The sequence below is a fragment of the Paludibacterium yongneupense DSM 18731 genome, assembly GCF_000422925.1.
GTDB classification, from domain to species: domain Bacteria; phylum Pseudomonadota; class Gammaproteobacteria; order Burkholderiales; family Chromobacteriaceae; genus Paludibacterium; species Paludibacterium yongneupense.
Window position 1 is genome coordinate 1 of the sequence record NZ_AUGZ01000031.1, and the last position, 52933, is coordinate 52933.

Here is a 52933-nt window from a genome sequence, read left to right on the forward strand (position 1 = left end):
CGACGAGGCCACCCCGCCGCCGAATACGTTCTGGCTGCCGTCGCTGATGATGGTGCCCTGCGCCAGCCCGCCCGAACTCACGTTCTGCACCCCGCCGCTGACGATGGTGGTGCTCGAGGCGACGCCGCCGTCGAGGATGTTCTGCACCCCGTCGCCGAGGGTGGTGCCCTGCGCCAGCCCGCCCGAGCTCACGTTCTGCACCCCGCCGCCTATCACGGTGCTGCTGGTGACGATGCCGCCGCTCAGGACATTCTGCACGCCGTCAGCTTCGACCGTGGTCGAGGTGACATTGACGCCGGAGCCGACATTCATCGTGCCGCCCGCGTCGATTGTATCGATGACGATCGCGCCATCGATGGCGTTTTGCACCCCGCCCTGGAACACGAGGCTGGACACGGCCGTGCCACCCGAGCTGACGGTCTGCGCGCCGCCGATCGAGATCACCGTGCCCGAAGCCACACCGCCGTTGAACACGGTCTGGCTGCCGCCGGCCGAGATGCGGCTGGAAATGGCGAGCCCGCCCGAGCTGACTTCGACCAGGCCGCCGCTCGAAATCGAGGTCGCGCTCGCCGTGCCGCCGCTGCTCACCGTCTGGATGCCGCCGTTATTGACGGTATTGGCATAGGTCGTGACGCCCGCGCCGACCGTCAGTTGCGCGCCGCTGAGCACGGCGGCAGTGGAGATGACCGCGCCGGACAGGGCACTGACGTTGGCGCCCGCATAGAGTGTGGCACCCTGGGTCACGCCGCCCGAACTGACCACCAGATTGCCGCCGCTGGAGACGGTTGTGCCGATATCGGTGCCACGCAGTGCAACGTACTCGACCCCGCCCATGCTGACGACGGTATCTACAACCTTGCCCTGATCACCGGCATACAGGCTACCACCCGAAGACAGGACCGTTGCGCTGGCCACCCCCGAGTAAACGGCTGAAACCACGCCGCCGGCAGAAACCGTACTCGCTTTCAACACCCCACCGTTATATACAGCGGCGGAACCAATAATCTGGCTCTCCGTCGCTACTGCGCCAGAGCCGCTGACTATGAGAATGCCGCCCTGGCTCACCGTCGTATTTAGCGCGCTACCATTCGCGCTGACATGTTCGTATCCGCTATTGAGAATAGTCGCACTCAGCGAAGAACCGTAGCCGCTGACTTGCAGATCGCCTCCCGTCATCACCCGGGTACCGATCGCCACCCCGTTGGCCAATACGGATTGGCTCCCCGCACTGATCAGGGTCGCGCTATACGAGTGCCCACCATAGGCAACGGTTTCGATCCCGCCATTTTGTACTTGAGTCTCGATGGCGACCCCGCTGCTCGACACCGTTTGACTGCTATTGCTGGTATAGACATTGGTCCGGTAGGCCGAACCGCCGATGATGAAGGTGGCACCGGCGCTGAGCAAAGCGTTCGAGACCACGCCACCGCTAAAGTCCGTTGCTATTGCCGCCCCCCCGGTAGCGGTCGTGTAAATGGCATAGCCGCCGCTGTGTACGTCCTCGACGGCCGTATATCCGGCCAGATAGCTGGAGTAAGCGGCCGCGCCGGATTGAATGTTCTGTGTCCACCCCGGGCTCACCGTCTGACCGGTCACCGTGCCCGTGACGTAGTAGTCGGTGTTGCCGGCCGCCTGTGCCGGCATCGCGGCGCCTAGCTGCAGGCACAGACTGCAGAACGGTGCCAGCAGTGTCCCCAACAAGCGCGACGCCGTCCTCGCCCGCACTCCGAAATGGCGCATCCCGTACTTGCGCCGCAGTCCGATTCTATTCATCGCCTTCTCCTCATGCGCTGTCCGATTCGAAACAAATGGTTACGTCACATCAAAGCCATTGATGTTCGTTGTTTTTTAGTTTTGCTAATTACAGAATCAACATTTGTTTTCAAATAGGGCAAAAAGCTGGGGAGGCTAGCCACTTGACACGGACGATCTTCATGTCATGAGCCCGGCGACGGCAGCCGTGCAACACGCGTACAGCCAGTAAGGACGGCGCTTGCAGGCCGAACGCCAGGCCGCCGTGTGGCCGGAAAACAACGGCCGCTTCAGCGGCGGGCGGGATGGAGACAGGAAAACCGGAGGGCGGGTGTAGCCGAATGACAACAACGAGGCAAGGGTGGGGGCGCAGCGGGCACGCCGGGTGCGATACGGGGTGCCGCCAGCCGGCCAGCGCAGCACATGAATACGCTCAACACATTGAATTTATTGAATTTTATGAACAGATGACCGCAAACAGGGGCCGGGGCAGCCGGCGCCGGGGCAGCCGTGGCAGCCCGGCAACAGAACGGCCCCCTGCCCGCGCAAGCGGGACAGGGGGCCGGGGGGACGGACAGGCGCGGGCCTGACCTTTAGTTCAGGGCGACGGCGTAAGCGGGGGCGTCGGCGCCGGCCACCACGTGGATCACGTGGCTGGCCACCGTCATCACACCGGCGGCGCCGGCGGCCTTGAGCGCGGCGGCATCGACGCGGGCAGCGTCGCCCAGTTCGATACGCAGGCGGGTGCCAGCCACGGCGGCGACCGACTTGACGTTATCGGCACCGCCGAGCGCAAGCAGCCAGGCTGCGCGATCGATGGCGACGCTGGCCTTGGCCGGCGCCGGCGCGGCGGCCGGGGCTGCGACCGGGGCCGCAACCGGAGCGGGGGCGGCAGCCGCCGGCTTGCCGGTCAGAAAACGGATCAGACTGCCGAGCAGGCCGCCCTGATTGCTATTGGACATAAAATTTCTCCTTATGATGGGACGGCATTACGCCGCCGGCCACAGGGCGCGGGCGCGGGCGCGCACATCGGCGGCCGAGGTCAGCTTCAGAATCTCGAGCGCTTCGCGTCGGCATTCTTCGGCGTTCAGGCCACGCACCTTGGTTTTGATTTCGGGGATCAGGCCCGGGCTGACCGACAGCTCGGTCACACCGAGACCGACCAGTACCGGGGCGGCGTCCGGATCGGAAGCCAGCGCGCCGCACACGCCCACCCACTTGCCGTGGCGGTTCGCACCTTCGACCGCCAGCGCGATCAGGCGCAGCAGGCCCGGGTGCATCGCATCGATGCGCGAAGCCAGCCCCGGGTGCACACGGTCCATCGCCAGCGTGTACTGGGTCAGGTCATTGGTACCGACCGACATGAAGTCGGCGTGTTCGGCCAGTTGATCGGCCAGAACCGCGGCCGACGGCACTTCGATCATCACCCCGAGTTCCGGGCGTTCGGCGATGCCCATTTCGGTCGCCAGCTCTTCGATGCGCTGACGTACGCGCAGCAGATCGCTGACATCGGCCACCATCGGGATCAGGATGCGCAGCTTCGACAGCGGCTTCACTTGCAGCAGGGCGCGCAGCTGCGTGTCCAGCAGTTCGGGCATGGCGAAGCCGGTGCGGATGCCGCGCAGGCCGAGCGCCGGGTTTTCTTCCGGCGGCAGCGTCAGGTACGGCACTTCCTTGTCGCCGCCGACGTCGATGGTGCGGATGATGGCCGGACGGCCTTGCATCGCGTCGACGATGCCCTGATAGTTTTCGCGTTGCTGTTCCTGCGTCGGCGCCTCGGTGCGTTCGATGAACAGGAACTCGGTACGGGTCAGGCCCACGGCGTCGGCGCCCTTGCTCAGACCTTCGCGCGCTTCTGCCACGCTGCCGATGTTGGCGGCGACTTCGATATGCACGCCGTCGAGGGTATGGGCGGCACCGGCGGCGGATTCCAGCATCTGCGCCTGACGCGCCTGTTGTTCGGCGATGGTCGCGCGGGCCGCTTCCAGCTTCGCGCTATCCGGCGCCGAGTCGAGCCAGCCGGCACGGGTGTCGAGCAGCACTTCCTGGCCGTTCTTCAATTCGAGAATGCGCGCGCCGCCGGCCACCAGGGCCGGTACGCCCATCGCACGGGCCAGAATCGCCACGTGCGAGGTCGCGCCGCCGCGGGCGGTCGCCAGACCGGCGATACGTTCGCGCGGCAGGCTCGTCAGTTCGGACGGGGTCAGATCGTCGGCCACCAGAATCGAGGCATCGAACAGCTTGGGCTGCGGCACGGCGCCGCCGGTCAGCTGGATCAGCACGCGGCGTTCCAGGTCGCGCAAGTCGGTCACGCGCTCGGCCAGCAGCGCATTGCCCAAGCCGTTGAGCACGTCGCACTGGGTGCGTACCGCGCGGCGGAACGCGAAACCGGCGCTCTTGCCTTCGCGAATGCCTTGCTGCGCGCTTTCGATCAGCTCCGGATCATCGAGCAGCGCGAGGTGGGCGGTGAAAATTTCGCTTTCGTGCTGGGCCTTGCGCGCCTTGGCGTCGCGCACTTGCTCGTCAATGGCGGCACGAACGGCATCCAGCGCATGTTGCAGGTGATTGTTTTCCTTGACCGCGTCGGCGGCGTTTTCCGCCACTTCCAGCTCGGTGGCCGACATTTCGACCACCTGGCCGATCGCGAGGCCAGGAGCCGCGCACACGCCGCCGATCAGCGAACCGCCGAGCTCGACCACGGGAGCGGCGACCGGTGCCGCTTCCTGCGCGTTCGCGGCCGCTTCGCTCTCGGTACGGGTCTGCACGGTTTCGATCACGGCAGCCAGGGCGGCATCGGCATCGGCGCCGGTGACATGCACCGTCACCTCGTCGTCCTCACCCACGCCGAGCCCCATCAACGCCACCACGCTCTTGGCGTTGGCGCGTTGACCGTTGAATTCGATCTGTACGGCGGACTTGAAGCGCTTGGCCGTGTTCTGCACCAGCGCGGACGGACGGGCATGCAGGCCGCCGGCATGGCGCACGGTGGCCTTGCCGCTGAGTTCCGGGCCGGCTTCGGCCGTGGCGGCGCTGGCGGCGGCCAGCGAATTCACGCTCATGAACTGGCTTGCTCCCGCCTGGACTTCGCCTTCGGCGCGGAAAGAGATACGATAGTTATCACTGTTGGCGATAACGATGACGGTGTTCAGCGACGGAACCTTGTCGGCGATCGCTTCGAAGTCGACCTCGATCAGCGCATCGCCTTTTTTCACGCGGTCGCCCTGGGCGACGCGCGAGGTGAAACCGACACCTCCCAGGCGTACGGTGTCGATGCCAATGTGCATCAGAATTTCGGCCCCGTTGTCGGCGGTCAGCGTCAGGGCATGACCGGTACGAGCAATCTGGCTCACCACACCATCACAGGGTGCGCACAGCAGCGACGACAAAGGTTCGATGGCCAGGCCATCGCCCATCATCAGGCCGGAAAATACCGGATCGGGTACTGCCGATAGCGGGATCACCAGGCCGGAAAGCGGGGCCAACAATTCGAGCGTTACGGACATGGAGTCCTCCTGAGTTATTTCTGTAAATATCAAAGCCGCGACTCGCCGCTGGTGGAAGCGGGTCGCGGCGTACGCCCCCGAAGGGCTTAGTTAACGGGAAGTTACGGTCAGGAAGGCAGACTGGCCAACGGTGACGCTGCTGCTTGCCTTGCCCGACAATTCATAGTCGTCGCTGTTGGCGATCACGACGATGGTCGTCAGCGACGGAATCTTGCCCTTGATGCTGGCGAAGTCGACATCGATCAGCGCTGCGCCCTGGGCAACGCGCTGGCCCTGGCGTACGCGAACATTGAAGCCTTTGCCGCCGAGGCTGACGGAATCGATACCGACGTGCATCAGCACTTCGGCGCCGTTATCGGCGGTCAGGGTCAGCGCATGGCCGGTGCGGGCCACTTGGCTGATGACGCCGCCACATGGCGCGGTCAGGGTCGACGACGTCGGGTTGATGGCCAGGCCGTCGCCCATCATCAAGCCGGAAAAGACCGGATCGGGAACATCGCGAAGCGCGACGATGGAACCGCTGAGAGGGGCAACCAATTTTACAGAAGACATATTGTTTTCCTCGTGGACATTATCTTTCGGCAAAAAAAATGCCGGTTCACACTGTTCGCGTCACCAACGTCAGGTGGCGTGGCGTGTCCGGATTCCGTCTGCGACTTCGGACAGCAGCGCAGCTATTAAATAGAAGCCGGCGCTCGCCAGCAAGTGCCCTGAAGCTCCCGACGTCTGTCGTTGCCAGAATTAAATCACTTTATGCCACAACGTGCAGCGCCTCGTGCAGTTCTAAAACGAAGCAATCGATCATCTTTTGCGAAAACTCAATCAGCCAGACGCATTGTGTCGCAAAAAAACATGTTCGAATCAGAAATCTGGATACGTTATCGATGAATCATAACGTCACGATAGACAATGTCACGCCGCCATGGCGATTTTTGCACCGCCCTCGTGCGACTCAGCGCCTCAGCTCGGCGACAAAGTCATAATAGTCGTTGCGGCAGTAGGTGTCGGTCAGTTCTATCGCCGTATTATCCGCCATGTAACCGATGCGCGAAATCAGCAACATTGCTTCGCCGCACGGGACGTCGGCCAGCGCGGCGATCTCCGGACTCGCGTTGACGGCGCGGATATGCTGCAGGGCTCTCACCACCGGGTAGCCGGTGGCTTCCAGATGGTCGTACAGCGAATATTCGACCACCGCAGGATCGGGCAGGTAGGCGCAAGGCAAGGTCGACATTTCGATTGCCATGACCACCCCGTCGGCCAGTCGGCGGCGCTTGAGGCGCGCCACGCGCGCGCTGGACGACAGACCGAGCCGCAACGATTCTTCGGTCGACGGCAAGCCGCATTCGCGCGACAACCACAGCGAATGCGGCACGAAGCCTTTCATGCGCAACATCTCGGTAAAACCGGTCAGTCTCGACAACGGTTGTTCCAGCCGCGGAGTAATGAAGGTGCCCGAACCCTGCCGCCGCTGGATCAAGCCCTGTTGCAACAATACGTCGAAGGCTTTGCGCGCGGTAACGCGCGAGATGGTCAGCTGTTCGGAGAACGTGCGTTCCGACGGCAGAGCCTCGGCCGCCTGCCACCAACCGGCATGGATCGCCGTCGCCAACTTGCGCGCCAGCTGCATATACAGCGGGGTACTGAGCGAATCGTCCGGTTGCAAGGCAGCCCAGCGGGTATCCATGGTCTTGTCCATGTCGTGTCTCATAACGCAAGCGGGGGGAATACATCCCCCCGCCCGTATGCCGAAGCTACGTTAATACCACTACAATACCACGTCAAGCCCCCATCGCGGCAGCGCCCTCAGATCTGGTGCTCGGTGCGAGCGATGATATCGTCCTGCGCTTCCGGCGACAGTGCGGTAAAAAACGCCGAATAGCCGGCCACGCGCACCACCAGATCGCGGTACTGCTCGGGATGCGCCTTGGCCGCCAGCAAAGTCTCGCGCGACACGATGTTGTATTGCACATGCCAGCCGTGGTGGTGCTCGAAGAAGGTGCGCAGCATCCCGACCAGTTTTTGCTGGTCGCGCGGGTTTTCCAGCGTCGCCGGGTTCAGTTTCTGGTTGAGCAGCACCCCGCCCAGAATCGCCGCGGTCGGCAGCTTGCCCACCGAGTTGAACACCGCCGTCGGCCCGAGGTGGTCGGTGCCGGCGGCCGGGCTCGCGCCCTCCGCCAGCGGCGTCCAGGCATGGCGTCCGTCCGGCGTCGCGGCCGTCGCGGCACCGAACGGGACGTTGGCCGAAATGGACGACGTGCCGGCATAGTAGTCGCCGCCGATAGGCCCGCGGCCGTGGCGCGGGTTGTGGTAATGCTTGAGTTCGTCGATGTAGGTCTGGTAGGCACGCACCAGCAGCCCATCGACCGCGTCGTCGTCGTTGCCGTACTTGGGGGCGGCATTGAGCAGGCGCTGACGCAACTGTTCGCCGTCCAGCCCGGAAAAGTCCTTGTCGAGGGCGGCGGCCAGTTCGGCCTGGCCCAGGACGGCCCGATCGAACACCAGCGTCTTGACCGCCGCCAGACTGTTGCCGAGATTCGCGATGCCGACTTGCAGCCCGGACACCCAGTCGTATTTGGCGCCGCCTCCCTTGATCGTCTTGCCGCGCTCGATGCAGTCGTCGACCAGGGCCGAGCACAGGATGTCGTGGGCGTTTTCTTCGAGCATGGTGTCGATCACGTATTCGATCTCGATCGATTTCTTGGCGTAGTAGCGGATCTGGGTATCCCACGCTGCCAGGACTTCGTCGAAATTCGAAAAATTGCCGCGGCTCAAGGCTTTTTCCTGCGGCAGGAAGACGGTTCCCGAGGTCGCGTCGCGCCCGCCCTCGAGCGCAGCGAGCATCACACGGGCGAAGTTGATAAAACTCATGCCGGTGCAACGATAGCCCCATTTGCCGCCGACCGCCGTCTCGATGCAGCCGATGGCGGCATAGTCGTAGGCATCCGCGCGCTCGACGCCGAGCTTGATGAACTCGGGAATCACGATCTCGTCGTTATTGAACGCCGGCATGCCGAAGCCGCAACGGATGACTTGCACGCAGGCGTCGAGAAAATCGTCGCTGAGTCCGGCGTGATAGCGCACGCTCAGATTCGGCTGCGTCGACCGCAGGCGGCCGCAGGATTCGAGGATCGCGTAGGACAGCGGGTTGACCGCGTCGACCGCTTCGCCATGAACGAGTTTCTGCCCGCCTATGGTCACGTTCTGATACATCGGGCTGCCGGCCGACGCCTTGGAGTGCGAGCCCGAGCGGATCTTGTTGACTTCGAACAGTTTCAGCCAGCAGCTGTCGAGCAGCTCGATCGCGGCTTCGCGGCTCAGGCTTTCCTCCAGCTCGACTTCGCGTCGATACCACGGGTACAGGTACTGGTCGAGGCGGCCGAAGGACACCGAGTGACCGTTGGACTCGATCTGCAGGATCAGCTGGATGAAGTAGCACAGCTGCAGCGCCTGACGGAAGGTCTCCGGAGGGCGGTGCGCGACATGCTCGCAGTCCGCGGCGATGGTCAGCAGCTCGGCGCGGCGCCAGTCGCGCTTCTCCGCCACCGCCATTTCGCGCGCGAGCGCGGCATAGCGTTCGATGTGCTCGGCCACGGCGGCCAGCGTGATGTCGACCGCCTTGAGAAACTGTTCCTTGTACAGGTCGTCGAGCACGGTCAGGTCGATGCGCGAGCGGCGTTCGACCACGCGCGCGCGCACGCCGTCCAGCCCCTGTTCCAGCAGCGTCGGGTAGTCGACGGCCAGGTGCGCGTCGCCGGCGTTCATATTGCCTTCGGCCTTGATGATCACGGTATCGAGCATCGCCTTGTGCTCATCGCTGAACAGCGCATAGCAGCGGTCGAGCACGGTCTGTCCATGCCACCACGGGCAGATCTCGTGCAGGATTTCGCGGTCCCGCGCGCTGACCTCGAAGCCGGCGCCCGGACGGTCGGCCAGGGTGTCGATTTCCTTTTCTATCCAGCCGACCGTGTATTCGGGAAAGATGGGCGCCGCGCGCGGCCGGCTCGCCTGGTTGCCGACGATCAGTTCGTCGTTGGCGATCCAGATCGTGCGTTCGCGCAAGTGATGTTCGAGCGCCAGCGCGCGCCTTACCGGCATCGGCTTGTCCAGATGGCGCTGATAGGCCTGGGTGTAGTGCAACGCGCGTTCGGTGCAGATGGGCGGCTTGACGATGTGGATCAGTGCGTCCTTGTGTGCGCGGATGCGTTCGCTGAGCGTAGTGAGGTCGAGTTGGGTCATGGTCTTATCCTCGCAGAATGGCGGCAAGCCCCCGACTTGAAGCATAGCTCTCGGCGTATGCGAGCAATTCGGGAGTATCCAAAGCCTGGCGCGATGCCAGGTAGGGCATACCGAGCTGGGCGTACTTCTGCACCCCCAGGGTGTGGTAAGGCAGAAAATGGATTTCCTTGACGCCGAGCTCATCGGCGGCAAAATCGACGATGGATCGTATCGAGTCCGCGTCGGCATTGAAGTCCGGAATCAGCGGCACGCGTATCGTCATGGCCACGCGCTGCCGGCTCAAGCGGCGCAGATTGTCGAGCACATGCCCGACCGAGCCCCCGGTCCAGGCATGGAAGCGCTTTGCGTCGACATGCTTGAGGTCGGCCAGCAGCAGGTCGAGATGCGGCAGCGATGGTTCGATATTGGACCAGCGCACCTGCAGGCAGGATTCGACCGCCGTATGCAGCCCGGCCGCCTGCGCGCGCGCCAATAGCGCGGCACAGTTCCCGGCCTGCAGAAACGGTTCGCCGCCGGACAGGGTCAGCCCGCCTCCGGTGCGCTCGTAATAGGGCCGGTCGCGCAGCACCTGCTCCATGATCGCATCGAGGTCTATGGCCTCGCCGCAGACGTTCAGCGCATCGCTCGGACACAGGCCGCGCAAGATGTCATAGTCGGCTTCGGTCAGATTTTCGTGCTCGATAGCTAATGTGCCGTCTTCCTGGCGGGCGATCGCGTGGGGGCAGCGCTCGGCGCACAGCGTGCAGGCGGACAGACACAGACGTGCGTCATACAGCACTTGCCGCTGCGGCGAACGACTTTCCGGGTTCTGGCACCAGCGGCAAGCCAGAGTGCAACCCTTGAAAAAAACCACGGTACGGATGCCGGGCCCATCGTGGGTCGAATAGCGTTGCAGATTGAACAGCATGGCTCGCTCCTTGTTTTCGTAAATTAAATAGCTTTCGAACGAAAGCTACTTTGATTACGATCAACTGGCGCCGTGTTCCCTGGTTTATAGTCAAAGTCGGCATGCAGAGCTGTCCGTGGCGACCTTTGGCGCAGCGGACTTCGAGTGAAAAGAAAGGAATGCGATATGGAACTGTATCTTGATAGCGCTGACGTCAAGGCGGTCAAGCAACTCGCGCGCGTACTGCCGCTGGCGGGCGTCACCACCAACCCCAGCATCGTGGCACGCCAGGGCGTCGCGCTATGGGAGGTGTTGCCGGCGCTGCGCGACGCGCTCGGCGGACGCGGCACCTTGTTTGCCCAGGTGATGGCGAACGAAGCCGCCGCCATGGTGGACGAGGCCCTGCTGCTGCGCGAGCGGGTGGAGAATCTGATCGTGAAAGTGCCGGCCACCGGCGAAGGCCTGGCCGCATTGAAAATTCTGCGCGAGCGCAAGGTGCCGACTCTGGGCACGGCCGTATACGGTGCGGCGCAGGGCTTGCTGGCGGCGCTGGCCGGCGCGGCCTATGTCGCCCCCTACGTGAACCGGCTCGATGCGCAAGGCGGCGACGGGCTGGCCGTCGTGCGCGAACTGCAACAGCTGCTGACCCTGCATGCACCCCACGCGCAGGTGCTGGCCGCCAGCTTCCGCACCCCGCGTCAGGCGCTCGACTGCCTGCTGGCCGGCTGCGGAGCGATCACGCTGCCGGTCGATGTGGCGCAGCAGATGCTGGCCAGCCCGGCGGTGACGGCGGCGGTATCGCAATTCGAACAGGACTGGCAGCACGCCTTCGGTTCGAACACCTTGTAAATCGCCCGGCCCGGGCTTCCCCCGGGCCATGCAGTCTGCCGCGCGGAAGCTAGCGCTTCCAGCCGATCAAAAGCACCCCCGACACGATGATGACCATGCCGCCCCATTCGTGCGCGCCGACATGCTCGCCGAGCAGACTCATGCCCAGCAGTACGGCAATCACCGGATTGACATAGGCATAGCTGGTGGCCGCGGCCGGGCTCACATGCGACAGCAAGTAGAGATAGGCGCTATAGGCGATGATGGAGCCGAACACGATCAGATAGCCGAGCGCCAGCCAGCCGCCCAGCGTCGGCATCGCCGCCAGCCGCTCGCCACAGGCGGCACTGGCCAGCAGCAGGGCCGCGCCGCCGGACACCATCATCACCGCACTCGACATCAAGCCCGACGGCTGGGGCAGCTTCTTGCTCAAGGCCGAGCCCAGCGCCCAGCCGGCGCAGGCCAAAATCAGCAACAGCGCCCCGAGCGGGCTGGCCGACAGGTTGGAGCCGAAATTGAGAAAGACGATGCCGGCCATGCCCAGTGCCATGCCTGCCCATTCGATGCTGCGCGTTCGCTGCCCGAGCAGGCGCGCGAACAGACTGGTAAACAGCGGGACCGAAGCCACCACCAGCGCGGCCACGCCGGAAGAAACGGTTTTTTCGGCCAGCGTGACGAGTCCGTTGCCGATGGCCGGCATCAGCACGCCGAGCAAGCAGGCGCCGGCCAGTTGCCGGCCGCTTGGCAAGGCGGCGCCGCGCAGGCGCAAGTAAACGAACAGGATGCCCCCAGCCAGCAGAAAACGGATGCCGGCCATCATGAACGGCGGCCAGGATTCGACACCGATGCGGATGGCGAAATAGGTCGAGCCCCAGATCACGTAGAGGGCGAAAAATGAGGCGAGAATCGGCAAGGACAAGCGGACACGGGGCATGAAGCGTCTCGGGTTGTGGGTGGCAAGACCCACACCTTGACCGCATCCGCATGAAATTTCAACGCCGTCGCCCACGTAATAGTGAAATTACATGGGCACGGCCAGGGATTCAGCGTGTCGCCAGACGCTGCAGGATATTGGAAAACTCTTCCATATAGCTGTCGAAACGCGTCGCCAGGCGATCGACGTCGGTCGCGAAACGATTGTAGGCGACCACCGCCGGAATCGCCGCGAACAGACCGATCGCCGTCGCGACCAGCGCTTCGGCGATGCCGGGCGCGACCGTCGACAGCGTCGCCTGCCCGGCGTTGCCCAGCCCGATGAAGGCATGCATGATGCCCCACACGGTACCGAACAGGCCGATATACGGGCTGACCGAACCGACCGTGGCCAGGAAGGCGGTATGCCGGTCGAGCGTATCGAGCTCGCGCTGGGCGGCGGCGCGCATCGCGCGGCGCGAACCGTCCATGATGTCGGACAGCTCGGTGCCGTTGCGGCCGCGCAGCTTGAGGAATTCGGCGAAACCGGACTGGAAGATGCGCTGGATGCCGCTCGCATTCTGATGCCGGCTCGCCTCCTCGTACAGCTTGTTCAGGTCGGCGCCGCTCCAGAATGTCCGCTCGAATTCGTCGCTGTCGCGGCGCGCGGCGTGCAACACGACCAGTTTATTGAAGATCAGGGTCCAGGAAACGATGGACATCAGGGCCAGGCCCGCCATCACCAGTTGTACCACCACGCTCGCGTCAAGAACGAGGCTCAGGAACGAAATCTGCTGCACACAATATCCTTAAAATAACGATGCCCGCCGCACATCAGCGCAGGACGCGGCCGCTGGCGAAATCGATAATGGTCGACGGCCTGGAGCGACCGCCGATTCGCCCCGGCAGCGTCAGCACCCGCGCGCCGAAATCGCGCCGGCAAGCGCGCGCCGTCTTCAACGAAACCTGCCCGGCGCGATTGGCCGAGGTCGACACCAGCGGTCGCCCGAGCGCCCGGCACAAGGCCGCCGCTTCGCCATGCGCGGTGACGCGCACGGCGAGGCGATCGTGCCGCCCGCGCAGCAAGGCCGGGACCCGGCGCGAAGCGGGCAGGAGAAAGGTATAATGACCGGGCCAGTAGCGTGCAAGTTCCGCACGCTGTTCGTCCGACAGCGGTTTGATCAAATGGCGCAGCTGATCGATGTCGGCGGCGACCACGATCAGACCCTTGTGGTTCGGGCGGCCCTTGAGCATGATGATGCGCCGCAGCGCACGAACGTCGAGAGGGTCGCAGCCAAGTCCGAAACACGACTCGGTGGAATAGGCAAGGACGCCGCCGTGCTTGAGCCGCGCGCGCGCGCCGTGCAGCAACCGCGCCGAGGGGCGGCGCGGAAATGCCTGATGAGAATCGCTATGCCGCATCGATGACCGGATCTGGAATACGTGAACCGGCATTGTAACGCGAGGCGCAGCCTGGCCGCACCCCGCATTGTCGCGCCGATCTTCAACCGTGGCGGCGGGCCACCCCGCGCGCACCGATATCGCGCCGCATTTGCGCACCTTCGAAATGGATCTGGTCGGCCAGCGCATAGGCGCGCGATTGCGCCATGCGCACGCTGTCGCCCATGCCGACCGCGCACAGCACGCGCCCGCCGCTGGTCACCAGCTGACCCTCCGCGTCGAACGCGGTCGCGGCATGGAACACCATGCCGTCCTCGTCCTCCTTCGGCACGCCGCTGATCAGATCGCCCTTCGCTGGCGTGTCCGGATAGCCCGATGCGGCCAGCACCACGCCGAGCGCCACGCGCCGGTCCCACTCCGCTTCGACGCGATCCAGCGTTCCGTTGACGCCGTGTTCGAGCAGCACGGTGAAGTCGGACTTCAGACGCGCCATGATCGGTTGGGTCTCGGGGTCGCCGAAACGGCAGTTGAACTCGATGGTACGCGGATTGCCCTGCTCGTCTATCATCAGGCCGGCATACAGAAAACCGGTGTAGGGATGCCCGTCGGACTTCATGCCGCGCACCGTCGGCATGATGATTTCACGCATCACGCGCGCATGCACCTGCGGCGTCACCACCGGCGCCGGGCTGTAAGCGCCCATGCCGCCGGTGTTCGGGCCCTGATCGTTATCGAGCAGGCGCTTGTGATCCTGGCTGGTCGCCATCGCCAGCACATGTTCGCCGTCGACCATCACGATAAAGCTCGCCTCTTCGCCCTGCAGATAGTCCTCGATCACAACCCGGGCTCCGGCATCGCCCATGCGGTTGTCGACCAGCATGGACTCCACCGCCGCGCGCGCCTCTTCCAGCGTCATCGCGACCACCACGCCCTTGCCGGCGGCCAGGCCGTCGGCCTTGATCACCAGCGGCGCGCCATGACTGTCGACATAGGCCAACGCCTCGGCGGCATCGGTAAACGTGCGATAGGCCGCCGTCGGGATTTTGTGCCGCAGCATGAAGGCCTTGGCGAAATCCTTGGAACTTTCCAGCTGCGCCGCGTAGCGCGTCGGACCGAAAATCTTCAGGCCGGCCCCGCGAAACGCATCGACCACGCCGGCTGCCAGCGGCGCTTCCGGGCCGACCACGGTCAACTCGATTTTTTCCTGTTTGACGAACGCGATCAGCTCCTGGATATCGCTGATGGCGACATTGGTCAGATCGGGATCCAGTGCGGTGCCGGCATTCCCCGGCGCCACGAACACTTTGGAGACGCGCCGCGATTTGGCGATGCGCCAGGCCAGTGCGTGCTCGCGGCCGCCGTTACCGATGACCATCACTTTCATGGTTCTTCCTTGAAGAATAAGGTTGCGCCACACCGCCATCCGCGGCGCGGCATTGCCGAAATGTAACGCTAAGCGTGTCCGGGCGCCAGCCCGCCGGTCTGCGCGCGTCGCCGCGCGCACGACCTCGATCAGTGGCGGAAGTGACGGCAGCCGGTCACGACCATGGCGATGCCATGCTCGTCGGCAGCGGCGATCACTTCTTCGTCGCGCATCGAACCGCCCGGCTGGATGATGGCGCGGATGCCCTGCTCGGCGATCACGTCGACACCGTCGCGGAACGGGAAAAAGGCATCCGAGGCCGCGACCGCCCCCTCCAGGGCCAGCCCGGCATCCTGTGCCTTGCGCGCCGCGATACGGGTCGAGTCGACACGGCTCATCTGCCCGGCGCCGATCCCGGCGGTCTGCCCGCCACGCGCAAAGACGATGGCATTCGATTTGACATACTTCGCAACGCGCCAGGCGAACAGCAGATCCTGCATTTCCTGCGCGGACGGTGCACGGCGAGTCACCACCCTGAGTTCATCGAGCAGCACATTGCGGATATCGGGGGTCTGCACCAGCACGCCGCCACCGACGCGCTTGATCTCGAAGCGGTTGGAACCGGCCTCGAGCGGGACTTCGAGTACGCGGACGTTTTTCTTGGCGGCGATCAGCGCGCGCGCTTCGGCGCTGAAGGCGGGAGCGATCAGCACTTCGAGGAACTGCCCGGTCACGGCCTCGATCGTGCTGGCGTCGACTTCGCGGTTGAACGCGATGATGCCGCCGAAAGCCGAGGTGCTGTCGGTGGCCAGGGCCAGACGATAGGCGCTCAGAGGGTCGGCCGCCACCGCGACGCCGCAGGGATTCGCGTGCTTGACGATCACGCAGGCCGGCTGATCGAAGGTTTTGACCGCCTCCCAGGCCGCATCGGCGTCGCCGATATTATTGTATGACAGCTCCTTGCCCTGCAACTGCCTGTAATGCGCGATGCTGCCCCGAGCCGGGTCAAGATCGCGATAGAACGCCGCCGCCTGATGCGGGTTTTCGCCATAACGCATATCCTGCACTTTGACGAACTGGGCATTCAGGCGCTCCGGGAACAGGGTGCGTTCGGGCACGCCATGCGTGATGCCGGGAGCCAGCGACGTCAGATAGTTGGAAATCGCACCGTCGTAGGCGGCCGTGTGGGTAAACGCCTTGCGGGCCAGTTCGAAGCGCGTGGCGCGCGCCAGGCGGCCGTGGTTGGCGGCCATTTCGGCGCTCACCGCCGCATAGTCGGCGCTGTCGGTCACGATGGCCACATGCGCCCAGTTCTTGGCGGCGGAACGCACCATGGTCGGACCGCCGATATCGATATTCTCGATCGCGTCTTCGAGCGGGCAATCGGTGCTGGCTATGGTCGCCTCGAACGGATAGAGGTTCACGCACACCAGATCGATATTGCCGATGCCATGTTCGGCCATCTTCGCGACATGCTCGGGCAAATCGCGACGGCCGAGAATGCCGCCATGCACCTTCGGATGCAGGGTCTTGACCCGGCCGTCCAGCATTTCGGGGAAACCGGTGTAATCCGATACCTCGGTCACGGCCACACCGGCCTCGGCCAGCAATTTGGCCGTGCCGCCGGTCGACAGGATTTCGACGCCCATCCCCGTCAAGGCGCGGGCAAATTCGAGGACGCCCGTTTTATCGGACACGCTAATCAGTGCTCGTTCGATCTTGGTCATTTCGCTTCCTGCTCCTTACTGTTTCGGAGTCCGGCCAGGCGGGCTCCGTCGCAAAAAAAAACAGGCCATCCTGTCTGGGTGGCCTGTTTATCTTCATATCAAATCGTACGATTTCATTTTCTTGCGCAGCGTGTTCCGGTTCAGTCCCAGCAACTCCGCCGCTCGCGTCTGGTTGCCCTGGGTATGCAGCAGGACAACTTCTATCAATGGTTTTTCCACACAGGCGAGCACCATATCGTAGATCGCCGACGGCGCTTCGCCATCCAGGTCGCGGAAGTATTGCTCCATGGCCAGCCGCACCGACTGGGAGATGTGATCGTTGCTTTGCATTATTGTATCCATCACCATCAATGACGAACCGCGACCCCTGCCTCGGCGGCGGAGTCGTTCTCGATGTATTGCAGCCGCTCGGACACCTCGGCCAGCTCACTGAAATACTGCGCCACGGCAGCGCGCTGTCCGGCGGTGGATTCAAGCGAATACATCGTCTGGCGAAAGGCGTTGCCGCCGCGCAAGCCGCGGGTATACCAGGCGATGTGCTTGCGCGCGATGCGGCAGCCCGAATACTCGCCGTAAAACCGGTACAGCTCGTCCAGATGGTCGAGCAGGATGGCGCGTATTTCGTCCACCCGCGGCGCAGGGAGCTCGCGGCCGGTATCCAGAAAGTGCTGGATCTCGCGAAAAATCCACGGCCGGCCCTGCGCGGCGCGCCCGATCATGACCGCATCGGCGCCGGTATGCTCAAGCACGAAGCGCGCCTTGCGCGGCGAATCGATATCCCCGTTGGCGATCAGGGGGATCGCGATGCACTCGCGCACCGCGCGCAAGGTGTCGTACTCGGCGGCGCCCAGATACATGTCGGCGCGGGTGCGCCCGTGCATGGCCAGCGCGGCGATGCCGCACGACTCGGCCAGACGCGCCACCGACACCGCATTGCGCGCTTCGGGACTCCAGCCGGTGCGCGTCTTGAGCGTGACCGGCACATCGACCGCGCGCACCACGGCATCAAGAATACGCCCGATCAGGACTTCGTCGCGCAACAAAGCCGAGCCCGCAGCCACATTGCACACTTTCTTGGCCGGGCAGCCCATATTGATATCGACGATCTGGGCCCCCTGGGCCACGGCCACGCGTGCCGCCTCGGCCATCTGCGCCGGGTCGGCCCCCGCGATCTGCACGGCAATCGGCTCGACCTCGCCGCTGTGGTCGGCCCGCCGCAGCGTCTTGGCGGTCTGCCACAAGGCCTGGTTGGAGGTGATCATCTCCGAGACCGCCATCCCGGCCCCCATGCGCTTGCATAAAATGCGGAACGGACGATCCGTCACGCCGGCCATGGGCGCGACGATAAGACGGTTCTTCAGTTGATACGGCCCGATTCGCATGTTTAACAAGGTATTAGGTGCAGGGGGCGGCCATTGTAATGCTTTTTGGCTGCGCCGTAAAAAACATTTTGCTTATTTTTTAAGCAACGACGATAGCGGGATCTAATCGGGGAGTGGGGGGGGGGAAGTCAACCGTTAAGCCGGGTTCTGTCTTGGACAGTCATTCATCTAGGCCTGCCGTTGCCGACAGGCTCAAGCAACCTACCCGGGTGCAACGCGAGCCACGTTAGCGCACCCCTATTTGGTCTTGCTCCGGATGGGGTTTGACCTGCCGTCCGTGTTACCACGTCCGCGGTGTGCTCTTACCACACCTTTTCACCCTTACCTGATCCCCTCTTGCGAGAGGCCATCGGCGGTTCAGCTCTCTGTTCCACTTTCCATCGCCTCGCGGCGTCCGGCCGTTAGCCGGCATCCTGCTCTATGGAGCCCGGACTTTCCTCCCCGTCACACGTGACGCGGCGACTGCCTGGTTGACTTCCCGCTGCGATTTTAGCGCATCCTGGCTATGCATAATGCTTATTTTCGTTTGCAGTTGGCACCGGCATGCATTTATCAGTCAAACCGCAGGGTATAACGCGATTCAGCCGAGGCATCGACACCGGCTCGCAACACCAGCGACCAGTTTTTTCCGAGCTGGATGATGAGTTTGACCGCCTGCTGAGCGCTGCTGATGCCATATTCGTAGCCGAGATAAAACTCTTGCGACAATTGCCGGCCGACGGTCACCATCTGCTCGGCCGGACTGATCCGCCCATCGCGCTGGATTCTCTCGCTACGGCTCGTCATCCCCACATCGTCAAACACGCCGACCTGGTTGTTCAGCGAACCGGCGAGCAAGGCGCCCGCCGACGCCATCGCGCTGTCGTCGCGGGTATTGCTGCTGGCCGCCCGCCCCAACACCAGCCACGCCAGCTTGTCGCGGTCGCTGAGCGCTTCGGTCGAGATCAAGCGTATCTGCGGCGCCTGTACCGTACCTGAGACTTCGACTCCTGCGCCGACCGACGACAGGCGGCGACGCGCCCGCACATTGAGGTGCGGATTATCGAGCGGCCCGGTGAACGTCACCGCGCCGTATTCGATGTCGAGGTCCTGCCCGTAAGCCTTGTAACGGCCGCTGAGCACCCTCACCTGCCCGTGCGCCGCCGGGGCCTGGCCGGGGTTCGCGCTCAGGGTCACCTGCCCGGTCAACTGCGTGTCCAGTCCCTGGCCGCCGAAATGGAAGTGGTCGCCCAGGTCGAGCGTCAAGTCGGCGCTGAACGGCAGGTTCTCGAGCGCGGAGGGCGGCGTCGGCGCCCGCCCCTTGACATAGACATCGCCCGACAGGGCCGGCGTCCCCAGCCTGGGCAGCTCGATCTTGCCCTGATCGGCACGCAAGCGGCCCCGCAGCTTGAAGACATGCCGCACCAGTGTCAGTTCGCCCTCTCCGCTGACGATGAGCCGGCGGCCCGGGCGATCGAAAACGCTGAAGTGGCGCAAGCCGACAGTGACCCGCGCATTCGGCCCGTCATCCTGCAAACCCAGTTCGCCGCGGGCGAGGACGTCGCCGCCCGCGCTGCTGAAGTGCAAACGGTCGAGCAGCAGACGCCGCCCATCGAGCCGGGCCTGCAAATCGCCGCCCGAGAGCCGGATGCCGGTCTTGTGGTCGGCCAGGATCAGATCGCTGCCGCTGATCCGGCCACCGATGCGCGGCATTCCCAACGGCCCGCTCAGTTCGAGGCTGCCCCCCATCCGGCCGCCGAGTTCGAACTCGGGCCCCGCCGCCTCCTCGAGACCGGACAGGTCGGGCAAATCCAGTCGCAGGCTGGCCGTCAGCGGCGAACGGGCGTCGGGCAGCCAGCCGTGGAAGCCCAGCGTCCCCGTTCCCTCCACCCGCCCCAGGCGCGCGCGGCCGGCAAGGCTGAAGCGCAGCATGCCGCGCGCGGCATTCAGGCGCAGCTCGAGCGCCTCCAGTCCCAGGGCACGCTGCGGCCACTCGATATCGCCCGCCAGTCGCAGCAGCTTCACTTCTCCTTCCCACATCGAGTCATAGCGCACGTCCCACTGCCCGGAGACGACCAGATCCTGACGCACGGGCACGGGCAAGTGCAGCGCAGCCAGATGCAGCGCGGCAAACTGTCCCGCGCTGCTGAGCGTTCCATCCGCTCGCCGTTCCAGCCGCGACACAAGGACGGCCCCCCCCGGCGTCGCCAGCCGCGCCGGCGACAGCAGGGCCATGCGCTGAGGGCCAAGCGCGAGATCCACCGGCGCCAGCAGGCTCAGCGAGCGGCTGCCGCCCAGCGCGAACCGCTGCAAGCGCCCTCGCCAGCCCGTACCGTCGGCGGCCAGCCCGCCGCTGGCCCCCAGCGCCACCGAGAAAGCCTCCGCCCCGACGCTGCCGCGCGCCGTCAGCTCCAGCCGGTGATCGGCACGGCTGCCGCTGCCAGTCATGGTCATGCGCTCGACGGCCACCCCGCCCCCTTGCAAGCCTTTGCCGACAGCCTCGACCCGGAACAGGCCCTTCTGCGTCGCCTGCAGCTCCCCGCTCGCGTCCAGCACCTGCGCGCCGATTCCGCCGGGCAGGCGCAAGCGGCGCGCGCTGATCTGACCGGCCAGCACCGGCGCCGCCAGCGTACCGCTCGCAACGACGCCGGCAGTGAGGCTGCCGTCGAAACCGGGGCCGAACTGCGCAAGCGAGGGCGCGGTCAGATCCAGCCGCATGCGATCCCCCGGCGCGCCGAAGGCGCCCCGCGCGAGCAGATGATTGGCCGCCAGCCGCACATCGGCCTCCAGGCGCACCAGCCGGCGTGGCGCCAGCGTCAGTGCCACGCGGCCAAGCAGGGGGGCGCCTGACAAACGACTGCGATCGATATCGAGCCGGGCGTCGATAGACTGCGGCGCACTCAAGCGCCCCTGCAACGCGATGCGCGCATTGATATCCCCCGCCGGCAAGCCGGCGTGCAACCTGGCCGGATTCGCGTGATCGAGGCGGCCCGCCAGACGGAAGTCGCGATTTCCATCCAGTTGCAGCGTGCCCTCTACATCGACTGCGCCACGCGCTGTCCCCAGCCGCAGACGGCGAATATCGAGACGGTTCGACTCGAGCACACTGAAATCGGTCTGGGCGGACAGCCACTTGCCGTCGAGCCGGGCCTGCACCCGCGGCGCCGACCACTCGCCGCCCAGCCGCAACGTGCCCGCAACGATGTCGTCCGGCGCGTCCGCGTGCACGCTGCGCAGCGCGATATCGGACAGCGTGGCGCTCAGGTCCAGCCGGGTCGTAGAGAGTTCGCCCGCCGCCGCGATACGGCCCCGCATCAGCTGCGCCTGCCACTCTTCCAGCCGCCAGCGCTGGCCGGCCCCGGAAAAGGCGCCGGCCAGCAAGCGCAGCGGCAAACGCCCGGCAGCCAGGTCGCCGGGGGCGTGATTGACGAGAGTCATTGCGCCCCGGATACGCCCGCCCGACGTCGGCAGGGCATACAGCGCCAGGTCGATGCGCGCGCGCGGGGCATGCGGCAACAGCGCCTGCGGATCCAGGCCGGAAAGCTTGAGATCGACGCGCTGAAAACGGGAAGCCGTAGCCGCGGCAAAAGGCAGCAGCGTCGCGCGCACCTCGCCGTTCATCGTACTGCCGCGCGCGCTGCCGCCGAGTCGCATGTTCTGCAGCGAGCCGGACAGATCCAGCCGGCCGGCGACCGGCACGTCGTCCAGCGTACCGTTTGCCGCCAGCGTACCGCTGACGGCAAACGGCCGCATGTCGGCAACGCGCAGGCGGGCGCTTGCCTGCCCGCTGGGCAGCGTTATCCGGTCGAGGGTGAAAGAGTGGGCCCGTCCGTCATAGCGATAGCGCGCGGCGAGGGCATAGGCGCGCAAATCCGCCGGCAACACCGTCAGCGACCCGATGTCGAGCCGCTTCACCTCGACCGGCAACGGCAGCGACAGATCGCCGGGCAGCACCGCGGGCCCCGGCCGGGCATGCGGCGTGAGCATGACCGCGCCGAGCGCCAGCCGGTCCAGCACCAAGCGGCCGCGCCACAGCTGCGCGGGTTGCCAGGCGACGGCCAGACTATCGATATCGGCGTCGAAGGCCGCGGTTTTCAGGCGCACACCGCCCAACTCAAAACCGCGCCACAAGGTTCCCTGCACCGATGCCAGCCGCAGCCGGCCTCCGCTGGCCGACGCCAGATGCCCGAGCGTCCAGGCAAAGCCCGTCTGTGTCGCGCTCAGGCCGAAGCCTGCGGCGGCGGCGAGCGCAAGCGCGGCCAGGACGACAGCGCACCCTGCGCGCCAGGAACGGCGGTGCGGCGGCGGCGCGGGGGCCTGCCCGGGGGCGGAGGCGGGAGGAGAAGTCATGATGGGGGTACTCAGAAAGCCAGTCCCAGGCTCATGTGCCAGACGATACGCCGGCCGCCGCCCTCGCCTTTGGCCACGTCGAAAGCCAGGGGCGCCACCGGACTCATCCAGCGCAGGCCGACACCATTGGAACGCTGCAACGCGAAAGTGTTCCAGCTGGCGGTGGCATTGCCTGCGTCATGGAAAACCGCCAACGCCCAGTCTGGACGAATCGGATATTGATATTCCACACTGAACACGGCCAGCACGGTGCCGCCCAGCACGGTGCCGGAACTATTGGATACGCCCAGCCCCTGATAATCGTAGCCGCGAACGCTGCCGCTCCCGCCGGTACGGAACAACTCGGCTTGCGGCACGCGGCTGCTGTCGACCGCCCACACCTGCCCCAACTCCAGCCGCCCGACCCAGGTCCCCCAGCGCGTAAACGGCGTCCAGTACACGGCAGCGCGACCGTAGGCGCGAGTAAAACTGGTCGACGAAATGGCGCCGCCGGCGGTCACCGCCACGCTTGCATCCAGCAAGGTGCCGGAACGCGGCCGCAAGGGGTCGTCGACCTTGCGCTGCGTCCAGCCCACGGTCGGCAACAGCGCATGCGTGACCGCCAGCTCGCCGCCTGCAGGGCGCTGCTGCTCGGAGACGTATTCCACACCATAACGTGCCTCGATATCGCCACGAGTGCGAATGCGCCAGGCACCTACCGTCAACGATTCGGTCCACAGCCCCTGGATGTCGGAACGACTCAGGGCCGTGCTCAACGCATGGGAATAACCGTCCCCGGTTCGCGGCAAGCCAAGACCCAGCGTCAGGGTTTCAGAGTTGTGCTTCCAGTCCCATAGCACGGAACTGGTATACCCTTGGCCGAACAGAGTGTAATTGTCATAGCCTATCCGGGTTCCCACGCCTTCTTCCGTGTCGTAGGTAATCCCGAACTCCAGCTTCTGGTGCGGGTATTCGGTCAGATCGACCACGACCGGCACCCGGCCGTTCACCCGGCGCTCCACGTCGGCCTGGACCCTGGCCGAGGAAAAATAGGCGGATTGCTCAAGCGCAGTCTGGTAATCGAGTAATTTTTGCAAGCGGTAACGCTCGCCCGGATGGAAGTCGGCCATGCCGCTGACCACGGCCGGCGGGTAACGGCTCAAGCCGTGGATTTCCAGATCGCCGAACGCGACCTCGGGGCCGCTGTCGAGCTCGACGCTCAGGTTCGCGCGCTGCGTTTGCGGATCGATGTCGGCGCGGCTGGCGGTCAGCGTCGCCAGAGGATAGCCGTCGCGCTGCAACAGGCGCAGGCTCTGCCTCTTGCCGTTGTCCCAGTCGGCCTGCCGGTAGGGCTGCCCCAGGGCCAATGGCCAGGCATCCACGATCTCCTGCCGCCGCTGCGCGAACTCGGGCGCAAGGGCAAGCGGGCCGTTGACGACAATGTCGATGCGCTCGACCCTGACCGGATCGCCGGGCTCGATGTGCAGACGGTAATGCCGGGAGGCGGCATCGACGACGGACAGTGTGGCCCGCGAAGAGAAATAACCGGCGGTCTCCATCAGCGCCTGCGCCTGGGCAGGTGCCTCCCGCAGCAGCGCGGCCAGCTGCGGCTCGTCAAGATCGGGGTCGCCGCGGTCGATGACCAGGCTCAGATTCTCGTTCAGCAGCGCCTGGAACGCTTGCGCCGCATCGATATCGACCCGGTAGTCGAGGCCGGCCCGCGCCGTGAGCGTCCATGCGAACAAGGTGAAAAAGAGAAAAGAGCGCAACAATTGCATGAGACCGTGCCGCCAGTCAGCAGAGGCTACCATCATAAAACAAGGAGGGTCGACAGCGGACAGTTTGTGGCGCGGGCGCGCAAATGAAAAACGCCGCCCGCCGGAAACGCATCCCGGCGGGCGGCGGCGATGCATTGCCTCAGCGCTTGCGTTGCGGCGGCAGGTCGGTGCAGACCCCGCCGAAGACTTCCGCCGACATCCCGATCGACTCGCCCAGCGTCGGATGCGGGTGGATGGTCTTGCCGATATCTTCGTAGTCGCAACCCATCTCGATGGCCAGGCAGATCTCGCCTATCATGTCGCCGGCGTGCGTGCCGACGATGCCGCCGCCGATGATGCGATGCGTGGAAGCATCGAATATCAGCTTGGTGAAACCTTCTTCGCGGCCATTGGCGATCGCACGGCCCGATGCCGCCCACGGGAACACCGACTTCTCGTACTTGATGTCCTGCTTGGCGGCTTCTTCCTCGGTCACGCCGACCCAGGCCACTTCGGGATCGGTGTACGCCACGCCCGGAATCACGCGGGCGTCGAAGAAGGCCTTGTGCCCGGCGGCCACTTCGGCGGCGACGTGGGCTTCGTGCACGGCCTTGTGCGCGAGCATCGGCTGCCCGACCAGATCGCCGATGGCGAAGATGTGCGGCACATTGGTCCGCATCTGGTCGTCGACCGGAATAAACCCGCGATCGCTGACGATCACGCCGGCGTTTTCGGCGCCTATCAGCTTGCCGTTCGGTGCGCGACCGGCGGCAACGAGCACCAGATCATAGCGCTGCGGCTCGGCCGGGGCCTTCTTGCCCTCGAAGGTGACCCAGATCCCGTCCTCGCGTGCCTCGACCGCTACGGTCTTGGTTTCGAGCATGATGTTGTCGAAACGGTGGGCATTCATTTTTTCCCACACCTTGACCAGGTCGCGATCGGCGCCCTGCATCAGCCCGTTTTGCATCTCGACCACGTCCAGGCGGGCGCCGAGCGTGGAATAGACGGTTCCCATTTCCAGACCGATGATGCCGCCGCCGACGATCAGCATCTTCTGCGGCACGGCCTTCAACTCGAGCGCGCCGGTCGAATCGATGATGCGCGGATCTTCCGGAATGAAAGGCAGCTTCACCACGCGCGAACCGGCGGCGATGATGGCCTGCTGGAAGCGGATGACCTTTTTGGCGCCGGTCTTCTGCGTGCCGCTGCCTTCGGTCAACTCGACTTCCATGTGATTGGGGTCGATGAAGCGGCCGATACCGCGCACGAATTCGACCTTGCGCGCCTTCGCCATCCCGGCCAGGCCGGTGGTCAGCTTGCCGATCACTTTTTCCTTGTAGCCGCGCAGCGCATCGATGTCGATTTCCGGTTCGCCGTAACGGATGCCGTTGGCGGCCAGATGCTTGACTTCGTCGATCACCGCCGCGTTATGCAACAACGCCTTGGACGGAATGCAGCCGACGTTCAGGCACACACCGCCCAGCGTCGAATACCGTTCGACGACGACGGTTTTCAAACCCAGGTCGGCAGAGCGGAAAGCGGCCGAATAGCCGCCAGGTCCGCCGCCGAGCACCAGCATCTCGCATTCGATATCGGCCTGGCCGCTGTGGGAACCGGCGACGGGCGCTTGCTGCGGGGCGGCCGGTGCTGCTGCGGGGGCGGCCGGTGCCGCTGCGGCGCCGGCAACGGCAGCCGCTTCGACGATCACCAGCAGATCGCCTTCGCTGACCTTGCCGCCGACGGCGACTTTGACGTCGACCACCGTGCCCGCGGCAGTCGCCGGCACTTCCATGGTCGCCTTGTCGGTTTCCAGCGTGATCAAGGAGTCATCCACGGCGATGACATCGCCGGGCTTGACGAATACTTCGATGACGTCGACGTTGTTGTGGCCGCCGATGTCAGGCACTTTCATTTCGATCAGATTGCTCATGAAGTCTCTTCCCTGCCCGGCCGCCCGCGTGCGCTGCGGGAGGCCGGATCTGTCTTTACAGCATCAGGCGGCGGATATCCGCCAGCACCTGGGCCAGATACGCGGTGAAACGGGCGGCGGAGGCGCCGTCGATCACGCGATGATCGTAGGACAGCGACAACGGCAGCATCAGGCGCGGAGCGAACTCCTTGCCGTTCCAGATCGGCTTGATCGCCGATTTGGACACGCCGAGGATGGCGACTTCCGGCGCGTTGATGATGGGCGTGAACGCCGAACCGCCGATGCCGCCCAGGCTGGAAATGCTGAAGCAGCCGCCTTGCATGTCGGCCGGCAGCAATTTGCCGTCGCGCGCCTTCTTGGCCAGCGCTCCGCTTTCCTGAGCGATCTCGACCAGGCTCTTCTTGTCGGCGTCCTTGATCACCGGCACCACCAGCCCGTTCGGGGTATCGGCGGCAAAGCCGATATGGAAGTACTGCTTGAGGATCAGGTTTTCGCCATCGAGGCTCGCATTGAACTCCGGGTACTTCTTGAGCGCGGCCACGCAGGCCTTGATCAGGAAGGCCAGCGGGGTCAGCTTGACGCCATCGGCCTTCAGCTCTTCGCCCATCGACTTGCGGAACGCTTCCATCTCGGTGATGTCGGCTTCGTCGAACTGCGTCACATGGGGGATCATCACCCAGTTGCGCAGCAGGTTGGCGCCGGAAATCTTTTTGATGCGCGACAGCGGACGGCTTTCCACCGCGCCGAACTTGGCGAAATCGACCTTGGGCCACGGCAGCAGGTCGAGCCCGACGCCGGAACCGTTGACCGGGGCCGCCGAAGCCGGAGCCGCCGCACCGCTCAAGGCCCCCTTGACGAAGGCCTTGACGTCTTCTTCCACGATACGGCCCTTGCGGCCGCTACCCTTGACGCGGCTCAGGTCGACGCCCAGCTCGCGCGCCAGACGCCGCACCGACGGACCGGCATGGGCGGTGGCGAACAAGGCGGAGCTTGCCGCCGCCGCGGCCGCCAGGGTGGGTACCGGAATATCGCGAACGGGGGCGGGGGCAGGAGCGGCAGCGGCCGGCGCCGCAACAGCCGGAGCGGCGGCAGCCGCCGCCACGCCTTCGACCAGCACGATCAGATCGTCCTGGCTCACCTTGTCGCCCACCTTGACCTTGACGTCCACCACGCGGCCGGCGACCGTCGCCGGGACTTCCATGGTCGCCTTGTCGGTTTCCAGCGTAATCAGGGAGTCGTCGATGGCGATGACGTCACCGGCCTTGACCGTGACCTCGATCACGTCGACACCGTTATGGCCGCCGATATCGGGAACGCGGATCTCCTGCACGCCACTAGCGGCGGCGGCGGGCACCGGTGCCGGCGCCGCCGGGGCGGCCGCCGCAGGCGCGGGGCTTGCCGCAACGGCGGGAGCGGGGGCGGCCGCCGGCGCCGCAACGGCAGCCGAGGCCTCGACGCGGGCGATGACATCGCCCTCGCTGATCTTGTCGCCCACCTTGACCAGCAGCTCACGGATCACGCCGGCGGCGGAGGCCGGAACTTCCATGGTCGCCTTGTCGGTTTCCAGCGTAATCAGGGAATCGTCGATAGCGACCGTCTGTCCGAGTGCCACAAACAGCTCGATCACGTCGACATTGCTGTGCCCACCGATGTCGGGCACTTTCAGTTCGATCAAATTACTCATAGGTTCAATATCCCTGCCTTGGGACGGGCCACAAGGCCCGTCCGGCGTTCTTCAAAGTCGTCGATATCCGGGTCAGACCTTCCAGGAAGGCAGCTTTTCCGGGTTGATGCCGTAACGCGCGATCGCTTCCGCCACACGGGAAGCGGCGATCTTGCCGTCCTGGGCGAGAGCAGAAAGCGCAGCCACCGCGACGTTGTAACGATCGACTTCGAAGAAATGACGCAGTTGCTGACGCGAATCGGAACGACCGAAACCGTCGGTACCCAATACCGTGAAGCGGGCCGGAACATATTCGCGGATCTGGTCGGCGTAAGCGCGAATGTAGTCGGTCGCGGCAATGACCGGACCCTTGCGGGCGGCCAGCTTGCCGGTCACGAACGCCTGGCGCTGCTCGCCTTCCGGATGCAGCATGTTCCAGCGCGCGGCAGCCATGCCGTCGCGGCGCAGCTCGTTGAACGAGGTCGCGCTCCAGACATCCGCCGCAACGCCGAAGTCGTTGCGCAGCAGGTCGGCCGCCGCGATCACTTCGCGCAGGATGGTGCCGGAGCCCATCAGTTGCACCTTGACCTCGGATTCGCCGCCGTCGCGCAGCAGGTACATGCCCTTGATGATGTCGTCTTCCACGCCCACCGGCATCGCCGGGTGCGGGTAGTTTTCGTTCATCAGCGTGATGTAATAGAACACGTCTTCCTGTTCGACATACATGCGGCGCAGACCGTCTTGCAGGATGACCGCCAGTTCATAGGCGAAGGTCGGATCGTAGCTCACGCAATTGGGGATCAGGCCGGCCTGGATGTGGCTGTGGCCGTCCTCATGCTGCAACCCTTCGCCATTGAGCGTCGTGCGGCCGGCGGTGCCGCCCAGCAGGAAGCCGCGGGCGCGCATGTCGCCTGCCGCCCATGCCAGATCGCCGATACGCTGGAAACCGAACATCGAGTAGTAGATGAAGAACGGAATCATCGGGATGCCGTTGTTCGCATAGCTGGTCGCAGCCGCGATCCACGACGACATGCCGCCCGGTTCGTTGATGCCTTCCTGCAGCATCTGGCCATCGCGCGATTCTTTGTAGAACATCAGCTGATCGTGGTCCTGCGGCACATAGTTCTGCCCCATGGACGACCAGATGCCGTACTGGCGGAACATACCCTCCATACCGAAGGTCCGCGATTCGTCCGGTACGATGGGGACGATCTGCTTGCTCAGCCCCTTGTCCTTGAGCAGGGTGCCCAGCATGCGGACGAAGGCCATCGTGGTCGAGAACTCGCGCTCGCCCGAATCTTTCAGCTGTGCATCGAAGGTGTGCAGACCCGGGATCGGCAGCGGGGCGGTCACCGGCTTGCGCGCAGGCAGGTAGCCGCCGAGCTCGCGGCGGCGCGCGTGCAGGTATTGCATCTCCGGACTGTCGTCGGCCGGCTTGCAGTAGGGCACCCCTTCATCCAGCTGGGCATCGGTGACCGGAATGCCGAACCGGTCGCGGAAGCGACGGATCGACTCCAGATCCATTTTCTTGGCCTGGTGGGCAATGTTCTGCGCTTCGCCCGAGGTGCCCATGCCATAGCCCTTGATGGTCTTGGCCAGGATCACGGTCGGACGGCCGGTGGTATGCGTGGCCTGATGGTAGGCGGCATACACCTTGTGCGCGTCGTGGCCGCCGCGGTTCAGCGCCCAGATTTCGTCGTCCGACATATTGGCGACCATCGCGCGCAGTTCCGGCGACGTGCCGAAGAAGTGCTCGCGCACATAGGCGCCGTCCTTGGACTTGAAGGTCTGATAGTCGCCGTCCACGCATTCGTCCATGCGCTTCTTCAGCAGGCCCTTGGTATCCATCGCCAGCAGCGAATCCCAGCGGCTGCCCCAGATCACTTTGAGCACATTCCAGCCGGAGCCGCGGAAGTCGCCTTCCAGCTCCTGGATGATCTTGCCGTTGCCGCGCACCGGACCGTCCAGGCGCTGCAAGTTGCAGTTGATGACGAAAATCAGGTTATCCAGGCCTTCGCGTGCGGCCAGGCTGATCGCACCCAACGACTCCGGTTCGTCCATTTCGCCGTCGCCGCAGAAACACCAGACCTTGCGGCCAGGGGTGCGGGCCAGACCGCGGCTTTCCAGGTATTTGAGGAAACGGGCCTGATAGATCGCCATCAAGGGGCCCAACCCCATCGACACGGTCGGGAACTGCCAGAAATCGGGCATCAGCCACGGGTGCGGGTAAGAGGACAAGCCGCCGCCGTCGACTTCCTGACGGAAGCTGTCGAGCTGCTCCTGCGACAGGCGTCCTTCGAGGAAGGCGCGCGCATAGATCCCCGGGGAGATATGCCCCTGGAAGTAGATCAGATCGCCTTCTTGCTCTTCGTTGGCGGCACGCCAGAAATGGTTCAGGCCGACATCGTACAGCGTCGCGGAAGACTGGAAGCTGGCGATGTGGCCGCCCAGTTCGAGATCTTTCTTGCCCGCGCGCAGCACCATGGCCATCGCGTTCCAGCGGGTATAGGCGAGGATGCGTTGCTCCATCTCCTGGTCGCCGGAGGATTTGACTTCGCGTGCGACGGGGATCGTATTCTGGTAGGCCGTGGTGGCATCGAAAGGCAGGTGCGCGCCGCGACGGCGCGTGCGCTCGACCATCTTCTCGAGCAGGTAGTGGGCGCGTTCGGCGCCTTCGGTTTCCAGCACCGACTCCAGTGCTTGCAGCCACTCGTTGGTTTCGAGCGGATCGACATCATCATTGAAGGTTGCAGCCATCTCTTATCCTCGTTTCTACGGTCAACCGGTCCGGACTGGATCGATCCCGATAGTTATCTATTCGTTCGGATCGGATATGAACCCGATCACTTAGACTTAGATTGTAAACGAACATTTTCTGCGATGTAATGTTCATTTACGAACTTAGTCTCTGGTTGAGGCAGTTTATGTCCCCTCGAATTCGAAAAGAATAGGTCATGGCCCCTTACCTTCAAAAAAAGCGGTTCCGACCTGATTGATGCGACGCACCATGTTGTATTTATGCGATAGACGCTGCGACCCGCTTCAGGACTTTGCCGCCGCTTTTTCCTCCTTCACCTTTTTCTCGAGCTCGCGACTGCGCGCCTCGATCGACGAGCGCAGGTAGAAGTCGTCTCCGGGTGCCTTGCTCGCCAGTTGGTACTGTTCCAGTGCCTGTTCATAGCGCCCTTCGAAATAGAGCGCATTGCCCAGCGCGGCATGAAAACGCAGGGCATCCCTGTCAGCATAGATCCTGGCCTGCAGCCGATACAGGACGGCATCGGCCGGATTCGTCTCCAGACGCACGCGAATCCTGGCCAGCGCCGCATCGCGCGCGCCCGAGTCGATCAGGTTCGAGATCTCGTCCACGGCGAGCGCCCTGTTCAGGGGGAAGCGCTGCAAGGCAGTGCGGTAGATCGCCTCTGCCGCCGCCCAGTTTCTGCCTTCGCGTGCGATATCGGCGGCCAGCGTCTCCAGCATCGGATCGTCCGGCAGCTTGGCGCGCGCCTGCGCCAGCGCCTGGCGCGCACCGGCCACGTCGTGGCCCATCAGCCGCGCACGCGCCCAGCCATACCACTGCGCACCTTCATTCAGGTAGCGCCCGCTGGCGATCGATGTCCGGTAATAACTCTGTGCGCTTGGCTGATCGAGGTGCATCAGCCGCAGTTTTTCCCTGACCAGCAAGAACTCGGTGCTATCGGTCCGCATGATGCTCGGGTACGCCTCTGCCCGATTCTGTGCCTCGCTGATACGCTCGCTGGTCACCGGGTGGGTGCGCAGAAACGCGTAGGCATTGCTGTCCGAGAAATGATCGGCCTGCTGCAAGCGCTGGAAAAAAACAGGCATCGAACGCACATCGAAGCCGGCGCTGGCCAGGTATTGCATGCCGACGCGGTCAGCTTCGCGTTCGAAATCGCGGGAAAAGGACAGCTGGTTGGCCAGCGAGGCGCCGAAGCCGGCGTTGAGGCTGCCGAAAGCCAGGTCGCCATTCCCCGAACGCGCCGCCAGCGCCGCGCCCAGAATGGCGGCCAGCACCATCAGCTGGCTGCCGCTGCTGGATGCTTTCATGCGGGCCATGTGACGCTGGGTGACGTGGGCCATTTCATGTCCGATCACCGATGCCAGCTCGCCCTCGCTTTGCGCAGTCAGCAGCAGGCCGGCGTACACGCCGACATAGCCGCCTGGCATGGCAAAGGCGTTGATCGAAAAATCGTTGACGGCGAAAAAGGTGAAATGCAGGCCGGGAATCTGCGCGCCGGAGGCCAGCCGCCCGCCGAGCCAGTTCAGGTAGGAGACGATCTCGACATCGTCGATCAGCGCGTTTTCCTCCGCAAGCTCGCGCATGGCCGTGCTTCCGATGCGCGCTTCATCCGCAAGCGACATCGACGCGTCCGACACTTCTCCCAGATCGGGCAGGTCGACCGCCAGGCAGGGGACCGTGGCCAGCAGATGCGAACACAACAAAACAGCGAGAAGAGTGCGGTTCATGATCAAATAAAGAAGGAGGCCCGGGCTCCGGGAATCCGGTCGGACGGGCGTCAGCCGCGGGTGCCGCCCCGATCAACCGCCGATGCCGCCGTCAGCGACGGCGGCATCACATGGTATGCCTTCTGGAGGGCCAGCAACAGCCCCGCCGCCGTACCGGCACGGGAGCGGGTTCATCGCCGCGACATGGCGTCGCGCATTTCCTCGCCGGGCCCGGCGGGACAATACAGGCCATGCAGCGTCTTGAGCAGAGCCTGTGCCTGCTGGCTCGCAATGCGATAGTAGATCCACTTGCCATCGCGCCGCGTCGCAACCAGCTGCTCATGCCGCAATACGCCCAGTTGCTGCGACAGCGTCGGTTGGCGGATTCCGGTCAGGCGCTCCAGTTCGGAGACTGTCTGCTCTCCATTGATCAGGCGGCAAAGCAGCAGTAGCCGGTCTTCGTTGGCCAGGCTCTTGAGCAAGGTGGTCGCACGCGTTGCGTTTTCGTTCATCACGGACAGATTCATGACACCCCCTAGACCGAAGCAGCGCTAGCCACCCGGCGAACTTTCCTCTGATTTGTAATGGATGGCCGCTCAATGCCGCCGTCTGACCACGAATGGCGCGTGATTGATAAGCCGACACCCTCAAACTGTAACAATTTATTGAATAAAAGAAAAGTATTGGTTATAAATCAGAATTTACTTACACGAACAGCAGCCGCGGGATCGCGCCGGGCCGCAAGGCAAATATCGACCCGCAGCGCAAAACGCGGCATCATCTACGATGGCTCGCCGCGCCACGAGCGCAGCGGCATGAAGGTGCGCGGCCCATACCGCCGCGCACATCCCGTATCACTGGCAAGCAAGGAGAAGCGGATTGAAGAGCCTTCTGGCTAACGTACTCGACCATAATCGTGATTTCGTCGCGCGACGCGAATACGAACCCTTCGCTACCGACAAATTCCCGGACAAGAACCTGGCGGTGCTCGCCTGCATGGATGCACGGCTGGTCGAATTGCTGCCCAAAGCCATGGGCCTGAAGAATGGGGACGCCAAACTGATCAAGAATGCGGGCGCGCTCGTCACCCACCCCTGGGGTTCGGTGATGCGCAGTCTGATCGTGGCGGTCTATGCCTTGCGCGCCGAAGAGATCTGCGTGGTCGCGCACGAGGACTGCGGCATGAACTCGATCGACCCCGGCGCGATCCTGCAAGCGGCCCAGGATCGCGGCATCAACGGCAAGACCATGGATACCCTGCGCGCGGCCGGCATCGACCTCGACCACTGGCTGAGAGGCTTCGACAATGTGGCCGACAGCGTCAACTACACGGTCGGCATTATCCGGCAACATCCGCTGATGCCGCCGGACGTGCCGGTCCATGGGCTGATCATCAATCCGCATACCGGCCAGCTGAAGCTGGTCGTGGATGGATACAGTCCGCAGGCAACGGGCGATGCCTGACGGGGTCGGCATCTTCGGCGGGACTTTCGACCCCATTCACCTCGCCCACATCCGGATGGCTCGCGCCTTCCGCGACGAGATCGGTCTGGCTGAGCTGCGGCTGGTTCCGGCTGGCCGCCCCTATCACCGGCAACAGCCCGAGCACGCGGCGGTGCAAGACCGGCTGACGATGGTCGAGCTGGCCATCGCCGGCGAGCCCGGCATGGTCGTGGATGCGCGCGAGGCGGTGCGCGACCGCCCCTCCTACACCTACGACACGCTCGCGGAGGTCCGCTCCGAGCTCGGGGCCGAACGTCCGCTGTGGTTTTTGATCGGCGCTGACGCGCTGGCGCAGCTGGATCGCTGGCATAACTGGCGGCAGTTGTTCGACCTGGCCAATCTGGCAGTAGCGCTGCGGCCCGGCTTCAACTGCGCCGGACTGCCGCCTGCGATTCGCAGCGAGTGGCTGGCGCGGCAAGTCCCTGATTTTCCAAATCACTGCGCGTCAGGTACAATCCGCCCCCTGACATTGCCGCCGGTGGAATTGTCCGCCACGGCAATACGCGAACGGCTCGCGCGCAAGCAGGACATATCCGATCAGGTAGCAAAGCCCGTGCTCTCCTATATTGAGGAACACGGTTTGTATCGTCAGCCCGGCGGCAGCGTCGCCGGCGATTAACTATCACGCTGCCTTCGCGCGCGGCGAGCAGCGTAACCGCTCAATGTGGAAGGACACATGGAAATTAAAGAAATAGCCAAATTGGCAGTGGAAGCCCTCGAGGACGTCAAAGGCAAGGACATCATCGAGCTGGAAACCAGCGAACTCACCGATCTGTTTCAGTACATGATCGTCTGTACCGGCGACTCCAACCGCCAGGTCAAAGCGCTGGCCAACAGCGTCAGCGTCAAGCTGAAAGAGGCAGGCGTCGATATCATCGGCAGCGAAGGCCATGAATTCGGAGAATGGGTTCTGGTCGATGCCGGTGAAGTCATCGTGCACGTCATGCTGCCGGCGGTACGCGACTATTACGACCTGGAAGAGCTGTGGGGCGGCGAAAAACCGTCCTTCGTTCCGACCGGCGCCAAACCCTGGAAAGCCGAGTAACCCCCCCCCGGCCGCGCTGGCCGGGCGCATAGCCTCCAGCCATGAAAATCACCATCCTCGCCGTCGGCACCAAAATGCCGGACTGGGTCGACATCGCGTACAAAGACTACGCCAAACGCTTTGGCCGTGATGTCAGCCTGGAGATCCGCGAAATCAAGCCGGAAAAACGCGGCGGTGGCGTCACGACCGAAAAGGGCATCGCCGCCGAACATGCGCGGCTGAGCGCCGCCATCCCGCCGCGCGCACGCCTGATCGTCCTGGACGAACGCGGCCGCAACTGGACATCGATGCAATTGGCCGGCAGCATGAAAGACTGGCTGGCCGGTGGCCACGACCTGTGTTTCGTAATCGGCGGCGCCGACGGTCTGAGCGACGAACTCAAGGCCCGTGCCGACGTGCTGCTGCAACTGTCGGCGCTGACCCTGCCACACGGCATGGTCAGGGTCTTGCTGGCCGAGCAGATCTACCGCGCGATTTCGATTCTGAACGGACACCCCTACCACCGCGAGTGAATACGCGGCGCAGCCGCATCAGAGGTGGATGCCGAGCATCTCGCCCAGCGGTTCGGCCAGATCACGGTAGTGAGCTCTGTGGTCGAATACCCCGAGCAGCCCGGGAAACGAATCCGGAGCCTGGAATATCTGGCGCGCCTTGCGTGACGTCAGCCGGTGCATGCGCAGGATGCGGCCATCCCAATGCACGAGCCTGGGCTCCTCGACCTCCAGCAGAACATCCAGAATCTGGTGGATGTTCTCTATCACCACCAGTTTACTGCGGGTACTGCCCTCAGTTCTTGTCACGACTGCCATGGTATACTCTCCCGCCAATTGTCATCAATTGTTGTTATACTTATAACAAATTATTAACAATTTTAAATGGGAGCACGCTGCCTGACAAGTCGATAGCATCGACAAGCGGCAGGGGAAAATACGCTGATTGATGTAGGAAACATCCGACGCGACTGAGGCCGCGCCGGACTTCGGGATGACGGAAAAGAACGCTATCAGGCGGCGGCGAGGCGCAGGGCGAGATTGCGGAGATTCTGCCACGGTTCGCCCGCAGCAATGCCCTTGATTTGCTGATCGATAACGGCGCAATCGCGAAGCGCCTGCATCAGGCGGCGCGGACCGATACGCCGCAGCGCAGGTTCGGCCAGACGCTGCTTGTCGCCCCACAACCGCAACTCACGCGTCAGGTCGCGGCTGTTGCGTCCATCCTTCAGCCCCTGCCTGAGTTTGAGCAACATGCGGATATCTTCGCTGAACGACCACAACACCAGCACCGGTGCCTCGCCTTCGGCTTCCAGCCCTTCGAGCATGCGCGACACGCGCGCGGCATCGCCGGCCAGCCAGCCGGTGGACAGATGAAACACATCAAAGCGGGCGACATTGGCGACAGCCTGCTGCAGCTCGGCCAGCGACAACTCGCCGGCCGGGAACAGCAAAGCCAGTTTGTCTATCTCCTGACGGGCCGCCAGCAAATTGCCTTCGACCCGGTCGACGAAATAACCGAGCGCTTCGGCGCTCAGCGTCTGCCCCTGAGCCTTGCAGCGCCGGACGATCCATGCAGGGAGTTCGGCGCGCCCGACCGGCGCGGCATGAAACACGACCGCGGCTTTCTCCAGCGCCTGAAACCACTTGCTCTGCTGCTGGGCACGTTCGAGCTTGGGCAGCAGCACCAGCGCGATCGTGTCTTCCGGCGGCGCCGCTGCCAGGCGCTGCAGCGCCTCGCCGCCTTCGGTACCGGGCTTGCCGCCCGGAATACGCAATTCAAGCAGCTTGCGGCTGGCAAACAGCGACACGCTGGTCATCGCATCGGTCAGCTGCGACCAGTCGAAGCCGGATTCGACGCTGAGGACCTCGCGCTCGGAGTAGCCCTGCTCGCCTGCGACGCGGCGGATGGCATCGGCCGCCTCGAGCGCCAGCAAGGCTTCTTCCCCATGAATCAGGTACAGCGGGGCGAGCCCGCGTCCGAGCGCCGTGCTCAGTGCATCAGGGCTTAACGACGGCATGGGGGCCACTGGCGTCGGCAGAAGCCTGCGGCTTCAGCGCCTGCATGCGATACACCACCAGGCGGGCGGTGTCGACGTGCATATCGTTCCATAGCATGGCCTCTTCCTGCGCCTTGCCCAGTACGTCAGAGTCGGAGTAGGTCATCGAGCGGTGCGAATTCAGGGTGATCGGCATCTGTTCCTGCCCGAACAGGGTCACGTTGAACACGATACGATAGCTGAGCATGTACTCGTTGGCCTTGCCCGACTTGTCGATGGTAGACAACTGGCGCGACTGCTGCTCGTCGGTAAAGGTCAGCACGGCATCGGCCTTGCTCGGCGAATCGACCAGGGTCACGCGCGGATCGACCATCAGCATCTTGCGCAGCGCATCGGACGAGCCGGTGGTGCGCCCGCCGATATACAAGGTCTTGAACGACAGCGGCTTCAGCTCGCCGCCGATGCCGCGCAAGTGAAATCCGCACGCGCTCAACGTCAGCACCAGCAGCAGGGAAACAAGCCAAGCAAAATGTCGGGTCATGTACATTACCTTTTAAGAAACGGCCGGCGATGCTTTCGCCGGCCGATGGCAGGGCGTAGTGCGATCAAACCACGATATTGACCAGGCGTCCCGGAACCACAATCACTTTCTTGGGAGTCTGCCCGTCGATAAACTTGCGAACATTGTCGTTGCCCAGCGCCGCCGCCTCGATCGCAGTGCGCGCCGCGTCGGCCGCCACGGTCACGCTGCCACGCAGCTTGCCGTTGACCTGGACCATGATCTCGATCTCGCTTTTTACCAGTGCGGCCGGATCGACTTCCGGCCACAGCTGTCCGGTCAGGGCGGAGTCGGGAACCAGCTCGCTCCACAGCGCTTCCGTGATGTGCGGCACCACGGGCGCCAGCAGCACCAGCACCGACTCGAGCACTTCCTGGGCTACCGAGCGACCGGCGGCATCGTCGCGCGGCGTCTTGTCGTAAGCGTTCAACAGTTCCATCACCGCCGCGATGGCGGTATTGAATTGCTGGCGGCGGCCATAGTCGTCGCTGACCTTCTGTATCGTCGTATGCAGCTTGTAACGCAGTTCCTGCTGCGCCGCCGATATCTCACCGCTGTGATAGCGCGGGGCGGGACCGGCAGTCACATGCTCGTGCACGATCTTCCACAGGCGGCGCAAGAAGCGGAATGCGCCTTCCACGCCGGCATCCGACCACTCCAGCGACTGATCCGGCGGCGCCGCAAACATCATGAACAGTCGCGCGGTATCCGCACCGTATTTTTCGATGAACTCGCTCGGGTCGACCCCGTTGTTCTTGGATTTCGACATCTTCTCGATGCCGCCGATGGTAATCGGTTCGCCGTCGATGCGCGAGCGCGCGCTGACGATCTTGCCGCGGCCATCGCGTTCGAGCAGCACATCGGCCGGCGCGATCCAGTCCTTCTGCCCACCCTCGAGCTCGCGGTAGAAGGTCTCGCATACGACCATGCCCTGAGTCAGCAGGCTCTTGAACGGCTCGCTGCTGGACACCAGTCCCTCGTCGCGCATCAGCTTGTGGAAGAAACGCGCATACAACAGATGCAGAATCGCATGTTCGATCCCGCCGACATATTGATCTACCTGTAGCCAATAGTCGCCCGCGCTCTTGTCGACCATCCCGCCCGTAAACTGCGGCGAGGTATAGCGTGCGTAATACCAGCTCGACTCGACGAAGGTATCCATGGTGTCGGTTTCGCGCCGCGCCTCACCGCCGCAGCTCGGACACGTCGTGCGATAGAACTCCGGCATTCTGGCAAGCGGCGAACCGGCACCGTCCGGAACCACGTTTTCGGGCAGAACGACCGGCAATTGATCTTCCGGCACCGGGACGTCTCCGCAATCCGGGCAGTGCACGATGGGAATCGGGCAGCCCCAGTAGCGCTGACGACTGATGCCCCAGTCGCGCAGGCGATATTGCGTGCGCGGCGCGCCGAGGCCCTTGGCTTCCAGCACGGCGGCCATGCGATCGAAAGCGCCCTGGAAATCGAGGCCGTCGAATTCGCCGGAATTCACCAGAATACCGGTCTCGATGACGGCGGCAGCCAGCGGCTCTGCCGCGGCATCGCCATCCGCCGGGCGCACCACGGTTTTGATGGGCAGGTCGTATTTGCGGGCAAATTCAAAGTCGCGCTCGTCGTGCGCGGGCACAGCCATCACGGCGCCTTCGCCATAGCCCCACAGCACGTAGTTGCCGACCCAGACCGGAATGTCGGCGCCGGTGAACGGGTGCTTGACATTGAAGCCGGTCGGCATGCCCTTCTTTTCCTGCGTAGCGATATCCGCCTCAGATACGCCACCCTTTTTGCATTCGGCGACGAAAGCGGCGAGTTCGGCATTGCCGGCAGCCGCGGCCGTTGCCAGCGGATGCTCGGCCGCAACGGCGACATAGGTTACGCCCATCAAGGTATCGGGACGGGTCGTGTAAACCTTGAGCACATCGCCGGAACCGTCGGCATAGGGGAAGCCGACTTCCATGCCGCGGCTCTTGCCGATCCAGTTGCGCTGCATGGTGCGCACCTGCTCGGGCCAGCCATCGAGATGGTCGAGACTTTCCAGAAGTTCGTCCGCGTAAGCCGTGATCTTGAAGTAATACATTGGTATTTCGCGCTTTTCGACGACAGCGCCGGAACGCCAGCCGCGCCCGTCGATGACCTGTTCATTGGCCAGCACGGTTTGATCGACCGGATCCCAATTAACGACCCCGGCCTTCTTATAGATGATGCCCTTCTTGAACAGGCGGGTGAACAGCCACTGTTCCCAACGGTAGTAGTCCGGCCGGCAGGTGGCGATCTCGCGATCCCAGTCGATGGCGAAGCCCAGACTCTTCAGCTGGCTCTTCATGTATTCGATGTTGGAATACGTCCATTCGGCCGGCGCCACCTTGTTCTTCATGGCGGCATTTTCGGCAGGCAGGCCAAAAGCATCCCACCCCATCGGCTGCAGGACATTGAAACCCTTGAAGCGCATATAACGCGCCAGGGCGTCGGTAATGGTGTAGTTGCGCACATGCCCCATGTGCAATTTACCGGACGGGTAAGGGAACATCGACAGGCAATAGTACTTCGGACGCAATGCGTCCTCCTGCGCGCAAAAGACTTTATTCTTGTCCCAATTCTGCTGCGCGAAGGCTTCCACCTCGCGCGGTGAGTAGTTTTCTTGCATGGTGATCTGCCAAAAAGTCGAGATTGGTTTAGCCGCCTGTCGGCCGAAATGCGGACAGGCTGCCTGCCGCCCGCCGGGCCGGAACGACAGCCGCCCGCATGAGCGGCGATCGCTGCACTTTCGGGGGCTGCCAGTAGCCGTCGGAAAATTCAATCGGATGATTATAGCCGCGCAAGGCCCTGCGGCAGAAGCGCACAAAGGGAAAAGTTTGCCGGTTCGGCATTCAGCGGGGCGCGAAACCGTCGAGTTCCGCGAGCAGTGCCTCGAGCAGCGGGGGTTCCCACAAAGAATGTCCGGCCCCCTCCATCAGCCGCAACCGCGCTTCCGGCCAGGCATGTGCGAGCGCGTACGCCCCTTGCGGCGGGCAGATCGCATCGTAGCGCCCCTGCACGATCACGCCGGGAATTCCGCTCAGGCGCGGGCAATCCTCCAGCAGCTGATTCTCGCGCAAGAACATGCGGTGCAGAAAATAGTGTGCTTCGAGCCGCGCCAGCGGCAGGGCGTGGTATTCGCTGATAGCGGCGGTACGGCCGGTGCAATCCGGAAGCAGCTGCGCGCACTCGCTTTCGTAGCGGGCCCAACTGCGGCTGGCAGGCAGGCACGACGCCGGATCGGGATCGATCAGACGCCGATGGTAAGCGCCAAGCAGGTCATCGCGTTCGGCAGCGGGGATAAAGCCGGAAAACTCCGACCAGGCTCGGGGAAAGAAGCGGCCCATGCCGTACATGAACCAATCGATATCCTCGCTGCGGCCGAGGAAAATGCCGCGCAGTATCAATCCCCGCACCCGCTGCGGCCAGGCCTGAGCGTAGGCCAGCGCCAGCGTGCTCCCCCAGGATCCGCCAAACACCAGCCAGCGTTCGATGCCGAGGTGCACGCGCAGACGCTCGATGTCGTCGACCAAGTGCCAGGTCGTATTGGTGCGCACGTCGGCACGCGGTACCGAGCGGCCGGCACCGCGCTGATCGAACAGCACGGTACGGTAACGCACGGGATCGAACAGCTGGCGGCACGCAGGCAGGCAGCCGTCTCCGGGACCGCCGTGAAGGTAGAGCACCGCACAGCCCTGCGGATTGCCGCATTGTTCCCAATACATCTGGCAGCGCTCGTCGAGAGCCAGCATTCCACAAGCATAGGGGGCGATCGCGGGAAAAAGCATGGACCGGGCGTGACGTCGATTCAGCGGGATGAAAACCGTTGCCGACCCGACTCGGTCAGCAGCCAGTCCAGACGCGCGTCCCAGGCTTCACGCGGAACCCGTTCGACACGTTGGCAATCGAAACCGACGCCGACGAGCCAGGGTCCCCGGCGGCGGCCGCGCCGGCAATAGGCGAGCGAGGTATCGTAATAGCCTCCGCCCTGTCCGAGGCGAAAGCCCTCGGCGTCGACGCCGAGCAAGGGCATGAACAACACGTCCAGAGACTCGGCCCGCAGGACCGGCCCCTCGCATTCGACCAGGCCGTAGCGCGGTTCGCGGTACCAGCGCGCATCGGCCTCGAGCCGGCTGAACCACAAGCGTCGTCCGCGGGCAGGGATAGTCGGCAGATACACTTCGGCCCGGCGGCGGACGGCGGCGGCAAGCAATAACGAGAGATCGAGTTCGGAGGCGGAAGCGAGATAGAGACCGATGCGCCGCCCGGGAGCCAGCCAGCGCTGGGCTAGTATGGCAATGCGCCGTTCGGCGCGACGGCGCTGATCCGGGCTCAGCTGCGCCCTGGCGCGACGGATGAGGCGCCGCAGCGCGATCTTGTCATCAGGAGTCATGACCGGAAGGGGGGAACCCCCGCGAGTGCCGTTCGGGCAAAATTCGCTTGAACCCTGTCTCCAGGGGGTCGCCTGCCACATACTTCGGGCACATCCGACGAGGGACGCGCGCACCCGTACGCTTAAAGCCAGCAACCAAAACGAACGCATTGGTTCAAAGAAATTTTTGAGCCGTCACGAACACCGCAGGGGATAAACCTGTGATGGCAAGCCCCTGATTCAGAACAGGGCCTGCTGACTTTCGCTCAGCGCCTTGTCGGCCGCCTCGCTCATACCTCGTATTCTACGTTGAAATGCCGCCATCTCCAAGCCCTCTCCCACTTTTGTGCGCAGCAGGTCATGGGCGATGTTCAGCGCCGCCATAATGGCGATCTTGTCGGCGTCGACCACCTTGCCCTGGGTCTGGATGGTGGACATCTTTTCTTCGAGAAGATGCACCGCTTCGAGCAGCGTTTCCTGCTCGTCGGCCGGTGTTCCTATGGTGAAGTGCCGCCCCAGAAGGGCGATATCCACCTGCACTATCTCGCTCATGCCTCGTCTTCCTCCGCCGCGGGCAGACGCGCAATCAGCGTCGACACCCGGGTCTTGGTTTCTTCCAGGCGGAAACGAAGCTCGGCATTCTCGCGCAAGGCCTGTCCCAGCGCCTCGGCCAGCCGGCCGCTCTGCCCCTCCATCTCCTTGAGCCGCGCGACCAGACCAGCAACCCGCGTTTCAAGATATTCCAATTCTTTGTCCATGGCTGCGAGGATAGCCAACGCTCACCGGGGCGTCAAACCCAGCCGCACCCGGGCTGTGTCCAGCGCGGTACACACGGCAGCGGCACCCTCGACCAGACGCGGCCCCGGACGACTGGTCACGTCGGCGGGAACGACAAAGCGCGTCTTGCCCGCGACCGCGGGAAGGCGAGGATAGCGGTCCCAGATACTCAGCGCGGCGGCGTCCCCCGACAGGATCACCTGTGGCGACGCCTCCAGCACGGCTTCGGTCCCGACCTGCGGCGCAGGCATGGGCAAACCCCCGAAGACATTGCGGCCACCGCAGAGATGAATCAGGGTTCCCACAAAGCTCTTGTCGCTCACCGTGAACAGCGGAGCGGGACTCACCTGAAAAAAGACACGCAGCGGCGCGCGCCCCGCGTAGCGCTGCTCGAGCCCGGCCAGACGCTGGCGGTATGCAGCCGCGGCCCGTCCGGCTTCGGCTTCGTGTCCGGTCAAGCGGCCCAGGGCCAGGATTTCGCGCGCCACATCGTCCAGTTGCACGGGGTGGCTGATGAAAACGGCGACGCCGTGCTGCCGCAAGCGATCGATGTCGCGGGAGGCGGCGCCATCCGGCCACGCGACGACCAGATCGGGACGCAAGCGCCACACCGCCTCCAGGCTGACGCCGCTCAGCCCGCCGACGCGGGGCAAGGCGCGCGCCGCCGACGGGTAATCGCTGTAATCCACCGTTGCCGCCATGGCGGCGCCGGCACCGGCAGCATAGACCAGCTCGGTCGCATGCGGCGCCAGGGTAACGATGCGCATCGCCGGATGCGGCAGGCTCACGCGCAGCCCCGCGCCATCGACGGCCGCGACTTCAGCCCACGCCGGCATGGCGGCGAGCAAGGTCAGCACGAGGCCTGAGCAGGCCGTTTTCATCGCCGGCCCTCCACGCGTTTCAAGGCGAGCGGCAAACCGCAGGCCACCAGGGTCACCTCGTCGCTCACGGCCGCCAGGGTCTGGTTGAGGCGCCCCAGTTCGTCGACGAAACGACGCGTTACCTGTTGCGCCGGCACCACGCCCCAACCGACCTCGTTGGTCACCAGCACGATCCCTCCCGCCAGCAACGGCAGCGTCGTCGTCAGCTCGGTGCAGGCTGCGGCAAAGGCCTCCGCGTCAAAAACGTCGGCGCGGTCGAAAAACCGCATCAGCCACATCCCGAGACAATCGACCAACATCAACCCGTCCGCGCGGGCGTGCTCTTGCAGCGCGCCAGCCAGATCGCGCCCGGCATCCACCTGTTGCCACTGCGCGGGACGCCGCGCACGGTGATGGTCGACCCGCGCAGCGAACTCGGCGTCGAAGACTTCGGCCGTCGCCACGTAGCAGACCGGACCGCGGTGCGCGAGCAGCTGCTGCTCGGCCCAGCGGCTCTTGCCCGAACGCGCGCCGCCAGTGACCAGATGGATCATTTCGCCTTACTCCGATTGGTAACGCACGCCGAGGAACCAGCCGCGGCCGCCGCTGCTATAACCGCTCACCGTCTGGTAATCGCTGGCGAACAGATTGCTGATGCGCGCGTTTGCGCTCCAGCGCTTGCTCAGCGGGTAGTCGACGAAGAGGTTGGTCACCGCATAGCCCGGCAGGCGCACGGTATTGGCGGCGTCGTCATAGCGCGCGCCGGACAGCGTCTCTTCCATCCCCACCGTCGCACGACCGAGCGGATGGCTCGCGCTGAACGCCGCCGTCATGCGCGCACGCTGCGCGAGACGCAGACCGGTGTCGGTGTCGCGTGCGTTCTGCGCGGTCGCCGTCGCCGTGAGGTCGAAACCCGCCCAGGTAGCGGATGCGGCGAACGTCACGCCATCGACGGCGGCATGATTGACATTGCTCGGCGAATGCACGCCATTTGCATCCAGCGTGGTCGCGATCAGATTGTCGATGCGATTATGAAATGCGGTCACGCTGGCCAGGTAACCGGCGCGCCTATAGCTTACCGCCAACTCGCCGTTATACGCGGTTTCCGGTTTCAGATTGGCGTTTCCCTGATAGGCATAGCCGTAATACGAGGAATACGGTGCGTAAAGGTCGTTGAAGGTGGGGGCCTTGTACGCCGTCCCGAATGCGCCACGGGCAAGCCAGCCTTCGGCGAAGCGATAGCCGTAGGCGAGCAGTTCGGTCGTCTTGCTGCCGAACTGCGAATCGGCATCGTTGCGAACACTGGCCTGCAGCAGATTGCGCCCGATCTCGCCCTGATAGCCGGCGAACACGGCCTTGCCGCTGCGCGAATCGCGCGTCAGCAGGGACGACGTATCCACATATTGCTCGGTGTCGCTGACGCCGGCCAGCACGGTGCCGAACGAGGTCTTGAAGGTGTTCTCCCACGTCCATTCGTTCTGTGTGGTCTGGTACAGGCCAATCGACGTCGTCATGTCGGCCTTGTTGAAATTGTTCTGCAGATCCTCGGTGCGCGCAAACCGCAGGCTGCTGCTCCAGACCTCGCTCAGCCGGTTGCGGCTCTCCAGCGTTTGCCCGCTCAAGCGCACTTTTTCCTGGTCTTGCTCGGTGCTGGAACCGGCATAGTCGTTGCGCGCAAAACTCTGGAACAGACGCAGACTCAGATCATGCCCCGGCGCCAGCGTTTGCGTCACGTTGACGGAGTACGCCTGGTCGTTATAGGCATCGGCTTGCGAATTGTAGCCGTAGGCATTGTTCGGTGCCGTCGCCGGATAACCGTCGCTGTTCTCGCTGCTGACGGTGACGCTATAGGCCGTGGCATCGATCTTGCCGGCAGCCGACAACGCGCTCTTCAAGGTTCCGTGGTCACCCATGCCCAGGCTCGCGGACCACTGCGCAGCGGAGCGTCCTTCGCGCGTAAAGATCTGTATCACGCCACCGATGGCATCCGCACCATAGACACTGGAAACCGGCCCGCGCACGATTTCGATGCGTTCGATCTGATCGAGCGGCAGATACTGCAAGGACGTGGTGTTGGTGGTGGCGGAAACGATGCGTACGCCATCGAGCAGCACGACGGTATGGTTGGTGTTCGCGCCGCGCAAGGAGATGCCGACTCCCTGCCCCGGCCCGCCATAGGCGGCGATTTCAACACCGGGCTGACGCGCCAGCAGTTGCGACAGCGAGGTCGCTCCCGCTTGTTCGATTTCTTCGCGCGTGACCACGGTCACGTCGGACAGGGTATTGGTTATCGGTTCCGCCATGCGCGTGGCCGTGACAATGATATCGTCGGCCTTGAACTGCGGCAGGGAATCGGCAACGGCCGCGCTGGCGCATGCCAGAGCGCACAGCCCGGCCAGAGGTTTAAAAATGAACAACTTGAACACACTCCTTGGATTCGACACCGGGTAAAGGAGTGCGAGACGGCATTTCACTACATCAGGACGTGCGATAGAGACGCAGTCTGTTGCAATCGCCTCCCCGCGATACTCCAGCAGATGCGCAGGCCGGTCTCCGGGCTCGGCCTTGCGGATATCGCGCCTTCCCACCCGCAGCATCCGGAACCGACAGCTGTTCCGGCGCCCACGTCGAGCAGTGGCCAATGCGAACCCGGGCGCCTGGCGGCGCCGGACCTTACCGTTGCGGGGGCAGCGCCGGCATCGCACCGGCTTCCCGTTTAACCTGCCGCCCCGAAAGGGCGGGCAGGCACCTGCATGGCTGATTATAACGAATCGGCCGCAGCAACGCCCGGCCTATCCCGCTTCGCGGCGCGCGCCTCCACACCGATGCCGATGTTGCCGCCCTTCCGCGTTTGGCTTAAGGTCTTACCCCATGACGACATATACTCCCCCCCGGATCGCGGCGCCGGATGCGCACGCCGCCAATGCCGCCCTGGCCCGCCAGGGTGTTTTGACCAAGCCGGCCGGCAGTCTCGGCCAACTCGAAGCACTCGCCTGCCGTTTTGCCGGCTGGCAGGGACGCGAGCGTCCGGGCGCACTCAAGCCGGCGATTACTGTTTTCGCCGCAGACCACGGCGTGACCGTCGAAGGCGTATCGGCCTTTCCGGCCAGCGTAACCGGTCAGATGGTGCAAAATTTCGTCGCCGGCGGCGCCGCCATCTGCGTGCTCGCACGCCAGATCGACGCCCGCCTCGAAATCATCGACTGTGGAGTCGCCTCGGACATGTCGGCGCTGCCGGTCACCCATGCCCGCATCGCCGCCGGCAGCGGCAATCTGCGCCGTGAAGCCGCGATGAGCACGGAACAGGCATCCACCGCGCTGGCAATCGGGCGTGATGCGGCCCGCCGCGCGATCGCGGACGGCGCGACCCTGCTGATCGCGGGCGAGATGGGCATAGGCAATACCACACCGTCGGCCGCGCTGATCTGCCGTCTCACCGGCCACACCCCGGCCACCATTGTCGGACGCGGCACCGGTGTCGACGACGCGGGACTCGCGCTCAAGACCCGGGTCATCGCCGATGCCCTGCTCCGCATAGCGGACCGCGAACTCGACGGCATCGCGCTGCTGGCCGAAATCGGCGGTTTCGAAATCGGCGCGATGGCCGGCTACTACCTCGAAGCGGCGGCGCAAGGCGTGCCGGTGCTGATCGATGGCTTCATCTCGAGCGCGGCGGCCCTGAGTGCGGCAGCGATCGTTCCCGCCAGCCGCGACTGGATGCTGGCCAGCCATGTTTCGCAGGAAACCGGTCATCGTCTGGCGCTCGAAGCGCTCGAACTGCAGCCCTTGGTCGATCTCGGGCTGCGCCTGGGCGAGGGCTCGGGGGCTGCGATCTGCGTTCCGCTGCTGCAGCTCGCCATCGCCGTGCACGACGGCATGGCGACCTTCGCCGAAGCGGGCGTATCCGGCAAAACGGAATGAACCCCTACACCCTGACCCTGCTGCGGCACGGCGAGATCGACCATCAGGGCCGCCTGATCGGTCACCTCGACCTGCCGCTGACCGAACTCGGCGCGCGCCAGATGGCAAGCAGCTGGAGGCGTATCAACGGCCTGGCGCCGGTAACGGCGCTGGCGACCTCGCCCTTGCTGCGCTGCAGGGAGTTCGCCGTACGCCAGGCACTGACCAGCGCCGTGCTGCTCAAGGTGGACGAGCGTTTCAGCGAGATGGATTTCGGCGACTGGGATGGTAGCGATCTGGAACGACTGGGCCAGACGCACCCGTCCTGGCGCGCGCAACTGGCAGACGGGTCGCTCAACCCGCCTGGCGGGGAAAGTTTCGATGAATTTCGTACCCGCACCCTGTCCGGCTTCAGCGAGTGGATCAGCGGCGCGCGCGGCAGCCATCGCGTGCTGGTGACCCACGGCGGCGTCATCACCGCCTTGCTGGCGGAATTGCTCGGCATCACCTTTTCTTCGGCTCAACTGATGACGGTGCAGCGCGGCGGCTTCGCGCAGCTGTCCATGCTGGAGGGACACCCGGCCTATCTGATGCACCTGGAAGCTCCATGCGCGGATTGATCCTCGCCGTCCAGTTCCTCACCCGGCTCCCCACTCCGCAGCTCAAAACCTTCCGCCCGGAATGGCTGCGCGAAGCCGCGCGCTGGTTCGGCGCGGTCGGGCTGGTCGTCGGAGCACTGGTTTATGCGGCGGTTCTGGCCGGCCAGCGCATCGATCCCTGGGCGGCGGCACTGGCCGGGATCTCGGTCTGGGTCTGGGTGACCGGCGCGCTGCACCTCGACGGCCTGGCCGATTTGTCCGATGCGCTGGGCGCTGCGCATCGCGACCGCGAACGTTTTCTGCAAGTCATCAAAGACCCGCACCTTGGCAGTTTCGGGACGCTCGCGCTGATCATGGCCGTGCTGGGCAAGACCGTCTTGCTGATGCTGCTCGCCCAGTCGGCCCGGCTATCGCCGGGCATCGTGCTGATCCCCGCCTGGGCCCGGCTGTTCGCGGTGTTCTGGTCGGCCTGCCTGCCCGCGCTGGCCCCCGGCAGCGGCGAACGTTTTGCCTGGGGCACCGACTGGCGTGCATTCGGCGTCTCCATGCTCGTCCTCGCCCTGCTATCCGCATGGCTGGCGCCGGTGCTGTGTCTGGCGCCGCTGGCAGGCCTCGCCTGGTGGTGTTTTCTGAAACGCCGTCTTGGCGGGATGACGGGAGACTGCCTGGGTGCAGGCATCGAGGTCAGCGAGCTGGCCCTGCTGGTCGCCCTGCTGCTGGCCGGCCGACTCGGCTGATCCGCAGATGGAACAGGGGGCGCATCCGTTTCCGGAAAGCGCCCCCTGCCGCGGCCGTTCTTACTGGCAGTTGCTGCTTCTGAGCGCGATGCCCGGCGTCAAGCGCTTCTGCAAGGCCTGGAGCGCCGTCACCTGACCGGCCTGCAAGGCGGAGAAGGTCAGCGTGGTACTCTTCGCCTTCTGCCCCTTCGCATCGACCTGAACTTTATCGAAGCCCGCGGCTTTCACCCGATCCGCCAGGGCACGGGCGCCATCTTCGCGCCCGAACAGTCCCAGGGACAAGCCACCCTTGCTTTCGCTATCGTTCTGTACGACGTAATTGTCGAAACCTTTGCCTTTCAACTCTGAAGACAAGGTCTGCGTTTCGGCCCGCGTCGCCAGCGGCGGGTAGTGTACCCAGAAGCGTCCGCTCCCGCGCGTCGACTCTGCGGCGCTGGAGCTGATCTGGGCGGGCTCGAGCTTCAGCGCAGGCAGTCCGCCCTTGACCCGGGCCAGCAATTTGTCGTCCAGCCCCCCCCAGCTGTAGCAGATGGCGGGAGCCGCTCTGGCTGTCGGCGCGACCGCAGCGGCAGGCTTGCTTGCGACAGGTTTGGCCGGGGCGGCTTTGGAGGCGCTTGCGGCGGCCGAAGCGGCCGGAGCCGGGCTCGCCTTTATTTTTCGCACCGCAACGGCATCGGCACCCGTGGCGGGCGCCGAGGCGGCGACAGGAGCCGAGGCAACCGGCGCCGACGCCAGAACCACGCGCGCGCCGGAGGCCTCGGGGGGCTGCCAGTCCGCCGGCAGCGTCTTGAGCTGGGCCGGACTGATTTCCTGGGCATGGATATCCACAGGCACATGCTGCTTCAATGAGCCGTACAAGGCGGCAAGCAGATTCAACACCACGACCAAGCCTAGAAACCACTTCATGACGCGTTAGCCACCCTTAGCAAACCCTGCAGGACAAGATTATCCACGATCTCCAGCGGCGCGGCGAGACAAGGAGCAATCTCGCGCGCATCACCGCCGGTCAACAATACCATCGGCCGGGCGCGGCCGGTTTGCTGCGCGAGCACATCGCGCGCGCGTTCGATAGCGCCGGCCAGAGCCGCCATCGCACCGCTGGCCAGCGCATCTTCGGTCCCGCGCGGGAAATCGACGACCGCTCCGGCCGGACGCGCGAGCTGCGCGGTTCCGGCGGCCAGCGAGGTCAGCATCAGGCGAAACCCCGGGGCGATCAGACCGCCCAGATAGTCGCCGTCTTCGGTCAGCGACTCCACCGTCAGCGCGGTGCCGGCGCAGGCGACAATCACGTCGCCGCGACACCGTTCATGCGCCGCCAGCACCGCCAGCCAGCGATCCACGCCTTGTTCGGCCGGATCGTGGTAATGATTGCGCACTCCGAAGCGCGATGCTTCGCTGCGAACCCATTCTACCTCGCACGGCGCAACCGCCTGTAGCGCAGCCGCCACAGCGGGACCGGCCACGCTCGCCGCGATCACGCGGCTGACCGGAAAATCGCGCCACGCTTGCGCGAGTTCGGCAATCGCCTCGTTTTCGACCCAGCCTTCGGCGCGCCACGCATCCGCATCATGCAACGCCCACTTGACCCGGGAGTTGCCAGCATCGATCAGTAACTTCATGCCCGGCTCCGCAGGCTGACTTCACCGATATGATAGGCCTTGATGCCCTGTTCCGTCTCGACCAACAACGCCCCGTTCGAAGCCACCCCGCGCGCGATGCCGTCGACCGGCTCGCCGTGCGAAAACAGCAGGCGCACCGGGGCGTCCTGATGTGCCGATAAACCCATCCACTCGTCGCGCACCGCAACAAAGCCCCGGTCGTTGAATTCGAGCAGCACATCGTGCAGCGTATTGAGCAAGGCGGCGAGCAGATCGTTGCGCGACAAAAGCACGCTGCCGTCGGCCAGCGAAGCCACCGGCTGACCGACGTCGGGTGGAGTGCGCATATTGACGCCTATCCCCACGACCACGGCCGTGGGCCCCAATGCCTCGCCCGACAGCTCGATCAGGATTCCCGACAGCTTGCGGCCATCGAGCAGCACGTCGTTCGGCCACTTCAGATGCACCGGCACGCCAAGCTGGCGCAAAGCGCGGCCGATGGCAACACCGACGGCCAGCGACAAGCCGGCCAGCTCGGCCACTCCCTTGTCGAAGCGCCACAGCAGCGAGAACATCAGGCAATCGCCCAGGCGCGCCTGCCAGCGCCGCCCCAGACGCCCGCGTCCGGCATTCTGCGACTCGGCGGCCAGCACCAGGCCATGCAAGCCGCCATTGGCGGCTCGCGCCATCAGCTGGGTATTGGTCGAGTCGACGCGGTCGGCGACGGCCACGGTCCAGACCTCGGCCGCGGCAGGCGCCAGTGCCCGCCGGACGGCAGCCACATCGAGCCAGTCGAACGGCTGTGCGAGCCGGTAACCCTGTCCGCGCACGCTGAACACCTGCAAGCCCAGTTCGTTCTCGATGAGGTGCACTGCCTGCCAGACCGAGGTGCGCGAACAGCCGAGCCCCTGCGCAATCGCCTCGCCGGAATGAAAACGACCGTCCGCGAGTTCGCGCAAGACTGCAAAAGCCTGATCAGTCACGGCGTTCCTCGTCATGGCGGATCTTGCGGATCATCGCGGTGGTGGATGTCTGGAACAGAAAGGGGATGGAATGCACCTGGCCGCCACGAGCGAGCGTCTGCTCCGCGCCGACGATGGCATCGATCGACCAGTCGCCGCCCTTGGCCAGAATGTCGGGGCGGATCAGTTCGATCAGGTCTGCCGGGGTGTCCTCGTCGAACCAGGTGACCAGCGATACGCTTTCCAGCGATGCGATCACCGCAGCACGGTTGGCGAGCGGGTTGATGGGCCTGTCGTCGCCTTTGCCCTGGCGCTTGACCGATGCATCGGTATTCAACGCGACCACCAGTCCGGCGCCAAGAGCGCGGGCCTGGGCCAGATAGCTGACATGGCCGCGATGGAGGATATCAAAACAGCCGTTGGTGAAAACCAGCGGCCGCGGGAGGCGCCCCAACCGCTCGATCAGAGCCTGGGGCGGACAGATTTTTTCTTCAAATTGCGGGGTTGGGTAAGCCATTAGTATCCTTCAAACTCGCCGTCACTTCCTTGCGGTAGCGATTGAGAGCTTGAATCGTCTCAATCGGCCGCTCGAAGAGGCTGGACAAGTTGCGAAGGATACCACCCACCACGCGTGCTTCCCAAGGTTCATCGAAATGTATTTGACTCGACAACCACGCTTCGAGCCATTCCGGATCGGGAAGACGCGACTGCACCGTGTCGTTCGGAAACAGGGATTGGTTCACGTGCAGATTGGTCGGGTGCAGCGGTTTGGCCGCGCGCGACGATGAAGCCATCAGCAGTCCGATCTTGGCGAAGGCGGCCCGGGCTTCGTTTCCGCAGCGCTCGATCGCCTGCTTCATATACTTGAGGTATGCGCCGCCGTGACGCGCTTCGTCGCGCGAGAGCGTTTTGTAGATGTGCTTCAGAACCGGTTCCGTATGCCAGAGCGAGGCGCAGCGGTACCATTGCGTAAGGCGAACTTCGCCGCAAAAATGCAACATCAGGGTTTCGAGCTGCGGCGCCGGGTCGAACTCGAAACGCACGGCGTGCAGTTCAGCTTCCGTCGGAACCAGATCGGGGCGGAAGCGGCGCAGGTACTCCATGAGCACCAGCGCGTGCTTCTGTTCTTCATAGAACCAGATCGACATGAAAGCCGAAAAGTCCGAGTCGTTGCGGTTATCGCGTAAAAACATCTCGGTCGCAGGCAGGGCCGCCCATTCGGTGATGGCGTTCATCCTGACGGTCTGCGCCTGTTCGTCGGACAGCTTGTCAGACTCGAAAGCATGCCAGGGGATGTCGTCGGACAGATTCCAGCGTGCTTTTTCCAGTTGAGCAAACAGTTCGGGATACAGCATGACAGCTCCTTGCCAGATTGATGGCATGAGCTTGATCCAGCTCATGGACAAAGCCTAAACATTAGCATAGTTCACGCTGTTCTGGCTCGCTATATTTTCGCTTCCGCTCATGCGCGGCGGTCTTCCACCTGGGCTCGCGCGGTTCGGCCCCATGGCGGCAAGAGCTGGTCGCGCCTGCTGGCAGCCCCTCCTTGTCGTCATGATTTCACTGCCCGCAGTACAGAACGAATCTCCAAGCCATTCGCAGTGGGGACAGGCGATGGCCACGGCCACGGAGTCGCCATTCGTCATGCCGGCGACGGCCGCGCGGGGCGGAATCCAGTGAGCATGCATCTGCCTTGTCACGGCCTAGGGTGCACGATAAAGATTACGCCGAGATGGCGATTGGCGGGCATTCGCACGCGATGAGGCTGTGGACGGGGGTGGCGTCTCGTTCGTGGGGGGCGATTGTCCGTGGCCCGACGACGAGCCGGCCTCCCGTCCTCCTTCGGGTGTTCAGGCGTCGGCCGGGAGGCCGGCTCGCCGTCCGTTTACATCCGGCGGACGCCG

Annotated in this window: 46 protein-coding genes, 2 other RNA genes and 1 riboswitch; of the genes, 9 read left to right on the top strand and 39 right to left on the bottom strand. The window is 64.3% G+C overall.

What is annotated here, in order from left to right; all coding sequences use genetic code 11:
* From G520_RS0111395 to G520_RS0111425, 7 genes are all read right to left on the bottom strand, one after another.
* Positions 1-1773, bottom strand: a 1773-nt coding sequence (locus G520_RS0111395; protein ID WP_028535774.1) for an AIDA repeat-containing protein, incomplete at its 3' end; no start/stop codon positions are given.
* 572 nt (positions 1774-2345) lie between these two features.
* Entirely contained in the window at positions 2346-2714 is a 369-nt protein-coding gene (locus tag G520_RS23990) for a PTS sugar transporter subunit IIB (RefSeq protein WP_084637593.1), read from the bottom strand.
* A gap of 27 nt (positions 2715-2741) precedes the next feature.
* Positions 2742-5255, bottom strand: a complete 2514-nt coding sequence (gene ptsP / locus G520_RS0111405; RefSeq protein WP_051229340.1) for a phosphoenolpyruvate--protein phosphotransferase — start codon at positions 5253-5255, stop codon at positions 2742-2744.
* 90 nt (positions 5256-5345) lie between these two features.
* A complete protein-coding gene (locus G520_RS22535) occupies positions 5346-5807 on the bottom strand; it encodes a PTS sugar transporter subunit IIA (protein WP_051229341.1) in 462 nt (153 codons plus the stop codon).
* 400 nt (positions 5808-6207) lie between these two features.
* Positions 6208-6954, bottom strand: a complete 747-nt coding sequence (locus G520_RS0111415; RefSeq protein WP_169449833.1) for a GntR family transcriptional regulator — start codon at positions 6952-6954, stop codon at positions 6208-6210.
* A gap of 107 nt (positions 6955-7061) precedes the next feature.
* Positions 7062-9494 (bottom strand): formate C-acetyltransferase/glycerol dehydratase family glycyl radical enzyme, encoded by a 2433-nt coding sequence (locus tag G520_RS0111420; protein WP_028535777.1) that lies wholly within the window; start codon positions 9492-9494, stop codon positions 7062-7064.
* 4 nt (positions 9495-9498) lie between these two features.
* Positions 9499-10401: a glycyl-radical enzyme activating protein gene (locus G520_RS0111425; RefSeq protein WP_028535778.1), complete on the bottom strand. Its 903-nt coding sequence runs from the start codon at positions 10399-10401 to the stop codon at positions 9499-9501.
* A gap of 165 nt (positions 10402-10566) precedes the next feature.
* Between G520_RS0111425 and fsa the strand changes: the two genes are divergently transcribed.
* Positions 10567-11229 carry a fructose-6-phosphate aldolase gene (gene fsa / locus G520_RS0111430; protein ID WP_028535779.1) on the top strand — a complete coding sequence of 221 codons (663 nt, stop codon included), beginning with the start codon at positions 10567-10569 and terminating at the stop codon, positions 11227-11229.
* Between the two features lie 49 nt (positions 11230-11278).
* Here the strand turns inward: fsa and yedA are convergent, their stop codons facing one another.
* The 15 genes from yedA to G520_RS0111500 all read right to left on the bottom strand — a co-directional run bounded on the left by yedA (position 11279) and on the right by G520_RS0111500 (position 32642).
* Positions 11279-12142, bottom strand: a complete 864-nt coding sequence (gene yedA, locus G520_RS0111435) for a drug/metabolite exporter YedA (RefSeq protein ID WP_028535780.1) — start codon at positions 12140-12142, stop codon at positions 11279-11281.
* Between the two features lie 109 nt (positions 12143-12251).
* On the bottom strand, positions 12252-12920 hold the full coding sequence (gene tolQ / locus G520_RS0111440; RefSeq protein ID WP_028535781.1) for a protein TolQ: 669 nt from the start codon (positions 12918-12920) through the stop codon (positions 12252-12254).
* Positions 12921-12954: 34 nt separating this feature from the next.
* A complete protein-coding gene (gene tsaC, locus G520_RS0111445; RefSeq protein WP_425516756.1) occupies positions 12955-13575 on the bottom strand; it encodes an L-threonylcarbamoyladenylate synthase type 1 TsaC in 621 nt (206 codons plus the stop codon).
* A gap of 49 nt (positions 13576-13624) precedes the next feature.
* The gene (gene purD, locus G520_RS0111450) at positions 13625-14905 is read right to left on the bottom strand and encodes a phosphoribosylamine--glycine ligase (protein WP_028535783.1); all 1281 of its coding nucleotides are present in this window, start codon (positions 14903-14905) and stop codon (positions 13625-13627) included.
* A gap of 128 nt (positions 14906-15033) precedes the next feature.
* Positions 15034-16611: a bifunctional phosphoribosylaminoimidazolecarboxamide formyltransferase/IMP cyclohydrolase gene (purH, locus tag G520_RS0111455; protein WP_028535784.1), complete on the bottom strand. Its 1578-nt coding sequence runs from the start codon at positions 16609-16611 to the stop codon at positions 15034-15036.
* Positions 16612-16704: 93 nt separating this feature from the next.
* A complete protein-coding gene (locus tag G520_RS0111460) occupies positions 16705-16941 on the bottom strand; it encodes a helix-turn-helix domain-containing protein (RefSeq protein WP_028535785.1) in 237 nt (78 codons plus the stop codon).
* Between the two features lie 17 nt (positions 16942-16958).
* The gene (gene dusB / locus G520_RS0111465) at positions 16959-17993 is read right to left on the bottom strand and encodes a tRNA dihydrouridine synthase DusB (protein WP_028535786.1); all 1035 of its coding nucleotides are present in this window, start codon (positions 17991-17993) and stop codon (positions 16959-16961) included.
* A 120-nt stretch (positions 17994-18113) separates the two neighbouring features.
* Positions 18114-18471: RNase P RNA component class A (rnpB, locus tag G520_RS23995), an RNA gene on the bottom strand.
* 74 nt (positions 18472-18545) lie between these two features.
* On the bottom strand, positions 18546-22322 hold the full coding sequence (locus G520_RS0111470) for a translocation/assembly module TamB domain-containing protein (protein ID WP_028535787.1): 3777 nt from the start codon (positions 22320-22322) through the stop codon (positions 18546-18548).
* Between the two features lie 11 nt (positions 22323-22333).
* A complete protein-coding gene (locus G520_RS0111475; RefSeq protein WP_051229342.1) occupies positions 22334-24079 on the bottom strand; it encodes an autotransporter assembly complex protein TamA in 1746 nt (581 codons plus the stop codon).
* A 139-nt stretch (positions 24080-24218) separates the two neighbouring features.
* Entirely contained in the window at positions 24219-25988 is a 1770-nt protein-coding gene (gene lpdA / locus G520_RS0111480) for a dihydrolipoyl dehydrogenase (RefSeq protein WP_028535789.1), read from the bottom strand.
* 55 nt (positions 25989-26043) lie between these two features.
* On the bottom strand, positions 26044-27672 hold the full coding sequence (gene aceF / locus G520_RS0111485) for a dihydrolipoyllysine-residue acetyltransferase (protein WP_028535790.1): 1629 nt from the start codon (positions 27670-27672) through the stop codon (positions 26044-26046).
* A gap of 72 nt (positions 27673-27744) precedes the next feature.
* Positions 27745-30408 (bottom strand): pyruvate dehydrogenase (acetyl-transferring), homodimeric type, encoded by a 2664-nt coding sequence (aceE, locus tag G520_RS0111490; RefSeq protein ID WP_028535791.1) that lies wholly within the window; start codon positions 30406-30408, stop codon positions 27745-27747.
* 285 nt (positions 30409-30693) lie between these two features.
* Positions 30694-32136, bottom strand: a complete 1443-nt coding sequence (locus G520_RS0111495) for a M48 family metalloprotease (RefSeq protein WP_028535792.1) — start codon at positions 32134-32136, stop codon at positions 30694-30696.
* A gap of 170 nt (positions 32137-32306) precedes the next feature.
* A complete protein-coding gene (locus G520_RS0111500; protein WP_028535793.1) occupies positions 32307-32642 on the bottom strand; it encodes an ArsR/SmtB family transcription factor in 336 nt (111 codons plus the stop codon).
* Positions 32643-32714: 72 nt separating this feature from the next.
* Here G520_RS0111500 and G520_RS24930 point away from each other — a divergent pair, with 72 nt between their 5' ends.
* The 5 genes from G520_RS24930 to rlmH are packed head-to-tail and all read left to right on the top strand — an operon-like array spanning position 32715 to position 35175.
* Positions 32715-33014 (top strand): hypothetical protein, encoded by a 300-nt coding sequence (locus G520_RS24930; protein WP_156876927.1) that lies wholly within the window; start codon positions 32715-32717, stop codon positions 33012-33014.
* The gene (locus G520_RS0111505; RefSeq protein ID WP_028535794.1) at positions 32995-33579 is read left to right on the top strand and encodes a beta-class carbonic anhydrase; all 585 of its coding nucleotides are present in this window, start codon (positions 32995-32997) and stop codon (positions 33577-33579) included. Before G520_RS24930 ends, G520_RS0111505 begins: the two co-directional genes overlap by 20 nt.
* The gene (nadD, locus tag G520_RS0111510) at positions 33572-34237 is read left to right on the top strand and encodes a nicotinate-nucleotide adenylyltransferase (RefSeq protein ID WP_028535795.1); all 666 of its coding nucleotides are present in this window, start codon (positions 33572-33574) and stop codon (positions 34235-34237) included. Before G520_RS0111505 ends, nadD begins: the two co-directional genes overlap by 8 nt.
* 57 nt (positions 34238-34294) lie before the next feature.
* On the top strand, positions 34295-34663 hold the full coding sequence (gene rsfS, locus G520_RS0111515) for a ribosome silencing factor (protein WP_028535796.1): 369 nt from the start codon (positions 34295-34297) through the stop codon (positions 34661-34663).
* 41 nt (positions 34664-34704) lie between these two features.
* The gene (rlmH, locus tag G520_RS0111520) at positions 34705-35175 is read left to right on the top strand and encodes a 23S rRNA (pseudouridine(1915)-N(3))-methyltransferase RlmH (protein ID WP_028535797.1); all 471 of its coding nucleotides are present in this window, start codon (positions 34705-34707) and stop codon (positions 35173-35175) included.
* Positions 35176-35193: 18 nt separating this feature from the next.
* Here the strand turns inward: rlmH and G520_RS0111525 are convergent, their stop codons facing one another.
* The 12 genes from G520_RS0111525 to G520_RS0111575 all read right to left on the bottom strand — a co-directional run bounded on the left by G520_RS0111525 (position 35194) and on the right by G520_RS0111575 (position 45650).
* A complete protein-coding gene (locus G520_RS0111525) occupies positions 35194-35472 on the bottom strand; it encodes a hypothetical protein (protein ID WP_051229343.1) in 279 nt (92 codons plus the stop codon).
* A 194-nt stretch (positions 35473-35666) separates the two neighbouring features.
* Entirely contained in the window at positions 35667-36674 is a 1008-nt protein-coding gene (holA, locus tag G520_RS0111530; protein ID WP_028535799.1) for a DNA polymerase III subunit delta, read from the bottom strand.
* Positions 36655-37194, bottom strand: coding sequence for an LPS-assembly lipoprotein LptE (locus G520_RS0111535; protein WP_028535800.1), 540 nt, complete (start codon positions 37192-37194; stop codon positions 36655-36657). The genes holA and G520_RS0111535 overlap by 20 nt, the downstream gene beginning before the upstream one ends.
* 64 nt (positions 37195-37258) lie before the next feature.
* The gene (gene leuS / locus G520_RS0111540; protein WP_036666132.1) at positions 37259-39853 is read right to left on the bottom strand and encodes a leucine--tRNA ligase; all 2595 of its coding nucleotides are present in this window, start codon (positions 39851-39853) and stop codon (positions 37259-37261) included.
* Between the two features lie 223 nt (positions 39854-40076).
* Positions 40077-41012: a prolyl aminopeptidase gene (pip, locus tag G520_RS0111545; RefSeq protein ID WP_028535802.1), complete on the bottom strand. Its 936-nt coding sequence runs from the start codon at positions 41010-41012 to the stop codon at positions 40077-40079.
* A gap of 20 nt (positions 41013-41032) precedes the next feature.
* A complete protein-coding gene (locus G520_RS0111550) occupies positions 41033-41617 on the bottom strand; it encodes a 5-formyltetrahydrofolate cyclo-ligase (protein ID WP_028535803.1) in 585 nt (194 codons plus the stop codon).
* Positions 41618-41629: 12 nt separating this feature from the next.
* Positions 41630-41812, bottom strand: a non-coding RNA gene (ssrS, locus tag G520_RS24450) — 6S RNA.
* A gap of 24 nt (positions 41813-41836) precedes the next feature.
* A complete protein-coding gene (locus G520_RS0111555) occupies positions 41837-42148 on the bottom strand; it encodes a cell division protein ZapA (RefSeq protein WP_028535804.1) in 312 nt (103 codons plus the stop codon).
* Entirely contained in the window at positions 42145-42342 is a 198-nt protein-coding gene (locus G520_RS0111560) for a hypothetical protein (protein ID WP_246542710.1), read from the bottom strand. The genes G520_RS0111555 and G520_RS0111560 overlap by 4 nt, the downstream gene beginning before the upstream one ends.
* A 33-nt stretch (positions 42343-42375) precedes the next feature.
* Positions 42376-43254 carry a cobalamin-binding protein gene (locus G520_RS0111565; protein WP_028535806.1) on the bottom strand — a complete coding sequence of 293 codons (879 nt, stop codon included), beginning with the start codon at positions 43252-43254 and terminating at the stop codon, positions 42376-42378.
* Entirely contained in the window at positions 43251-43787 is a 537-nt protein-coding gene (gene cobU, locus G520_RS24935; protein ID WP_028535807.1) for a bifunctional adenosylcobinamide kinase/adenosylcobinamide-phosphate guanylyltransferase, read from the bottom strand. Before cobU ends, G520_RS0111565 begins: the two co-directional genes overlap by 4 nt.
* Before the next feature lie 6 nt (positions 43788-43793).
* On the bottom strand, positions 43794-45650 hold the full coding sequence (locus tag G520_RS0111575; RefSeq protein ID WP_156876928.1) for a TonB-dependent receptor domain-containing protein: 1857 nt from the start codon (positions 45648-45650) through the stop codon (positions 43794-43796).
* 110 nt (positions 45651-45760) lie between these two features.
* A riboswitch (cobalamin riboswitch) is annotated at positions 45761-46001 on the bottom strand.
* A 103-nt stretch (positions 46002-46104) separates the two neighbouring features.
* Between G520_RS0111575 and cobT the strand changes: the two genes are divergently transcribed.
* From cobT to G520_RS0111590, 3 genes are read left to right on the top strand one after another with little or no spacing between them, the layout of a single operon-like run.
* Positions 46105-47154: a nicotinate-nucleotide--dimethylbenzimidazole phosphoribosyltransferase gene (gene cobT / locus G520_RS0111580; protein WP_028535809.1), complete on the top strand. Its 1050-nt coding sequence runs from the start codon at positions 46105-46107 to the stop codon at positions 47152-47154.
* Positions 47151-47753 (top strand): histidine phosphatase family protein, encoded by a 603-nt coding sequence (locus tag G520_RS0111585; protein ID WP_028535810.1) that lies wholly within the window; start codon positions 47151-47153, stop codon positions 47751-47753. The genes cobT and G520_RS0111585 overlap by 4 nt, the downstream gene beginning before the upstream one ends.
* Positions 47741-48469: an adenosylcobinamide-GDP ribazoletransferase gene (locus tag G520_RS0111590; protein ID WP_028535811.1), complete on the top strand. Its 729-nt coding sequence runs from the start codon at positions 47741-47743 to the stop codon at positions 48467-48469. The genes G520_RS0111585 and G520_RS0111590 overlap by 13 nt, the downstream gene beginning before the upstream one ends.
* A 60-nt stretch (positions 48470-48529) precedes the next feature.
* Here the strand turns inward: G520_RS0111590 and G520_RS0111595 are convergent, their stop codons facing one another.
* The 5 genes from G520_RS0111595 to G520_RS0111615 are packed head-to-tail and all read right to left on the bottom strand — an operon-like array spanning position 48530 to position 52384.
* The gene (locus G520_RS0111595; RefSeq protein ID WP_028535812.1) at positions 48530-49375 is read right to left on the bottom strand and encodes an SPOR domain-containing protein; all 846 of its coding nucleotides are present in this window, start codon (positions 49373-49375) and stop codon (positions 48530-48532) included.
* A complete protein-coding gene (locus G520_RS0111600) occupies positions 49372-50088 on the bottom strand; it encodes a type III pantothenate kinase (RefSeq protein WP_028535813.1) in 717 nt (238 codons plus the stop codon). Before G520_RS0111600 ends, G520_RS0111595 begins: the two co-directional genes overlap by 4 nt.
* The gene (locus tag G520_RS0111605) at positions 50085-51050 is read right to left on the bottom strand and encodes a biotin--[acetyl-CoA-carboxylase] ligase (protein ID WP_028535814.1); all 966 of its coding nucleotides are present in this window, start codon (positions 51048-51050) and stop codon (positions 50085-50087) included. The genes G520_RS0111600 and G520_RS0111605 overlap by 4 nt, the downstream gene beginning before the upstream one ends.
* Positions 51043-51546 (bottom strand): D-glycero-beta-D-manno-heptose 1-phosphate adenylyltransferase, encoded by a 504-nt coding sequence (gene rfaE2 / locus G520_RS0111610; protein WP_028535815.1) that lies wholly within the window; start codon positions 51544-51546, stop codon positions 51043-51045. The genes G520_RS0111605 and rfaE2 overlap by 8 nt, the downstream gene beginning before the upstream one ends.
* Positions 51521-52384 carry a ferritin family protein gene (locus G520_RS0111615; protein WP_028535816.1) on the bottom strand — a complete coding sequence of 288 codons (864 nt, stop codon included), beginning with the start codon at positions 52382-52384 and terminating at the stop codon, positions 51521-51523. The genes rfaE2 and G520_RS0111615 overlap by 26 nt, the downstream gene beginning before the upstream one ends.
* Between the last annotated feature and the right edge of the window lie 549 nt (positions 52385-52933).

What these genes read in the sequence shown, in the direction of transcription:
- cobU (WP_028535807.1), bottom strand. Translation starts at nt 43,787, where the DNA reads ATGATCCATCTGGTCACTGGCGGCGCGCGTTCGGGCAAGAGCCGCTGG.
- G520_RS0111475 (WP_051229342.1), bottom strand. Translation starts at nt 24,079, where the DNA reads ATGCAATTGTTGCGCTCTTTTCTCTTTTTCACCTTGTTCGCATGGACG.
- G520_RS0111415 (WP_169449833.1), bottom strand. Translation starts at nt 6,954, where the DNA reads ATGGACAAGACCATGGATACCCGCTGGGCTGCCTTGCAACCGGACGAT.
- G520_RS0111600 (WP_028535813.1), bottom strand. Translation starts at nt 50,088, where the DNA reads ATGAAGTTACTGATCGATGCTGGCAACTCCCGGGTCAAGTGGGCGTTG.
- G520_RS0111525 (WP_051229343.1), bottom strand. Translation starts at nt 35,472, where the DNA reads ATGGCAGTCGTGACAAGAACTGAGGGCAGTACCCGCAGTAAACTGGTG.
- G520_RS0111590 (WP_028535811.1), top strand. Translation starts at nt 47,741, where the DNA reads ATGCGCGGATTGATCCTCGCCGTCCAGTTCCTCACCCGGCTCCCCACT.
- ptsP (WP_051229340.1), bottom strand. Translation starts at nt 5,255, where the DNA reads ATGTCCGTAACGCTCGAATTGTTGGCCCCGCTTTCCGGCCTGGTGATC.
- G520_RS0111555 (WP_028535804.1), bottom strand. Translation starts at nt 42,148, where the DNA reads ATGAGCGAGATAGTGCAGGTGGATATCGCCCTTCTGGGGCGGCACTTC.
- purD (WP_028535783.1), bottom strand. Translation starts at nt 14,905, where the DNA reads ATGAAAGTGATGGTCATCGGTAACGGCGGCCGCGAGCACGCACTGGCC.
- G520_RS0111595 (WP_028535812.1), bottom strand. Translation starts at nt 49,375, where the DNA reads ATGAAGTGGTTTCTAGGCTTGGTCGTGGTGTTGAATCTGCTTGCCGCC.
- G520_RS0111535 (WP_028535800.1), bottom strand. Translation starts at nt 37,194, where the DNA reads ATGACCCGACATTTTGCTTGGCTTGTTTCCCTGCTGCTGGTGCTGACG.
- G520_RS0111470 (WP_028535787.1), bottom strand. Translation starts at nt 22,322, where the DNA reads ATGACTTCTCCTCCCGCCTCCGCCCCCGGGCAGGCCCCCGCGCCGCCG.
- G520_RS0111585 (WP_028535810.1), top strand. Translation starts at nt 47,151, where the DNA reads ATGAACCCCTACACCCTGACCCTGCTGCGGCACGGCGAGATCGACCAT.
- rfaE2 (WP_028535815.1), bottom strand. Translation starts at nt 51,546, where the DNA reads ATGGCTTACCCAACCCCGCAATTTGAAGAAAAAATCTGTCCGCCCCAG.
- rlmH (WP_028535797.1), top strand. Translation starts at nt 34,705, where the DNA reads ATGAAAATCACCATCCTCGCCGTCGGCACCAAAATGCCGGACTGGGTC.
- yedA (WP_028535780.1), bottom strand. Translation starts at nt 12,142, where the DNA reads ATGCCCCGTGTCCGCTTGTCCTTGCCGATTCTCGCCTCATTTTTCGCC.
- nadD (WP_028535795.1), top strand. Translation starts at nt 33,572, where the DNA reads ATGCCTGACGGGGTCGGCATCTTCGGCGGGACTTTCGACCCCATTCAC.
- G520_RS24930 (WP_156876927.1), top strand. Translation starts at nt 32,715, where the DNA reads ATGCCGCCGTCTGACCACGAATGGCGCGTGATTGATAAGCCGACACCC.
- G520_RS23990 (WP_084637593.1), bottom strand. Translation starts at nt 2,714, where the DNA reads ATGTCCAATAGCAATCAGGGCGGCCTGCTCGGCAGTCTGATCCGTTTT.
- fsa (WP_028535779.1), top strand. Translation starts at nt 10,567, where the DNA reads ATGGAACTGTATCTTGATAGCGCTGACGTCAAGGCGGTCAAGCAACTC.
- G520_RS0111420 (WP_028535777.1), bottom strand. Translation starts at nt 9,494, where the DNA reads ATGACCCAACTCGACCTCACTACGCTCAGCGAACGCATCCGCGCACAC.
- rsfS (WP_028535796.1), top strand. Translation starts at nt 34,295, where the DNA reads ATGGAAATTAAAGAAATAGCCAAATTGGCAGTGGAAGCCCTCGAGGAC.
- lpdA (WP_028535789.1), bottom strand. Translation starts at nt 25,988, where the DNA reads ATGAGCAATCTGATCGAAATGAAAGTGCCTGACATCGGCGGCCACAAC.
- G520_RS0111565 (WP_028535806.1), bottom strand. Translation starts at nt 43,254, where the DNA reads ATGAAAACGGCCTGCTCAGGCCTCGTGCTGACCTTGCTCGCCGCCATG.
- dusB (WP_028535786.1), bottom strand. Translation starts at nt 17,993, where the DNA reads ATGCGAATCGGGCCGTATCAACTGAAGAACCGTCTTATCGTCGCGCCC.
- aceE (WP_028535791.1), bottom strand. Translation starts at nt 30,408, where the DNA reads ATGGCTGCAACCTTCAATGATGATGTCGATCCGCTCGAAACCAACGAG.
- holA (WP_028535799.1), bottom strand. Translation starts at nt 36,674, where the DNA reads ATGCCGTCGTTAAGCCCTGATGCACTGAGCACGGCGCTCGGACGCGGG.
- G520_RS0111550 (WP_028535803.1), bottom strand. Translation starts at nt 41,617, where the DNA reads ATGACTCCTGATGACAAGATCGCGCTGCGGCGCCTCATCCGTCGCGCC.
- cobT (WP_028535809.1), top strand. Translation starts at nt 46,105, where the DNA reads ATGACGACATATACTCCCCCCCGGATCGCGGCGCCGGATGCGCACGCC.
- G520_RS0111495 (WP_028535792.1), bottom strand. Translation starts at nt 32,136, where the DNA reads ATGAACCGCACTCTTCTCGCTGTTTTGTTGTGTTCGCATCTGCTGGCC.
- G520_RS0111500 (WP_028535793.1), bottom strand. Translation starts at nt 32,642, where the DNA reads ATGAATCTGTCCGTGATGAACGAAAACGCAACGCGTGCGACCACCTTG.
- G520_RS0111460 (WP_028535785.1), bottom strand. Translation starts at nt 16,941, where the DNA reads ATGCAAAGCAACGATCACATCTCCCAGTCGGTGCGGCTGGCCATGGAG.
- tsaC (WP_425516756.1), bottom strand. Translation starts at nt 13,575, where the DNA reads ATGCCGGTTCACGTATTCCAGATCCGGTCATCGATGCGGCATAGCGAT.
- G520_RS0111425 (WP_028535778.1), bottom strand. Translation starts at nt 10,401, where the DNA reads ATGCTGTTCAATCTGCAACGCTATTCGACCCACGATGGGCCCGGCATC.
- leuS (WP_036666132.1), bottom strand. Translation starts at nt 39,853, where the DNA reads ATGCAAGAAAACTACTCACCGCGCGAGGTGGAAGCCTTCGCGCAGCAG.
- pip (WP_028535802.1), bottom strand. Translation starts at nt 41,012, where the DNA reads ATGCTTTTTCCCGCGATCGCCCCCTATGCTTGTGGAATGCTGGCTCTC.
- G520_RS0111615 (WP_028535816.1), bottom strand. Translation starts at nt 52,384, where the DNA reads ATGCTGTATCCCGAACTGTTTGCTCAACTGGAAAAAGCACGCTGGAAT.
- purH (WP_028535784.1), bottom strand. Translation starts at nt 16,611, where the DNA reads ATGACCAAGATCGAACGAGCACTGATTAGCGTGTCCGATAAAACGGGC.
- aceF (WP_028535790.1), bottom strand. Translation starts at nt 27,672, where the DNA reads ATGAGTAATTTGATCGAACTGAAAGTGCCCGACATCGGTGGGCACAGC.
- G520_RS22535 (WP_051229341.1), bottom strand. Translation starts at nt 5,807, where the DNA reads ATGTCTTCTGTAAAATTGGTTGCCCCTCTCAGCGGTTCCATCGTCGCG.